The 57671-nt window shown below is 45.0% G+C and carries 51 protein-coding genes and 1 pseudogene (1 of these 52 running past the window's edge); 28 read left to right on the top strand and 24 right to left on the bottom strand.

Going from position 1 to position 57671, the window contains the following annotated elements; genetic code table 11:
• Nucleotides 1-134: 134 nt before the first annotated feature.
• Nucleotides 135-875, top strand: a complete 741-nt coding sequence (locus tag QUA33_RS03200; protein WP_333146424.1) for an HAD family hydrolase — start codon at nucleotides 135-137, stop codon at nucleotides 873-875.
• A gap of 287 nt (nucleotides 876-1162) precedes the next feature.
• Here the strand turns inward: QUA33_RS03200 and QUA33_RS03205 are convergent, their stop codons facing one another.
• Together QUA33_RS03205 and tsaD are read right to left on the bottom strand one after the other, a co-directional pair.
• Entirely contained in the window at nucleotides 1163-1654 is a 492-nt protein-coding gene (locus QUA33_RS03205) for an N-acetyltransferase family protein (RefSeq protein ID WP_333146426.1), read from the bottom strand.
• A 160-nt stretch (nucleotides 1655-1814) separates the two neighbouring features.
• Complete coding sequence (gene tsaD, locus QUA33_RS03210) at nucleotides 1815-2888, bottom strand: tRNA (adenosine(37)-N6)-threonylcarbamoyltransferase complex transferase subunit TsaD (protein ID WP_333146428.1); 1074 nt, start codon at nucleotides 2886-2888, stop codon at nucleotides 1815-1817.
• Between the two features lie 330 nt (nucleotides 2889-3218).
• Here tsaD and QUA33_RS03215 point away from each other — a divergent pair, with 330 nt between their 5' ends.
• The 4 genes from QUA33_RS03215 (at nucleotide 3219) to ilvN (ending at nucleotide 6011) form a co-directional block, all read left to right on the top strand.
• The gene (locus QUA33_RS03215) at nucleotides 3219-3707 is read left to right on the top strand and encodes a Photosystem I reaction center subunit III (RefSeq protein WP_333037176.1); all 489 of its coding nucleotides are present in this window, start codon (nucleotides 3219-3221) and stop codon (nucleotides 3705-3707) included.
• 117 nt (nucleotides 3708-3824) lie between these two features.
• Nucleotides 3825-3953 carry a photosystem I reaction center subunit IX gene (psaJ, locus tag QUA33_RS03220; protein ID WP_333037175.1) on the top strand — a complete coding sequence of 43 codons (129 nt, stop codon included), beginning with the start codon at nucleotides 3825-3827 and terminating at the stop codon, nucleotides 3951-3953.
• Nucleotides 3954-4197: 244 nt separating this feature from the next.
• On the top strand, nucleotides 4198-5010 hold the full coding sequence (locus tag QUA33_RS03225; RefSeq protein ID WP_333146430.1) for a carbon-nitrogen hydrolase family protein: 813 nt from the start codon (nucleotides 4198-4200) through the stop codon (nucleotides 5008-5010).
• A 482-nt stretch (nucleotides 5011-5492) separates the two neighbouring features.
• Nucleotides 5493-6011 (top strand): acetolactate synthase small subunit, encoded by a 519-nt coding sequence (gene ilvN / locus QUA33_RS03230; protein ID WP_333095566.1) that lies wholly within the window; start codon nucleotides 5493-5495, stop codon nucleotides 6009-6011.
• A gap of 198 nt (nucleotides 6012-6209) precedes the next feature.
• On the opposite strand, the gene QUA33_RS03235 is transcribed toward ilvN, so the two are convergent.
• Nucleotides 6210-9755, bottom strand: coding sequence for an EAL domain-containing protein (locus QUA33_RS03235; protein WP_333146432.1), 3546 nt, complete (start codon nucleotides 9753-9755; stop codon nucleotides 6210-6212).
• 156 nt (nucleotides 9756-9911) lie between these two features.
• Nucleotides 9912-11162: a transposase gene (locus tag QUA33_RS03240; protein ID WP_333146434.1), complete on the bottom strand. Its 1251-nt coding sequence runs from the start codon at nucleotides 11160-11162 to the stop codon at nucleotides 9912-9914.
• 89 nt (nucleotides 11163-11251) lie between these two features.
• Between QUA33_RS03240 and QUA33_RS03245 the strand changes: the two genes are divergently transcribed.
• Entirely contained in the window at nucleotides 11252-12256 is a 1005-nt protein-coding gene (locus QUA33_RS03245) for a zinc-dependent alcohol dehydrogenase family protein (RefSeq protein WP_333146620.1), read from the top strand.
• A 524-nt stretch (nucleotides 12257-12780) separates the two neighbouring features.
• Here the strand turns inward: QUA33_RS03245 and QUA33_RS03250 are convergent.
• The 3 genes from QUA33_RS03250 to QUA33_RS03260 all read right to left on the bottom strand — a co-directional run bounded on the left by QUA33_RS03250 (nucleotide 12781) and on the right by QUA33_RS03260 (nucleotide 17117).
• Entirely contained in the window at nucleotides 12781-14454 is a 1674-nt protein-coding gene (locus QUA33_RS03250; protein WP_333146436.1) for an asparagine synthase-related protein, read from the bottom strand.
• Between the two features lie 87 nt (nucleotides 14455-14541).
• Nucleotides 14542-15987: a serine/threonine-protein kinase gene (locus QUA33_RS03255; protein ID WP_333146438.1), complete on the bottom strand. Its 1446-nt coding sequence runs from the start codon at nucleotides 15985-15987 to the stop codon at nucleotides 14542-14544.
• A 125-nt stretch (nucleotides 15988-16112) separates the two neighbouring features.
• A complete protein-coding gene (locus QUA33_RS03260; RefSeq protein ID WP_190663891.1) occupies nucleotides 16113-17117 on the bottom strand; it encodes a LysR family transcriptional regulator in 1005 nt (334 codons plus the stop codon).
• Nucleotides 17118-17360: 243 nt separating this feature from the next.
• Here QUA33_RS03260 and QUA33_RS03265 point away from each other — a divergent pair, with 243 nt between their 5' ends.
• The 5 genes from QUA33_RS03265 to QUA33_RS03285 all read left to right on the top strand — a co-directional run bounded on the left by QUA33_RS03265 (nucleotide 17361) and on the right by QUA33_RS03285 (nucleotide 23822).
• A complete protein-coding gene (locus QUA33_RS03265; RefSeq protein ID WP_333146440.1) occupies nucleotides 17361-18074 on the top strand; it encodes an NnrU family protein in 714 nt (237 codons plus the stop codon).
• 45 nt (nucleotides 18075-18119) lie between these two features.
• Nucleotides 18120-18497, top strand: a complete 378-nt coding sequence (locus tag QUA33_RS03270; RefSeq protein ID WP_006635621.1) for a thioredoxin family protein — start codon at nucleotides 18120-18122, stop codon at nucleotides 18495-18497.
• A 363-nt stretch (nucleotides 18498-18860) separates the two neighbouring features.
• Nucleotides 18861-20906, top strand: a complete 2046-nt coding sequence (locus QUA33_RS03275) for an NAD(P)H-quinone oxidoreductase subunit 5 (protein ID WP_333146622.1) — start codon at nucleotides 18861-18863, stop codon at nucleotides 20904-20906.
• A gap of 476 nt (nucleotides 20907-21382) precedes the next feature.
• Nucleotides 21383-22969 carry a photosynthetic/respiratory NAD(P)H-quinone oxidoreductase subunit D1 gene (gene ndhD1, locus QUA33_RS03280; protein ID WP_445243217.1) on the top strand — a complete coding sequence of 529 codons (1587 nt, stop codon included), beginning with the start codon at nucleotides 21383-21385 and terminating at the stop codon, nucleotides 22967-22969.
• 115 nt (nucleotides 22970-23084) lie between these two features.
• The gene (locus QUA33_RS03285; RefSeq protein WP_333146442.1) at nucleotides 23085-23822 is read left to right on the top strand and encodes a DUF2314 domain-containing protein; all 738 of its coding nucleotides are present in this window, start codon (nucleotides 23085-23087) and stop codon (nucleotides 23820-23822) included.
• 726 nt (nucleotides 23823-24548) lie between these two features.
• Here the strand turns inward: QUA33_RS03285 and QUA33_RS03290 are convergent.
• Nucleotides 24549-24722: a hypothetical protein gene (locus tag QUA33_RS03290; protein WP_333146444.1), complete on the bottom strand. Its 174-nt coding sequence runs from the start codon at nucleotides 24720-24722 to the stop codon at nucleotides 24549-24551.
• Nucleotides 24723-25214: 492 nt separating this feature from the next.
• On the opposite strand from QUA33_RS03290, the gene QUA33_RS03295 reads away from it, so the two are divergent.
• From QUA33_RS03295 to QUA33_RS03305, 3 genes are all read left to right on the top strand, one after another.
• Nucleotides 25215-26216 carry an ABC transporter substrate-binding protein gene (locus QUA33_RS03295; RefSeq protein WP_333146446.1) on the top strand — a complete coding sequence of 334 codons (1002 nt, stop codon included), beginning with the start codon at nucleotides 25215-25217 and terminating at the stop codon, nucleotides 26214-26216.
• The gene (locus QUA33_RS03300) at nucleotides 26204-27985 is read left to right on the top strand and encodes an ATP-binding protein (RefSeq protein ID WP_333146448.1); all 1782 of its coding nucleotides are present in this window, start codon (nucleotides 26204-26206) and stop codon (nucleotides 27983-27985) included. Before QUA33_RS03295 ends, QUA33_RS03300 begins: the two co-directional genes overlap by 13 nt.
• 181 nt (nucleotides 27986-28166) lie before the next feature.
• Nucleotides 28167-28322 (top strand): hypothetical protein, encoded by a 156-nt coding sequence (locus QUA33_RS03305; RefSeq protein ID WP_333146450.1) that lies wholly within the window; start codon nucleotides 28167-28169, stop codon nucleotides 28320-28322.
• 169 nt (nucleotides 28323-28491) lie between these two features.
• Here the strand turns inward: QUA33_RS03305 and QUA33_RS03310 are convergent, their stop codons facing one another.
• The 4 genes from QUA33_RS03310 to QUA33_RS03325 form a co-directional block, all read right to left on the bottom strand.
• A complete protein-coding gene (locus QUA33_RS03310; RefSeq protein ID WP_333146452.1) occupies nucleotides 28492-28968 on the bottom strand; it encodes a DUF2656 domain-containing protein in 477 nt (158 codons plus the stop codon).
• 8 nt (nucleotides 28969-28976) lie between these two features.
• Nucleotides 28977-29858 carry a HEAT repeat domain-containing protein gene (locus QUA33_RS03315; protein ID WP_333146454.1) on the bottom strand — a complete coding sequence of 294 codons (882 nt, stop codon included), beginning with the start codon at nucleotides 29856-29858 and terminating at the stop codon, nucleotides 28977-28979.
• Nucleotides 29859-29867: 9 nt separating this feature from the next.
• Nucleotides 29868-30137 (bottom strand): hypothetical protein, encoded by a 270-nt coding sequence (locus tag QUA33_RS03320; RefSeq protein ID WP_333146456.1) that lies wholly within the window; start codon nucleotides 30135-30137, stop codon nucleotides 29868-29870.
• Nucleotides 30138-30294: 157 nt separating this feature from the next.
• Nucleotides 30295-30903 carry a phycobiliprotein lyase gene (locus QUA33_RS03325; protein ID WP_333095521.1) on the bottom strand — a complete coding sequence of 203 codons (609 nt, stop codon included), beginning with the start codon at nucleotides 30901-30903 and terminating at the stop codon, nucleotides 30295-30297.
• Nucleotides 30904-31013: 110 nt separating this feature from the next.
• On the opposite strand from QUA33_RS03325, the gene QUA33_RS03330 reads away from it, so the two are divergent.
• Nucleotides 31014-31952: a pentapeptide repeat-containing protein gene (locus QUA33_RS03330; protein WP_333146458.1), complete on the top strand. Its 939-nt coding sequence runs from the start codon at nucleotides 31014-31016 to the stop codon at nucleotides 31950-31952.
• A gap of 2 nt (nucleotides 31953-31954) precedes the next feature.
• Here the strand turns inward: QUA33_RS03330 and QUA33_RS03335 are convergent, their stop codons facing one another.
• Both QUA33_RS03335 and QUA33_RS03340 read right to left on the bottom strand, forming a co-directional pair.
• Nucleotides 31955-32707 (bottom strand): phycoerythrobilin:ferredoxin oxidoreductase, encoded by a 753-nt coding sequence (locus tag QUA33_RS03335; protein ID WP_333146459.1) that lies wholly within the window; start codon nucleotides 32705-32707, stop codon nucleotides 31955-31957.
• Between the two features lie 7 nt (nucleotides 32708-32714).
• On the bottom strand, nucleotides 32715-33449 hold the full coding sequence (locus tag QUA33_RS03340; RefSeq protein ID WP_333146461.1) for a 15,16-dihydrobiliverdin:ferredoxin oxidoreductase: 735 nt from the start codon (nucleotides 33447-33449) through the stop codon (nucleotides 32715-32717).
• Nucleotides 33450-33693: 244 nt separating this feature from the next.
• Here QUA33_RS03340 and QUA33_RS03345 point away from each other — a divergent pair, with 244 nt between their 5' ends.
• The gene (locus QUA33_RS03345) at nucleotides 33694-34272 is read left to right on the top strand and encodes a phycobilisome protein (protein ID WP_333146463.1); all 579 of its coding nucleotides are present in this window, start codon (nucleotides 33694-33696) and stop codon (nucleotides 34270-34272) included.
• Between the two features lie 38 nt (nucleotides 34273-34310).
• Here QUA33_RS03345 and QUA33_RS03350 read toward each other — a convergent pair whose 3' ends face one another.
• The 8 genes and pseudogenes from QUA33_RS03350 to QUA33_RS03385 form a co-directional block, all read right to left on the bottom strand.
• A complete protein-coding gene (locus tag QUA33_RS03350; RefSeq protein ID WP_333095515.1) occupies nucleotides 34311-34967 on the bottom strand; it encodes a HEAT repeat domain-containing protein in 657 nt (218 codons plus the stop codon).
• 554 nt (nucleotides 34968-35521) lie between these two features.
• Nucleotides 35522-35659 (bottom strand): phycobilisome linker polypeptide, encoded by a 138-nt coding sequence (locus tag QUA33_RS03355; protein ID WP_333146465.1) that lies wholly within the window; start codon nucleotides 35657-35659, stop codon nucleotides 35522-35524.
• On the bottom strand, nucleotides 35607-35873 hold the full coding sequence (locus tag QUA33_RS03360) for a hypothetical protein (RefSeq protein ID WP_333146624.1): 267 nt from the start codon (nucleotides 35871-35873) through the stop codon (nucleotides 35607-35609). The genes QUA33_RS03355 and QUA33_RS03360 overlap by 53 nt, the downstream gene beginning before the upstream one ends.
• Before the next feature lie 45 nt (nucleotides 35874-35918).
• Nucleotides 35919-36155 (bottom strand): annotated as a pseudogene (locus QUA33_RS03365) (phycobilisome rod-core linker polypeptide); the annotation flags it as partial.
• Nucleotides 36156-36511: 356 nt separating this feature from the next.
• Nucleotides 36512-37279, bottom strand: coding sequence for a phycobilisome rod-core linker polypeptide (locus QUA33_RS03370; RefSeq protein WP_333067114.1), 768 nt, complete (start codon nucleotides 37277-37279; stop codon nucleotides 36512-36514).
• 111 nt (nucleotides 37280-37390) lie between these two features.
• Nucleotides 37391-38275 carry a phycobilisome linker polypeptide gene (locus tag QUA33_RS03375; RefSeq protein WP_333146467.1) on the bottom strand — a complete coding sequence of 295 codons (885 nt, stop codon included), beginning with the start codon at nucleotides 38273-38275 and terminating at the stop codon, nucleotides 37391-37393.
• A 226-nt stretch (nucleotides 38276-38501) separates the two neighbouring features.
• Nucleotides 38502-39104: a chromophore lyase CpcT/CpeT gene (locus QUA33_RS03380; RefSeq protein ID WP_333146469.1), complete on the bottom strand. Its 603-nt coding sequence runs from the start codon at nucleotides 39102-39104 to the stop codon at nucleotides 38502-38504.
• A gap of 50 nt (nucleotides 39105-39154) precedes the next feature.
• Nucleotides 39155-39691: a phycobiliprotein lyase gene (locus QUA33_RS03385; protein ID WP_333146471.1), complete on the bottom strand. Its 537-nt coding sequence runs from the start codon at nucleotides 39689-39691 to the stop codon at nucleotides 39155-39157.
• A 234-nt stretch (nucleotides 39692-39925) separates the two neighbouring features.
• Between QUA33_RS03385 and cpeB the strand changes: the two genes are divergently transcribed.
• The 6 genes from cpeB to QUA33_RS03415 all read left to right on the top strand — a co-directional run bounded on the left by cpeB (nucleotide 39926) and on the right by QUA33_RS03415 (nucleotide 44608).
• Complete coding sequence (gene cpeB, locus QUA33_RS03390; RefSeq protein WP_333067110.1) at nucleotides 39926-40480, top strand: C-phycoerythrin subunit beta; 555 nt, start codon at nucleotides 39926-39928, stop codon at nucleotides 40478-40480.
• Nucleotides 40481-40559: 79 nt separating this feature from the next.
• Nucleotides 40560-41054, top strand: coding sequence for a bleomycin hydrolase (locus tag QUA33_RS03395; RefSeq protein WP_333067109.1), 495 nt, complete (start codon nucleotides 40560-40562; stop codon nucleotides 41052-41054).
• A gap of 172 nt (nucleotides 41055-41226) precedes the next feature.
• The gene (locus tag QUA33_RS03400; protein WP_333146473.1) at nucleotides 41227-42513 is read left to right on the top strand and encodes a HEAT repeat domain-containing protein; all 1287 of its coding nucleotides are present in this window, start codon (nucleotides 41227-41229) and stop codon (nucleotides 42511-42513) included.
• A 121-nt stretch (nucleotides 42514-42634) separates the two neighbouring features.
• A complete protein-coding gene (locus QUA33_RS03405; RefSeq protein ID WP_333146475.1) occupies nucleotides 42635-43249 on the top strand; it encodes a HEAT repeat domain-containing protein in 615 nt (204 codons plus the stop codon).
• Between the two features lie 222 nt (nucleotides 43250-43471).
• Nucleotides 43472-43951, top strand: a complete 480-nt coding sequence (locus QUA33_RS03410) for a GNAT family N-acetyltransferase (RefSeq protein WP_333146477.1) — start codon at nucleotides 43472-43474, stop codon at nucleotides 43949-43951.
• A 174-nt stretch (nucleotides 43952-44125) separates the two neighbouring features.
• Nucleotides 44126-44608 (top strand): quercetin 2,3-dioxygenase, encoded by a 483-nt coding sequence (locus QUA33_RS03415; RefSeq protein ID WP_333146479.1) that lies wholly within the window; start codon nucleotides 44126-44128, stop codon nucleotides 44606-44608.
• A gap of 211 nt (nucleotides 44609-44819) precedes the next feature.
• Here QUA33_RS03415 and QUA33_RS03420 read toward each other — a convergent pair whose 3' ends face one another.
• Nucleotides 44820-50510 carry an AAA family ATPase gene (locus tag QUA33_RS03420; protein ID WP_333146481.1) on the bottom strand — a complete coding sequence of 1897 codons (5691 nt, stop codon included), beginning with the start codon at nucleotides 50508-50510 and terminating at the stop codon, nucleotides 44820-44822.
• Nucleotides 50511-51397: 887 nt separating this feature from the next.
• Here QUA33_RS03420 and QUA33_RS03425 point away from each other — a divergent pair.
• From QUA33_RS03425 to QUA33_RS03435, 3 genes are all read left to right on the top strand, one after another.
• A complete protein-coding gene (locus QUA33_RS03425) occupies nucleotides 51398-51568 on the top strand; it encodes a hypothetical protein (RefSeq protein ID WP_333146482.1) in 171 nt (56 codons plus the stop codon).
• 649 nt (nucleotides 51569-52217) lie between these two features.
• Entirely contained in the window at nucleotides 52218-52541 is a 324-nt protein-coding gene (locus tag QUA33_RS03430; protein WP_333146484.1) for a hypothetical protein, read from the top strand.
• Between the two features lie 260 nt (nucleotides 52542-52801).
• A complete protein-coding gene (locus QUA33_RS03435) occupies nucleotides 52802-53875 on the top strand; it encodes a M14 family metallopeptidase (protein ID WP_333146486.1) in 1074 nt (357 codons plus the stop codon).
• A 107-nt stretch (nucleotides 53876-53982) separates the two neighbouring features.
• On the opposite strand, the gene QUA33_RS03440 is transcribed toward QUA33_RS03435, so the two are convergent.
• Nucleotides 53983-54735, bottom strand: coding sequence for a LuxR C-terminal-related transcriptional regulator (locus QUA33_RS03440; RefSeq protein WP_333146488.1), 753 nt, complete (start codon nucleotides 54733-54735; stop codon nucleotides 53983-53985).
• A 178-nt stretch (nucleotides 54736-54913) separates the two neighbouring features.
• Between QUA33_RS03440 and QUA33_RS03445 the strand changes: the two genes are divergently transcribed.
• From QUA33_RS03445 to QUA33_RS03455, 3 genes are all read left to right on the top strand, one after another.
• A complete protein-coding gene (locus QUA33_RS03445; protein ID WP_333146490.1) occupies nucleotides 54914-55342 on the top strand; it encodes a DUF6220 domain-containing protein in 429 nt (142 codons plus the stop codon).
• A gap of 9 nt (nucleotides 55343-55351) precedes the next feature.
• Nucleotides 55352-55786, top strand: coding sequence for an MAPEG family protein (locus QUA33_RS03450; protein ID WP_333146492.1), 435 nt, complete (start codon nucleotides 55352-55354; stop codon nucleotides 55784-55786).
• 1429 nt (nucleotides 55787-57215) lie between these two features.
• Nucleotides 57216-57671 carry the beginning of a bifunctional serine/threonine-protein kinase/formylglycine-generating enzyme family protein gene (locus QUA33_RS03455; RefSeq protein ID WP_333146496.1) on the top strand. 1539 nt of this gene lie beyond the right edge of the window, so the window shows 456 of its 1995 coding nt (coding positions 1-456); it begins with the start codon at nucleotides 57216-57218; the stop codon falls past the right edge of the window.

Consider the following 57671-nt stretch of genomic DNA (forward strand, 5'->3'; position numbering starts at 1 on the left):
GCTGCCTATCTTTTTTTACCACAAGTTGGCTCAATCCTTACTAACTATGGGTTTGGGGCGGGTTGTCACCCCCCCAGAAAAATAGGACAATATGAGACGATACAAAAAATATAAAAATTACGGAGTTCAGATTCTTGGTTACTATTAAATGTCGGGGTATTACCTTCTCGAATATCCAAGCCGTAATCTTTGACAAAGACGGCACTCTAGAGGATTCTCAAGAATTTTTGAGATTGTTGGGAATTAAGCGATCGCGCCTCGCAGACGCTCAAATTCCGGGCGTTGGAGAGCCTTTACAAATGGCTTTCGGCATCGAAGGTGGCAGCATCGACCCCACAGGCTTGCTAGCAGTCGGTAGTCGCAGGGAAAATGAGATTGTTGCAGCGGGATACATCGCCGAAACCGGCAGGGGATGGCTGGAATCTTTAACTATTGCGCGTCGCGCTTTTGACGAAGCTGACGAAATGTTTAAAAATAGTGCTGTTTCTCCTTTATTTGTCGGCAGTTTGGAAGTGCTGAAATATCTTTCGGAATCGGGTTTAAAACTGGGAATTCTTTCGGCTGCTACAACAGAATCGGTGCAAAAATTTGTGAAATACCACGCATTAGCCGAGTGGATTCAGTTAGAAATGGGAGTGGATTCAACGCTTCATAAACCTGATCCGAAATTGTTTTTGCAAGCTTGTGAGAAACTCGGAGTAAATCCGGCAGCAACTTTGATGGTGGGAGATTCAGCGGGCGATATTCAGATGGGTAAAAATGCGGGCGCTGCTGGCTGTATCGGGATTTGTTGGGGAAAAGCCCAGGTTAGTCATTTGGAAAATGCTGATGTGGCGATCGCATCTTTGGATGAAATTCAAATTTTAGCAGATTGAGCAAACATCAGATCGTCTGGGCCGATTTTGCTTGGGAAAACCTCGCTTGTAGCTGAGTCCAGATCCCCCCTAACCCCCCTTAAGAAGGGGGGGACAAGAGTGTTCAAAGTCTCCCTTTTTAACGGGGAAGAGTCTTCTGTTTCGTCCCGTTATGAAGGGGGGACAAGAAATAGCATTCAAAGTCCCCCTTCTTAAGGGGGATTTAGGGGGATCTGGCCTCGGCTATAAGCGAGAAATACAAAGGTTTTTAATCTTAAGTTAACACGATAAAAAGCATTGCCGTTTCCCTACAGACAACGCAAACCGAGAATTACGACATCTCTTTCAACGCCGTCAAGTTCGGCAACTTGTGGCATATATCCCCACCGCTGAAAGCCAAATTTCTCAAACAATCTTACACTCGGCTGATTGTGAGCAAAAATTATTCCTATGAGAGTTTTAAGCTTCAATTCTGGACTCCGCACAATTGCCGATTGCAATAAATTTTGTCCGATTCCGCAGCGTTGGCGATCGGGTGCGACGTAGATGCTAACTTCTGCTGTATGCTGATAAGCGGCGCGTCCGTAGAAAAGCTGAAAACTCAGCCAGCCAACAATATTTTGTTCTGATTCCATTACCAAAATCGGCCAGTAATTGGGCGAGTGTTCTCTGTACCAAGGGAGGCGGCTTTCGACTGAGACTGGTTTTAAATCTGCTGTGGCCATTCTGCCCGGTATTGCTGCATTATATATTTTGACAATTGCTGGCAAATCGCTTTCTTCTGCGTCGCGAATTTTCATCGTTGGGTTGACGGTTAACTGTTGACTGTTGACTGTTGAATGTTGACTTTTGGCTGTTGACTCTTGTTATTGGTTATTGGTTATTGGTTATTTGTGAGTTAGTACCAATGCCCAATGCCCAATGCCCAATGCCCAATGCCCAATGCCCAATGCCTAATGCCTAATGACTCTTGTACAGTTCCATAATATCGCTGAGGGCCATTCTTGAATTTGCTCCCAAAGTCAGCGGTGATGTGTGTCCTCGCTGCAAGTGTTCTGAAGCGGCACAGCCAATCATTGCTGCGTTGTCTGTACAATATTTTAATGGCGGAAACAATACTCGCAAGTTGTGTTTTGCTGCTGCTGCTTGTAAGTGTTTTCGCAGTCCGCTGTTTGCTGCAACTCCGCCACCGACTACAATAGTGGTAAGCCCGAAATTTACGGCACAGTCGATCGCTCTTTTGGTTAAACCCTTGGCTACAGTTTCCTGAAAGCTGGCCGCAATATCATTAATTGTAGAGGCAGGCAAGATGCCTTCCGCACCCACATTGTTATTTTGTTTCTTGAGTTTCTGTACTAATTGCAAAACTGCCGTTTTCAACCCGCTAAAACTGCTGTCGTAAGGATGGTAGCCGCCACCTGGCAAGGAAATTCTGCCTTCTGGTAGAGGGTATGCTTGGGGATTGCCAAGGGCGGCCAATTTGTCAATCAGCGGCCCGCCGGGATATCCTAGCTGCAACAGTCTCGCGACTTTATCAAAAGCTTCGCCGGCGGCGTCGTCGCGCGTGTGTCCTACAGTTTCATAAACGCCGCAATCTTTGACATAAATAAAGCTAGTGTGTCCGCCGGAAACTAACAAACACAAAAACGGTGGCTGCAAATCTGGTTCGGTAAGGTAAGAAGCGTAGATGTGCCCTTCGAGGTGGTGGACGCCTAAAAAAGGTTTTTGATGGACTATTGCCAAGCTTTTTGCCGCTGTCAGCCCGACCAACAATGCACCTACTAAACCGGGGGCACAAGTCGCTGCAATGCCGTCAATTTCTGACCAACTCAGGTTTGCTTCACCGAGACACTGGGCAATTACCTGATTTAGCATTTCTAGGTGACTCCGCGAAGCCACTTCCGGCACTACTCCGCCAAACTGCTCGTGGATTTTAATTTGTGATGCTACAACATTGCTGCAAACTTGACGATTCTTAACAATTGCTGCTGCTGTTTCGTCACAACTTGTTTCGATTGCGAAAATGGTTGCCATTAACTGGTAATTTTATTTGATAGGTTAGTTATTGCTAGCTTAACTAATTCGGCGCAAGTCCCCTCCTCTACCTGTACTCAGGTTATAGTTAAGGGATTTTTGACCGATCGACAGGTAAGGTCATCATCTGATGCAAGGAAGGAATATCCTCGCGGTATTGCTAGCTCAGCATTGACCTATGAAAACGCTAATCCCTCATTCTATTGGGATTTGCCGCATCAATGATGGATACTTTACACTGTCAACAAACACGGTAATCTGGATTCCAGATCGGCAAGTTGAAATGCTTGTACAAAAACTTATTGTTTTGTAACAAAAGGAAACAATTCCATGCGACGATTGTTTGCTGCAATTTTAGTGTTGAGTGTCTGGATCAGTTTTGCTCCAGTTGCTTCGGCTTACAATTTAGTGCCGTGCAAGGACTCTCCCGAATTCAAGGAACTGGCTAAAAATGCACGTTCTACCAATGGCGACCCGGCATCTGCGAAAGCAAGATTCGATCGCTATTCTCAAGCTATGTGCGGCCCGGAAGGATACCCGCACTTAATCGTAGACGGCAACTTGAGCAAAGCAGGGGACTTTTTGATTCCTAGCATACTGTTCTTGTATATCGCAGGTTGGATTGGTTGGGTGGGCCGTTCTTATCTGCAAGTTACCAAAAAATCAGCAACCCCAGAGGAAAAAGAGATTATTATCGACGTTCCTTTGGCAATCAAATGTATGCTGAGCGGCGTTTTATGGCCTCTGGCAGCTCTCACATCAATCACCAGCGGTGAAATGTTTGCGAAGGACGACGAAATTACTGTTTCCCCCCGCTAAAATTGGGAAATGGAAAAGAGCTAATAGCTAACAGTTAATTCATTAACTGGAAATTAGCAATTAGCCATAGACCGATCGGCAATTACCAACTGTCTCGAATTTTCAGGAGCAGAATTCATGCAATACTTTGTCAAGTTTCTTTCGACAGCACCAGTATTGGCTATCCTTTGGATATCTATTCAAGCTGCGGCTTTAATTGAATTTAACCGCTTTTTCCCAGACCTGCTTTTCCATCCAATGCCTTAAGATTTGAGGCCAATTAGGTGGCAAAACCTAGGAGGTAAAAGTTGAGAGTTTTGATTTTTGAATTCTGAGTTACAGGTTAATTTAAAGCTCAAATATCAAAACTCTCAAACCATACCAGTTCGTGCTAGACAGCGTATAACTGTGTAAAATCCAAGGATATCAACTATTTAGTTATCAAATTAGTTACCAATGACTAATCATTACTGACTAATGACTAATGACTAATGACTAATATTGTGAATCGATGAAGTCTTATCTCGCCGCAGCAATTCAAATGACTAGCTTGCCTGACCTGCAAAAAAATTTGGTTCAGGCAGAGGAATTAATCGACCTGGCAGTACGTCGGGGTGCCGAGTTAGTTTCCTTACCAGAAAATTTCTCGTTTATGGGCGAAGAGGAGGAAAAGATTGCTTTAGCAGAGGCGATCGGACTCCAAAGCGAAAAATTCCTCAAAACGATGGCCCAACGGTTCCAGGTAACGATTCTGGGCGGCGGATTTCCAGTGCCGACTCCAGGGGGGAAGGTATACAATACTTGTTTGCTGGTAGACCCAAACGGCACTGAAGTGGCAAGGTACAGAAAAGTACATTTGTTCGATGTGGATGTTCCCGACGGCATTACTTACAGGGAATCGAACACTGTGAAAGCTGGTGAAGATTTGCCGTCGGTTTATGTGTCGCCGGAGTTTGGGACGCTGGGGCTTTCGGTGTGCTATGACGTGCGGTTCCCGGAAGTGTACAGGCATTTGTCGTACAAGGGGGCTGATATTTTGTTCGTGCCAGCGGCGTTTACTGCTTACACTGGCAAGGATCACTGGAAGGTTTTATTGCAAGCTAGGGCGATCGAGAATACTTGTTATACGATTGCCCCAGCACAAACTGGCCGCCACTACGGTCGCCGTCAAACTCACGGTCACGCGATGATTGTAGACCCTTGGGGTGTGGTGTTGGCGGATGCCGGAGAGGAACCGGGTGTGGCGATCGCAGAAATTAATCCCGATAGACTAGAACAAGTCCGCCGCCAGATGCCGTCGCTGCAACACCGGGTTTTTCTGTGAAGGAATTTTGAGATTAATTTGGTCTCAAAATTTCAGTCCCCGTCAACGACAAGACCTGAAAAGTTTTTATTCTAACGAGGAATTGTGTCGGTTCGTACACAAAAAAAACTTAGATCCTGTGGGTGCCATCGACAACAATAAGCGGGTGGGGAGGGATTTAGGCCGATCGATGATTGGTATTGTCGATCGGAGGTGACTCTCGCCCCCACAGCTTAATATATTGTTTTTTCCCGCAGATGAACAGCTAATAATATCAAATCCGTCAGCATCGGAATAGTAAATTCGAGTTAACTGTTCACGGCGTTGAGTGTTCACTGTTCGCGGCGTCAACACTCAACCGTCAACAGTCAACATCATTCCGGTGTAACCGGAAATGATATAACTCGCGATAAAATGTCTAATGCAGGTTCAATGGGCGTGCACTTCTGCTAAAAGGCGAATTGGCAAAAGTAGAATTGCACGAAATGCGTCTTTTTGGAGAAATGAAACACACTCTTTCGGTTTTAGTTGAAGATGAAGCGGGTGTCCTCACTCGAATTGCTGGTTTGTTTGCCCGTCGGGGTTTTAATATTGAAAGTCTCGCCGTTGGCCCGGCTGAGCAAGGGGGAATATCTCGGATTACAATGGTTGTACCCGGAGATGACCAGGTTATCGAGCAGTTGACCAAGCAACTGTACAAGTTGATTAACGTGCTAAAAGTTCAGGATATAACAGAAATTCCCTGTGTGGAACGCGAGTTGATGTTGCTGAAAGTTAATGCTGCTAGCGGGACGCGATCGGAGATCATTGAGTTAGCTCAAATTTTTAGAGCCCGAGTGGTCGATATTGGTGATGATACGCTGACATTGGAAGTTGTCGGAGATCCCGGTAAAATGGTGGCGATCGTCCAGGTTCTCAATAGATTTGGGATTAAGGAAATTGCTCGTACTGGGAAAATTGCCCTGACGCGGGAGTCGGGGGTAAATACTGAGTTTCTCAAGTCTTTGGAAGCGAAAGTTTAAGGAAGAAGGAAGAAGGAAGTTCGGCAACGGATTCTGTAACGGATGTAACGGATGTCAGTCCGAAGGAAGAAGGAAGAAGGAAGAAGGAAGAAGGTTTTAACTTCCACTTGCTAATTTCTAATTTCTAATTTCCAATTTCCAATTCCCGATTCCCGATTCCGAATTAGCAATTCCCAATGACTAATGACTCCTGACTCATTACCACTTGGGTTGACTTTCTATCAAAAGTGTGGCTGCGATGCTGTCTATCGGCTTTGAGAAAAAGTATCCTTGTCCGTATTCGCATTGCAGCGCTCTGAGTAAATTAAGCTGTTCGATGGTTTCGATTCCTTCAGCAATTACATCCATACCTAAATGACTGGCTAAAATTAAAATAGTCTGTACAATCGCTTCGTTGCCTTCATCTTCAGTCATGCGACTGACAAAAGCTCGATCGATTTTTAAAGCATCAGTTGGAAAAGTGTGCAGGCGGCTCAAAGAAGAATAGCCCGTTCCGAAATCGTCAATATATAATTGAATTTCTAAATTTTTCAATTCCGCAAGGATAGCCACTGCTGATTCGGCATTCTCCATGATGACGCCTTCAGTAATTTCTACCTTTAAAGTGCGGGGGTCAAGCTGAGTTTCTTGTAAAATTTCGCGAAGGCGATCGATTAAATCCGGTTGTTTAAATTGTTGGTTAGAAAGGTTGACGCTGACAGTCAACGGCGGATTTGCTGGGAATTTTTGGTGCCACTCGTGGATCTGATGACAAGCCGATCGCATCATCCACCAGCCCATAGGTATAATCAATCTAGTTTCTTCTGCTACTAAAATAAACTCGCCAGGAGATACGACACCCCGCTGCGGGTGATACCACCGCATCAGCGCTTCAAAACCGCTGATTTTACCAGTAACTAGAGAGACGATAGGCTGATAGTAAAGCTGAAATTCCTGGGAGTCTAAAGCGCGTCGCAGGTCGTTTTCCAGTTGCAAAAGGGCGACGGCGCGAGTGTGCATACTTAAGTCAAAAACTTCGTGGCGAGCTTTGCCCAATCCCTTAGCATGATACATGGCAGCATCTGCATCTCGGAGTAGTTCTTCAGGTCGATCGTACAATATGGACAACGGGACATTGGGAACAGGAGAGTCGGAAGATAAGCAAGACAAAGAAGTTTCCCGATCTATATTTCCCTGATTTTCGGGACTCGACAGTTTGCGGGTTTCCGTTGGACGCGGAGGAACACCAGAACAAACAATCCCAATGCTAGCACTGGTAAAAACTTGATACTCGTTAAGGTAAAAAGGCTCTGCCAGTTCCGCTTGCACTCGTTCGGCAATCTGGATCGCATCCTCGGTGCTTTTGATATTTTCCAGCAAAATAGCGAATTCGTCGCCGCCGAGACGGGCAACGGTATCTCCAGCGCGCAAACAGATTCCCAGGCGCTGCGCGATCGCGATCAGCAACCTATCGCCCACTAAATGCCCCAAACTGTCGTTAACAACCTTAAAGCGATCGAGATCGATAAACAGCACCGCAAACAAAATCTCGGGACGGCGTTTTGAAAGATCGATCGCGTGTCCCAAGCGATCCATAAATAAAGATCGGTTGGGCAAACCGGTTAGCATATCGTGCAAAGCATCGTGTACTAACTTATCTTCGGCTATTTTGCGGAGGGTAATATCTTCGACAGTGCCTTCGTAGTAAAGTAACTTTCCGTCAGGGTCGCGAACTGCCCGGCCGTTCTCGGAAACCCAGATAGTAGTGCCGTCAGCGCGGTAAACTTGGGACTCGAACTCAGACACAAAACCGTGTTTTTCGATCGCGCGCAAAAACTCCCCACGTCGGTTGGGATCGACGTAGAGTTGGCGGTCTATGTCTTGGATATTCGCGATCAATTCGGTGGCCGACTCGTAGCCGTAAATTCTCGCCAAAGCAGGGTTAGCGCTGAGGTAGCGTCCGTCGGGCGTTGTCTGAAAAATGCCTTCGATCGCATTTTCAAAAATACTGCGGTATTTCTCTTCCGCCTGTTGCAGCGCGAATTCTGCCTGCTTGCGATCGGTGATATCGGTCAACGTGCCGAGATAGCCTAGAACTTCCCCGCTTTTGGTCATTTCTGGCACTGCTTGCCAAAATACCCAGGTTGTGAAGTCACCGTTGCAAAAGCGATACTCTAACTTACAGGGCAACTTGTCTGTGACAGCGCGATACCACTGGCTCAAAACGCGCTCGCGGTCTTCCGGATGCAAACTTTGCGCCCAACCTTCGCCTAGTGCCTTTGGCGCAGTCAGTCCCGCCATCTCCAAAAATCGCTCATTGACATACAAGCAATCTCCAGCAGCGTCGGCGCGGAAAATCCCGACCGGCAGTATTTTTGCCAAGGTGTAATAGCGGTATTCGCTTTCTAGCAGCGCGCTGGCAGCTACTTTAGTCTCTGTGATATCAAACATTGCGCCTTGAAGGATGACAGACTTGCTTGCTTCATCGCGAACTGCGGTTGCTTGATCGCGGAACCAGACGACTCGACCGTTGCGGGCGATCGCGCGGTATTCTGAAACCAGCGACCCCTCGCAGAAGATATCTTCTCCATCGGTGAATTTCTGTGTAGCGTTTTCAACTAACACGCGGTCGCGGTCTTCTGGGTGAACGAGTTTCAGCCACAAGTCGGGATCTGCTCTCCATTCAGCTACAGAATAACCTAGAAAAGTCTCTATTTGCGGGCTGATGTAAAGTTTGGCAGCCTTGCGGTTGAGGGGAGAAATGTATGTGACAGCGGGCATTTGTTCTACCAGGGCGCAGTATTTCGCTTCTACAGTGGAAAGTGCTGCTTCTAGGCGCTGCCGCTCTAATTCGGCGGCGGCCCGTCCCGCAAAGATGCTGAGAATTAATCGGAATTTGGCAAGATGTGCTTCGACCAGGGGTCGATCGTGAAAAATACAAATAATGCCTAAAGGTTCGCCGTAAGAGTTTTTCAGCAAGACTCCCAGGAAACTGCGCGCACCTGTAACTACCGGTCTGCGGTCTTCTGGAAAGGTTTCCCAGAGGTTGTCGGGACAGGAATACATTCCCGCCTCCAGCACCCGCGCTTCAGGAGTATTGGCGGTGTCGCACTCAAAGTTTGGCTGCTGCTGTCCGTCACTCCAAAAACTGATAATTTGCAATCTATCGGCAGCAGCATCGGTGCGTGCCTTCGACTTAATCGATTTGGCAGCGACGGCGGTGCGAACTCCGAGTGCTGAGGCTAAGTGGCAAACTAAGGCATCAAAGAATTGTGCTCCACCCGGCGAATCAGTACCTGCTAGGATTTCGCCCAGCAAATCTTCCTCTAATTGCTCGGAAGGAGTAACTTTGGGAGGATTCTCGGCATTCGGGCGATCGGGATTTTCTCCCATCGAACCCAAAATGCTCAGATTTAGGGTTTTGCTAGTTCCAGGCCCCAAAAGAGGCGAAGAATTAACACTTAGGCGTTCTTGCTTGGCCCAGAATACAGCGCGGCCCATACCTAAAACTTTACCCAAGAAGCTGTCAGTTGCCGGCCACTGATTTGGGTTGGGGAAAATCAAAAAGTTTTTCCGCATTTTCAATCTCGCAGATAAATCGTCTGGTTTTAATTCTGCCAACTGCTGTTGCTCTTGGGTTAGTGGTAGGTTGGAAGGCCGTCGGTGCCACTTGAGATAAATCGCGGACACCAAGGCTAAAATCGCCGATAATCCCAGAAAATATGCAAGAATCTCAAAGTAAAAAAATAAATCTAGCTCGAACATCGATTAGCACCGCTCGACAATTATTGTAGTTATCTGAAGCCAATCTATTTAAAAATAACTAAGTATCGTCACGGATGGGTAACGAATACAAGGTCAAATCGCCGTGAAGGCGACAAGAGAGTTAAGAGTTGACACAAAACCGGGCAATACTTAACATTACCCAACTTTTTGTGTTTCTTTTTGTACAGGTTCAACCCGTACAGGTGAAATTGCAAACACATATATACGGTTGTGGCACTCCTCTAAGGGTGAGCTTACGTTTACTTTTATAATCATATTTAACGCTGCATTCACATCAGCATTAATCCAACTTTCCTTAAAAGACCTAAACCACCCTCGTTTACCTCTCTTACCCTGGTAAGACTCTTGCTTACCGACAGGCTCTAAATTCAAAAAGCTGCACTTATTTGTATAAAATGCTTGTGTAACTATTACCTTGATACCAAATAGCTCAGTTTTGTAAGTAATATATTTTATGAGCTGGTCAGGAGGAACTTTCACAAATTTATGAGGCTTTTTTTGTAACTTTATATTTTGTTTCTCCCTCACATTTGTGCCAATAATTAACTGGATTATTTTCTCAGCCACCAACCGCTTGACAATCAAACTGCTGGTTTGATGAAGGTAGTTTTCTAATCGCTTGTTTCGATTAAAGGTGATTTGCTGGATTTGGCGCGTGGTAGATTTTCCCTGGTCACGTTTTGACAGTAAAAATGCTCGGCGCTGATGGCAACATGGATTAATTGATTTGAGATGTTTTTTATGATATGTTGTTGGAGTAAATGTTGGCTTATTGGATGGCAAAGCAACGAAGCGATCAAAGCCTAAATCTATACCTGCTATGAGGTGATAATTTAAATCCACCAAAGTTACAAGCTTTTGATGGGCAGCCTCAACAAAGTAGAGCGCTGTTTCAAGACCTATCCTTACCTTGATGACATTTTGGGATTTTGTAGAAATTATTATGTCACTTTGAGAGAAATGAAGTAGTCCATTATTTTTGTCACCTCCCTTTTTTTCTATGGACTGGTTATCCTGAATTAAAAATTTACGTTCCCAGATTTTATGTTTGTATTGGGGGATGCTGGAGAGGAATGAAAATTTAGGTATAGGTGGATCGTAACCTCTGATTGACTTGTTGCAATCGTCCCAATCTATAACAAATTGATTAAGAACTTGATTGCTAATTTTAGCAGGTAATGATTGAGAGCAGTCTGTAGGTTTTAGGATAGCAGATAACTGTTTGATAATTCTAGTACCGCCAACTTTAGATCCAGAATTTAAAAAGTGGTTCCTCATATAATATTTACCGTAATTGTAGAGATTTCTCGACAGAAACGATAAGTCATCAAGTTGTTTATAAAACTGATGCTGCCGATATATGTACGGCCTTTCAACAACAATCATAAATTTTGGGATAAACGATTTTTTTTGTGGCTTTGCTAAGCAATGTACAATAAAGTCTAGGGATTATCTGATCTAGTGTAACACCCATGATGAAAGCGATTGTTTTTCAAACCCCCGGAAGCCCGTCCGTATTGAAACTACAACATATCCCCGCTCCTACTATACAAACAGAAACTGAAGTTTTGGTGCGGTTGCGAGCGGCGGGTATCAATCCGATCGATACTAAGTTGCGATCGCGCGGCACTTTTTACCCCGATAAAGCTCCTCACGTTTTGGGGTGCGACGGTGCTGGAGTCGTAGAGGCTGTCGGTGCTGGCGTGCAAAGTTTCCAAGTGGGAGACGAAGTTTTTTTCTGCAATGGCGGTTTGGGCGGGTCGATCGGTACTTATGCTGAGTTTGCCGTTGTAGACGAACGCTTTCTCGCCCTCAAGCCTGCTGCTTTAAGTTTTGCTGAGGCGGCGGCGGCACCGTTAGTTTTAATTACAGCTTGGGAATCGCTGTACGATCGAGGGCGCTTGCAAGCCGGCCAAAAAGTGCTGGTTCAAGCTGGTGCAGGCGGTGTTGGCCACGTCGCGGTACAGTTGGCGAAATTACAGGGGGCAGAGGTTTGCACGACTGTTAGTTCTGAGGAAAAAGCCAATTTTGTCAAGCACTTAGGTGCAGATTCAGTTATTTTATACAAAAATACCAATGTTGTCGATGAGGTTTTGACCTGGACTCAAGGACAAGGAGTTGATTTGGCTTTCGATACAGTCGGGGGAGAAACTTTTTATCAAACTATTCCGGCTGTGAAGATTTATGGAGATTTGGTAACAATTTTGGAACCCGATCCAGCTTTGGGCAATTTGAAAACAGCGAGAATGCGGAATCTGAGAATTAGTCTGGAATTAATGTTAACACCAATGCTAGAAGGTTTGGTGGAGGAACAGGAACAGCAGGCTCATATTTTGCAGAAGTGTGCTCGTTTGTGCGATCGCAACTTGCTAAAAATTCACGTCACCAAAACTTTCCCTCTCGAAGAAGCGCAAGCCGCTCACGAACTGTTAGAAACAGGCTCAGTAACCGGTAAAATAGTGCTTGAAATTGGGGGTTAAAAATGCGGATTGTTAAATAAAAAAATCACAACTGATATCATGTCCGGTCGGGAAACCGCGATTTTTGTAGGGCGGGTTCACCAAGAAGACCTGCCAATAATTGACAATCTCAAAAACTCGCCCCGACCGGGATATTATCCTTAATCGCTCGGACATGATATGAAATTCTTGGAGAGAAAGGTGCAAAATCATGGTTAATAATTTTGAGAGAGTTCTGGCTAATTCAACGACCAAGGTAAATCTTGCTTTTATATCAAATCCGTTGGCATCGGAATGATTCATCTCTCTCTTCCCTTTCTCTGTATCCTCTGCGCCCTCTGCGGTTTAATCATTCCAATACAACCGGAATTCATATTATTACGCTGATGATTAAAAGGCTGGCAGCCTAAAAGATGTCAAATCGGTTCTATAAACCAGAGCGAAAACCGCATAGGGAAAATGCCAGTGTCGATCGAGCAATTTGGGCGTCAACTGCTGAATTTAACATGACGAAAGGCACGGCGCCGTATCCTAATTTTGGATAACTAACGGCGATTTACTTGTAACCAAATTTCCAGCGTCACCAGCAGCCACAGCTTCAGCCCGTAGCGGGGAAAAACTTCTCCACGATAGTTTAGCCACTCGCTGATTAGTGTTCGATCGAGGTAAGGCGCGATCGCCGCATGACGATTCAGCAGCAACGATCGCGCTTGCCGCTGCCAATCCCTCAAAAACCACTGCTGCATCGACATCACCATCCCGCTTTTCGGACGGTTGACAATGACATCGGGCAGCAAATCCGCCACAGCAGCTTTGAGAACCGCTTTTTCCTGAGCACCCGAAAGCTTGTACTCTGGCGGAATTTGCAAACTCAGCGCCACCATCCGCGAATCAAACAAAGGCGATCGCGCTTCCAATCCCGCCGCAGCGGTGAGATTATTCACCTTGGTCAAAATGTAATCGGCTCCTTTAAACTCAATGTTGAGCCGCATCAGCCGATTCAAAAACGTCGTTTCTGTCTGTTGCAATTCCTCAGCAAAGACGGAAGGCGCATTCTTCACCTTTTCCCAAACCTTCGGCTTCAGCAAACGTGGCAAATCCACATAGCATTTTTGAAACGAAGTCAAGTAAGCTGCGATCGGATCTGGTTTACCCTGAATTGAACCATACAAACTATTCAGCAACATCGGCTTATTTTTCGGCCCGCCAAAGCACGGATCGCCGCCTTCGCCATTGAGTACCACGTCTGCGAATTGCTTTGCCGATCGCCCCAGCAGCAAATTTGGCACCGTCAAGCCTTCCCCCACCGGATCGTCCATCGCCGCCAGCGTTTCCGGCAGCAATTCCCAAATTTGCTGCGGCGAAACTTCCAAAACGTGGTGCTCACTGCCACAATGTGCCGCAACGATGTTGGCAAATTCAATCTCGCTGGGATATTGAGCGCCAAAGTGCATCGAGAAAGTGTGTACTGGACGATCGTGCAGTCGCGCTGCGATCGCCGTGACGCAACTTGAATCAATACCACCCGAAAGATATGCTGCGACTGGTTCTCCCGCTGGTAGCGCTTCCTGCACCAGTTGTTCCAAAAGCGATCGCACTTGTTGACTGTGCCATTCCAAAGGGCGATCGGCATTAGTAATTTGCTCCTGTGGCTGCCAGTATCTCTGCGCCTCAATATCCGGTAAGTACAGGTAGCTACCGGGCCGCAACTCTCGCACTGCTTCCCACAGCGTTTGTGCTCCGGGTACAAAGGCACAGGACAAGTAGTCGCGCAAAGCAACTAAATCAAGTTCTCGATCGTGATACGGATTGAGCGATCGCAGTCGAGGCGAGAGCCAGCGAGTCGTTCCTGTACGGGTGTAATAGAGGGTTTTGGCTCCCACGCGATCGCGCCCCAGACACAAGGTTTTCTCCTCTCTATCCCACACAGCAAGGGCAAATTGTCCTGACAGCAAGCTCAGTGTTTTAGTACCGTACTGCTCCCACAGCCGCCCGACGATCGCCAAATCGGTCAATCCATCGGTATCAATCTGTTGTTGGAGCATTGGGGTGCGATCGAAGCAGCAGTCACCTACCAGCACAAATCGCCGATTGGGGCTGAAGGTGGGTTCAGCTCCGATTATGGCAAAACCGGAAGTTTCCCAAGTTGCAGGGTGCGATCGGGCTTCTGGGCCCCAAGCAATGATCCAATTAGGGCAGATAGACTTCTGAGTCTGCATTTTAAATTAGACATCTCCCATAATTAATTATTGTGGAACAGGCATCTTGCCTGTTCAAAACAGGCTTTTCTTGCGATGACTATTACATTAAAAAACGTTTGAAAGTAACTTATAAATCAGGCGAAAAATAGCTGTTCCAGCGATCGCACCCAAAGCACCCAACCATCCCACAAATAACACGCCAGCGATCGGAGAATTCGGATAAATCGCAAGTGCCGCCGTCTGTAAAACCGGGAAAAACCAAAGCAAAGCCACAGTACCTGCACCAATAATTAACATCTCAGTTTGTTCGATCGCCCTGCGGTACTGGCCGTAAATCAAACCCGCCACAATCATCCCCAACAATCCGATACTCAAGCCAGGAGACGGCAGCAAACTCGTCAGGGCGATCGCCAGCACCCCCGCCTCAAAACCCGTAAACGCCGCCCCCGACAAAACCTCCCAAATCGAAAAATTCCTTCTCTGCGAAGGTTGCAGCCCTCCTGAAGGTGTTGCAGGAACCCGTACAGGAGGAGGTAGAGTCGGTTGAAGAGGTATCGGAGGCGGCGCCACCACGACTGTAGGTGGTTGAGAATGTTGTTGAGGCCCAGACATCAGAGCCGCTTCCACCTCACTCGCAGATTGAAAACGCTGGCTGGGAGCTGATAATAACATTCGATCGAGAACGTGAGCCAAACGCGAACTTACCTGCACCCGTGACTGCCAATTCCACTCGTTTCTGTAACTATCAAAAAGCTCCGTCGGCTGCAAACCACTCAGCAAAGTAATACAAGTTACAGCCAAAGCATACAAATCCGTTGCCGGATAAACTTCTTGCCCGCTCATCTGTTCTGGCGGAGCGTAACCCAAAGAATAAATACCAGTCGAAGCTTTTGCACTCCCAACACTTTGTGTAACTTGTTTAACAGCCCCAAAATCTAATAAATAAAGCCGACCGTTTTTACCCCGCATAATATTAGCAGGTTTAATATCCCGGTGAATCGAACCGCGAGAGTGCACAAAATCTAGAACCTTCAAAATTTCCCGCAGCACCTCCACCGTTTCCGCCTCCGAAAACCTGCCTTTAACAGCTAGTTCATCCTCCAAATTTTTACCGTCAATAAATTCTTGAACCAGATAGAAAAACTGATCGTTTTTTCCCGGCTGCAAACTCGTAACAGTCAGCTCAAAAAAAGCCAGCAAACTCGGAATTTGGGAATGTTCGTTTCCCAGTTCTTCCAGCACCGCCGCTTCCCGTTCAAAAAGAGTTTGAGCGATTTTTAGCTGGGCCGGAGTCAGATTTACCGAGGGCTGCAAAAGTTTAGCAACGCACTGCCGCATCGCGGGAGTATAGCGGTCTCTGGCCAAAAATGCCGCCCCAAAACCGCCTTGACCCAACAACCTCACGGGCAAATAGCGCCCGCTCAAAATCATGGGCATCCCGCAAGCGGTGCAAAACTTTTGCTGCACCGTTTTGAGCCGCGAACTGTCATCAAGGTCGGGAAAATAGTTTTGAGGGCGCGGGCAGCCCGGTCGGGTGCAGTAAACTTCCATTTTTGTTTGCTAATAAGAAGGAAGAGGGAAGAAGGAAGAGGGAAGAGGGAAGAAAAAGCGATTGTTAAATCAGATTTCGATTTCTCAACTAACCGCGAACTGCTAACTGCCAGCGACCTAAGAGATTAACTTCCTGCCGAGTTGGGAGTTGCTATTTCTATGAATCCCAAATCGAGCGCCGGGGGTTCTTTCTTCTCCAGGATGGTCGAATAAGTAGCAAATTGGGGCAAAATTTCATTGCTGAAGGCCTCTGCTGCTTTAGAACGGTAGCGGTTGGGGTTGTAAATCAGCGACAAAATGCGAGTTACCAAAACTTCGTCCATTTGAGATTTGTGCAAGACGCCCATGAGCAACTCTTTTTCGATCGCCGAAACCGAGACAAAAGCCGCTCCCAGCCCCGACTGAACGGCATTTTTAATTGCTTCGATCGAATTTAGTTCCATCTCTATTTTTAAGCGGCGCGTGTCAATGCCGCAGCGAGTCAGTACCTGATCGATTACTTTGCGGATCGTAGACTGCGAATCGAGGGATATAAACTGCAATTTGTAAAGGTCTTCTTTTTGGATACTTTCTTGTTGTACCATCGGGTGAGACGGAGGAAGAATCAGAGCCAGTTCGTCCTCAGCGTAAGGAACAATTTCTAAAGCTTCTACAAGTTCGGTAGGAATCTCTCCGCCAACAATTGCCAAATCGATTTGCCCGTTTGCCACACTCCACGCCGTGCGGCGGGTCGAGTGAACGTGAAGCTGTACTGCTACATCCGGGTACTTTTGGCGGAACATCCCGATCATCCGGGGCAGCAAATAGGTTCCCGTTGTTTGAGAAGCGCCGACGATCAAAGTACCGCCTTGGAGATTTTGCAAGTCTTCCAGAGCTCGACAAGTTTCCTGGCAAAGCGATAAAATTTTCTCGCCGTAACTCAGCAGCAGGTGTCCGGCTTCGGTCAGTTGCGCCCGCCGCCCCCCCCGGTCAAACAGCGGCACGTCCAACTGTCTCTCTAAGTTTTGCACCTGCAAGCTAACTGCTGGCTGGGATACATAGAGGCTGTCCGCGGCGCGTTTGAAGCTTCCTTCAGAGGCGATCGCCTTGAGAATGCGTAACTGGTCTAAAGTGAAAGGAAGGTCAGACATATATCTAAATTGTCAGTTGTCAGTTGTCAGTTGTCAGTTGTCAGTTGACGGTTGACGGTTGACTGTAGGCAGCGAACAGCAAACAGCGAACAGTCAACAGCGAACAGTCAACAGCGAACAGCGAACAGTCAACAGTCAACAGCGAACAGTGAACAGTTAACTGACTGATAACCGCTGAATGCTCCCATAGATACTTTGTGACACAAATTGGCCGAGAATCAATAACTTTTCTTAATATTTGCAATGACGATCGACTTGGCGCTCGACTCCCACTTAGTTATTCTGGGTCTATTACTGGTTTTTGCGATCGCCCACAGCGGTTTAGCAGCCCTCCGGCCCAAAGGTGAAAAGCTGATCGGGCCGAGACTTTACCGCGTTTTTTTTGCCCTTGTCAGTTTGCCGCTAGCCGTCATTCTGATTGTCTACTTTTTCAACCACCGCTACGACGGTGTACAGCTTTGGCAAGTACAGGGATTACCCGGAGTTAAACCTGCTGTTTGGATACTTTCGGCAATTTCCTTTCTGTTTCTGTACCCAGCAACTTTCAACCTCCTAGAAATTGCCGCCGTCCAAAAGCCCCAAGTTCACCTCTACGAAACTGGCATCATTCGTATCACCCGTCACCCGCAAATGGTGGGACAGGTGATTTGGTGCGTGGCCCACACCCTGTGGATTGGCACTAGCTTTACCCTCGTCACTTCCATCGGTTTGGTACTTCACCACCTCTTCGGAGTGTGGCACGGCGACAGGCGACTTCAGGCTCGTTTTGGAGAATCCTTTGAAACCATCAAATCTCGAACCTCAATCATGCCTTTTTTGGCAATCATACAAAAGCGTCAAACCCTTGATTTGCTTGAGTTTCTGCGCCCTTCCTACGTAGGTGTAGTCATTTTTACTGGTTTGCTGTGGGAAATTCATCCTTTTTTGATGCGTGTCACTAGGAACATATACTGGTAGCATGATCCCTAGGATAGAAAAAAAATTATTAAATTTTGAGGGATCATGGTGTTGTCGGTTAGCGAACGCACTTTTGCACAAGAGGTGTTTCAAGCCTCTACCCCCGTTTTAGTTCACTTTTCGGCTCCTTGGTGCGGTTTGTGCCGCGCGATCGACCCCACGCTTAAGACTTTTGAAGCACAGTGGGCAGAAAAAGTCAAGCTGGTCGGGGTGAATGCCGATCAATGTTTCAAATTGGCCCACACTTATCGGTTGACAAGTCTGCCCACGCTGATTTTGTTTGAGGGCGATAAAGTTCGATTTAGATTGGAAGACTACCAAGGACGCGAGGAACTGCGGCGGACTCTGGATTCCTGGATGCTCGCGGCTCACGTAGCTTCCCCATCTCAACGGCTGCAACTTCAGGAAGTCGCCAACAGGTAATGGTCCCAAGGCATTCGGCTCTTGTGTAGAAGGCATTCGGCTTTTATGTAGAAAGCAGAAGGCATTCCCCATTTGTGCATCAACCATAGGACACCAAAATAAATCTCGCAGTCTTGAAGGCACAGGACTGTGAGATTTATCACATAGTTTCCCTTGCCGCGGGAATAATAGTTTTCGCAGTAGGGTGCGATCGTCTCGCTCGCCAGGAAAAAAGTAGTGCGATCGTCTCGCTCGCGATTGCACTCAGATATAGCAATACTTAAAGAATTGGATCGAGTATTTTGGCCCAGTGGCGCAGGCGTGTGTCACAATTGTTTACAGTTTTGTCAATATCTAGTAGAAACTTTAAACTACCTATCAGTCATGGAACTGCTTTATCAATATGCTTGGCTGATTCCTGTCCTGCCGCTGGCAGGCGCAATGCTAGTAGGTCTAGGCTTAATCACCTTTAACCAGGCAACCAACAAGCTCCGACAAGCGAATGCGATATTAATCGTCTCCGCGCTCGGAGGGTCAATGGTACTCTCCTTCGCATTGCTGTGGAGTCAACTACAGGGCCACGCACCCTACACCCGCAGTATTCAGTGGGCTTCTGCTGGCGACTTCTCGCTGAATATGGGCTATATTATCGACCCCCTAACGTCGGTCATGCTGGCGATCGTAACCACGGTCGCTTTTTTGGTGATGATTTACACCGACGGCTACATGGCTCACGATGACGGGTACGTGCGCTTTTACGCCTACCTGAGCATCTTCAGCGCCTCGATGTTGGGTCTCGTAGTCAGCCCGAACATCGTTCAGATTTACATTTTTTGGGAACTCGTAGGTATGTGTTCGTACCTGCTAGTCGGATTTTGGTACGATCGCAAACCCGCTGCTGACGCTTGCCAAAAAGCTTTTGTCACCAACCGCGTCGGCGACTTCGGCCTGCTGCTGGGCATCCTCGGCATTTACTGGGCCACCGGCAGCTTTGAATTTGAGGTGATGGGCGAACGCCTGCACTCCTTAGTCGAATCCGGCGCTCTTTCGGCGACTCTGGCGACAATCTTCGGCGTCCTGATATTTTTGGGTCCAGCAGCCAAATCCGCTCAATTCCCCCTCCACGTCTGGCTCCCAGACGCAATGGAAGGCCCCACACCGATTTCGGCCTTAATCCACGCCGCCACGATGGTAGCCGCCGGCGTATTCCTGATCGCTCGGATGTACCCAGTGTTGGAAGGGCTGCCCGCAGTCATGAATTTGATTGCCTGCACCGGCTGTTTTACGGCATTTATGGGCGCTTCGATCGCGATTACCCAAAATGACATCAAAAAAGGCTTAGCCTACTCCACCATCTCCCAACTCGGCTACATGGTGATGGCAATGGGCGTCGGCGCTTACAGTGCCGGACTTTTCCACTTGATGACTCACGCTTATTTCAAAGCAATGCTGTTCCTGTGTTCAGGTTCAGTGATTCACGGTATGGAAGCAGTTGTAGGCCACAACCCCGCTCTCGCTCAAGATATGCGAGTCATGGGCGGCTTGCGGAAATATATGCCGATTACCTCTGCTTGCTTTTTAATTGGAAATTTGGCAATCTGCGGAATTCCGCCGTTTGCTGGTTTTTGGTCAAAAGACGAAATCCTCGCCAGCGCCTTCGCAGCAAATCCCGCTTTGTGGGCTGTTAGCTGGTTGACGGCCGGGATGACGGCGTTTTATATGTTCCGGATGTATTTCAGCACCTTTGAGGGCGAATTCCGGGGCAATGACAGCGCTATCAAGCGGCAACTCCTGCAACCCGGTGTTGTTTTTGGCCCGGGAGCGATGAACGTTAAGGAATTGGCATCAACTGGCGACAGTCACGATGAGCACGACCATTTGCCTCACGAATCTCCTCTGACAATGGCTCTGCCGTTAGTCTTGCTGGCAGTACCTTCTGTGTTTATCGGTTTTCTCGGTACGCCGTTTGCCAATTATTTCGAGCAGTTTGTTCGCGCGCCAGGGGAGTCTCTCGAAGAAGTTTTGGAACACGCTGCTGAGTTCAATTTGACGGAATTTCTAATCATGGGCGGAAGCTCTGTAGGTATTGCTTTGCTGGGCATTACTTTGGCTTCTCTGATGTATTTGAGCCGTAAAATTGACCCAAGTGCGATCGCCCAAAAAATCAAACCGCTTTACGAGTTCTCCCTCAACAAGTGGTATCTCGACGATATCAACGAATTTCTTTTTGTCAAAGGCAGCCGCCGTTTAGCGCGGCAAGTCATGGAAGTGGATTTGCGAGTCGTCGATGGTGTAGTCAACTTAACAGGGCTGATCGCCCTGGTTAGCGGCGAAGGTTTGAAATACTTTGAGAGCGGTCGCGCTCAATTTTATGCCCTGATTGTGTTTGTCGCAGTTCTGGGTTTTGCGATCGTTTCTGGAGTCAGTTAAATCTTTAGGGAAACGGCAATGCCGTGTCCTCCGGGTAGGGACACGGCATTACCTATTAGTGTCAACTTAAGGTAAAACCGATAGTCCGACAGGGAATGATATCATATCCACTCTTCATCGTCCTGTATTCATCTGTCTTATCTCCCTCTGTGTTCTCTGCGTTCTCTGTGGTTAAATCATTCCGATCCAACCGGAAACGATATGAATTCCATGGTGGACTGACAGCTTAAGTTGACACGCCTTGGACAACGCCATTTCCAGCAGAAGATATTTTAAGAAATGATATTATCTCAATAACTCACCATTGACAATTAGCCAATAGAAATAAATCTTTGATTAAACTTAACTGTTGCGATCGCATAAATTGTCCAAATAATAGGAAAAAAAAATGTTCCGTCTAAAGAAAGTATAAAATTTACGCCAAAATTGGCAAAATGTGTTTAAACCTAATAACTGATGGATCATTTTAAAACGCAATGGATACAGCTAACTTTCCCTGGTTAACAACAACAATTCTGTTTCCCATTGCTGCGTCCTTGCTGATTCCTTTAATTCCCGATAAGGATGGCAAGACGGTGCGGTGGTATGCCCTAATTGTGGGTTTGATCGATTTTGCCCTACTTGTTTACGCTTTTTACACTCAGTACGACTTCAGCAATCCAGATTTGCAACTGGTAGAAAGTTACTCTTGGGTGCCACAACTGGATTTAAATTGGTCTGTGGGTGCTGACGGTTTGTCGATGCCGCTGATTTTGCTGACGGGTTTTATTACCACTTTAGCTACTTTAGCAGCTTGGCCGGTTACTTTTAAACCGAAGCTATTTTACTTTTTGATGCTGGCGATGTACGGCGGCCAAATAGCAGTTTTTGCCGTGCAGGATATGCTGCTGTTTTTCCTGGTTTGGGAACTGGAATTAGTGCCGGTTTACCTAATTTTGTCGATTTGGGGTGGCAAAAAGCGCCTTTACGCAGCAACTAAATTTATCCTGTACACGGCAGGGGGCTCGCTGTTTATTTTGGTTGGCGCGCTGACGATGGCGTTTTACGGCGATACGGTGACTTTTGATATGCGGGCGATCGCAGCTAAAGATTACGCCCCCAATATAGAATTGCTCCTGTACACAGGTTTCTTAATAGCTTACGGCGTCAAACTGCCAATTTTTCCGCTGCACACTTGGCTCCCTGACGCTCACGGGGAAGCAACCGCACCCGCCCATATGTTGCTAGCAGGAATTCTGCTAAAAATGGGCGGTTACGCTTTACTGCGGATGAATGCGGGAATGCTCCCGGATGCTCACGCTACCTTCGCACCCATCTTGGTAATTTTGGGTGTGGTTAACATTGTTTACGCGGCATTAACTTCTTTTGCTCAGCGCAATCTGAAGCGGAAAATTGCTTATTCTTCCATTTCGCACATGGGGTTTGTGCTGATTGGGATAGCTTCGTTTACCGATTTGGGAACTAGCGGTGCAATGCTGCAAATGGTTTCCCACGGTTTAATCGGGGCGAGTTTGTTCTTCATGGTAGGTTGCACTTACGATCGCACTCACACGCTCATGCTCGACGAAATGGGCGGTGTAGGGCAGAAAATGCGTAAGGTTTTTGCCATGTGGACTGCTTGTTCTATGGCTTCCTTGGCTTTGCCGGGAATGAGCGGTTTTGTAGCAGAATTGATGGTGTTTGTGGGTTTTGCAACCAGCGATGCTTACAATCCCGTGTTTAAAGTTTGCGTGGTATTTCTAGCTGCTGTCGGGGTGATTTTGACTCCGATTTATCTGCTGTCGATGCTGCGCGAAATCTTCTACGGGCCTGAGAATAAGGAATTGTCGGAACACGAGGAATTGGTGGATGCGGAACCGCGAGAAGTGTTTATTATTGCGGCTCTGTTGGTGCCGATTATTGGCATTGGTTTGTATCCGAAAATTCTGACTCAGGTTTACGATGCGACTACTGTACAGTTGACTGCAAAGTTGCGCGATTCTGTGCCTTCTTTGGTGGCTAAGGCTGCTGCGGATAAAACTGTGTCTCTACGTGCTCCGGCGATCGAGCCGAGTAAGTTGTAATTTGAACTGAATTTAGGCAGAAAACCCCCAAAGATTTTGAAAAATTGGATTGGGGGGTTTTCTATTTTTTGCCAGAGCAATCTAAGTCTTTTACGCAATCCCAGCGAGCAAAAGCATGGACGAACACGATTTTGTTGTGTACCATAAGGGCGACGATCCTGCACTGCGGAAAGCGGCAACGCAGGCGCAAAATACATTCAAGCATTTCTGGTATCAGGTTACTACCGACTTCAATCGCCTTATTCCTGCGCTGGAATTTGCGTGTGTCAAAGCACCGTTTTCGGATGACTTTTCCGACTCAGATTCTCCGGTTGAGCATATGTGGATCGGCGAAATCAATTTCGACGGTGTTGAGATACATGGAACGCTTCTGAACATCCCAAATCAACTCGCTTACATACAAGAAGGCGACACCGTCAGATTGCCATTGCTTCAACTTAGTGATTGGCTGTGCGTGCTAGACGATCGAGCCTACGGTGGTTACTCTGTCCAAGTTCTGAGATCGCGGATGAACGCTCAAGAAAGGCAACGCCATGACGCGGCATGGGGGTTTAAGTTCCCGCCACCTGATTCGGTATTGTTGCCAAAACGCAGTACAAAGTTTGAGCAGGTGTGTCAGAACCTTCTTGTTGAGCAAATTGCCAAAGACTCAGCGACGATTACTCAGACTTATGAAGCTGGGCGGACACTATTGCATCTAATGTCGCTTTACGGGCGTGCTTCCTCCGTTCGCGCCCTGCTGAACGCGGGTGCATTACCCACTGCAACGTGCGATCGCGGATGGACTGCGTTGGATTACGCAAGCTCCCTTGGATGGGACGACGTAATATCGGAGTTGCAACGTGTCGAATAACAACTCGGTTGGAGCAGGCTGCCGAGATATCTTGGTGTTGATACCAAGGTTATTTGCAACCTCTCAACCGGAAGGTTGCATTTTTTCCCGAGGGGTGAAATGCGATCGCCAGCAAGTTCTTGGGATCGCCCCGCCCCCTATGCCAGAAAAATACAGCTGCAGCCAAGGCTGAAATGAGATCGGGATCGTCGATCGCAAGCGATCGCAAATAAGCCACCAATCGCCCTTCAATTCGGTGCGATCGCCCTTTGAGTCTTTAACCTTAATTCTTTTTGTTTCTATACTTGCTAGAATACAAGCGAATACAAACCGGCCTGCAACTCATGCTAAAAACCATCGAAGGCATTTATCAAAATGGGCAGATTCAGCTAGCCACGCAACCGCAATAGGTTAGCGATCGCTCTCAAGTTCTTGTCACTTTTCTCGATCCGAGCAAAATCCATCCAACTAAACTGCGACAACCGATCGATCAATTGGAAACAATTGCAGGTATTCAGTAAGGCTTCGATGAAGTCAACGCAGGACTTACTCGCTCTCTCGAAACTTTTGTCCAATAAATGCAGCAGAAATATGACGTTTCAGGTTGAAACTACCCCGATCGCTTCTTCTGAGATTGAGCAAGCATACCGCTGGTATCGAGAGCGAAATCCCGATTTTGCCGATCGCCATTAACCGCAGATGACCTGGATGAACTAGAAGGTGGAGTTGAGAATTTTCATGAACTCATCATGCTTCGATCGCAATACCCAATACTTTAAAAATACCAATAGATCGATCGCCCTTCAATTCATGCTCGATCGCTCTCTTAGTTTCTAGCCTGATTATTTTGCGAACAGTCCGATCCGTGTCAAGGGCGATCGCACGATCGCAAGTTTTGATGCGATCGGCTCTTATAGGCAAAAAACATAGCAATAAAACCCCCAAATTAGGTTTAAAAATGGGGTTTGAGGGAATTCGTTGAGACCCGGAAGCATTCTCATCCGGCTGATATCGTTACCCATCGCGATCTTGGAGGGAATTTTCCCATGTGGATGAACGGTGGATTGCAGTGGCCCCGGAACCGCGAGAGCAACGAACCCCTCACCCCTCAACTCCCGGAAGCGATTCGCATCGCAATATCGACGTTGTGTAGAAGTTCTCATCACATTTCCATGCAGATGAATCGGTGAATTCTTATGTGCGGGAATCAGCAACGATTTCTTGATTTTGGTTGGATTTTGTAATAACTTATAAGCGAATAGAATAGTTCTATTTTACATTTGTTGTGGGCTTTTTTTCAGGGAATGACATCCAGAAAAGTTATTGCTATCATCGACGAACAAGAGCATTGAGGCTGCATAGATGACTGGCAAAGCTCAGACCGGGACTAGACAATTATTGCATAGGTGTTGGTTGACCTTAACGAAATGGCGATCGCTAAGTGTCCTCTGCATTTTGACACTGGCGGTTAGCCTGATTGTGAATGCTTGTAGCCTTTCACCACAGCAACTAGCTCCCCTGCGCGTCGGTATCACCAGTTGGGCAGGATTTGATATCGCACTTTATGCTCAGGAAGCCGGCTTATTCAAACAGCGCGGATTGGACGTGCAACTCATTCGGTTTGAGAATCAACAAGATTCGACTCGCGCCATGCTGCGGGGTACTCTTGACGCGACTTTTGTGTCTTTATGGGATGTGGTTCAGTCTGATTCGCGGAGTGACAAGCCTGCTGTGGTGATGGTAACAAATGTTTCTCACGGGGCTGACGGCATTGTTGCTCAACCTGGAATCAAGTCAGTGGGAAACCTTCGCGGTAAAAGAGTCGGAGCAAAACTGGGAACAGTGAATCATCTGATTTTATTGGAAGCGCTGAAGTTGCACCAGATTAAACCCGAAGAGGTCAAGATTGAGGATGTTTCCAATGAAACAGCGGTTGATTTGATGCAGAAGAAAGGTTTAGATGCAGCCGTAATCTGGCAACCTCTTCTAGGCGAAACGGCTCAAAATATTAAGGGTAATATCATTTACACCACTCAGGAAGTTGATAGTTTGGTCATTGATATGCTGGTTTCTCGGTCAACTATTACTCGCGCGAATAAAGCTGAATTGAAGCAATTTATTATGGCTTGGTTTGATATTATGAGTGCGGTGGAAACAAAGCCTAATGTCGTGTTTCAAAAAGTTGCTCAAAACCTGGGACAGAAGGGTGAGGCTTTTGCGAAAGATTACGCTGGTCTGAGAAAGGGTGATATTGCTATGCAGCAGAAGATGTTTCTGTCTGGTAGGTTGCCAGAGGCGATGGCTCAAATGGCTGAACTATTAAAATCTGACCCCCGTGCCGGAAAGATACCGCGTCAGGATGTGGAGATTAACACTGAGATCGTAACTACAGCAATCAATGAATGGAAATTATGACGAAATTCCTGCATTCCCATAGCTTGTCGCAGCGCTTGCTGGTTAGCGTTGGGTTGTCGATTACCACAGTTGGACTGGCAACTCTGGGACTTAACTATCGGCTGATGCAGTCTGACTTAGAAACGCAAGTTCATAACCGAGCTCAATCAATTACACAATCTCTAGAGTTTTCTACAGAAGGCTTACTAGAGTTGGAGAATAAAACCATTCTGCGACGGGTTGTGCAAAATTTTGCCACGATGCCCGGTGTGCTGGAAATTGCGATTGTCGATCCATCTGGAATGGCGATCGCCCGCAGTCCTCACAATATGACTAATCAGCCATATACTTCGATCTATCCACAACTCGCGCCATCGATCGATCGGGCGGCAACCGCAGGCATTGAAGTCGGGCAAGATATCGTTGTGGACAACAAGCCTGCGAGCGCACAAATTCTACCTTTTAGCAGTACCTTGTTTGGCGCATCTCAACGACGGGGAGTGGCGATCGCGCTACTCGATCTCAACCAAATGCAGCAAGCTGCCGACAGAACCTTCATTACCTCAACTTTTTTATTGCTAGTTGGCATCATCACAATTTTGTTAATGATGGGGATACTCCTTCAGAAGAATGTATTGCAACCCTTACGAGACTTGAATCAAGCAGTTTCTCAAAGTAAAAAAACTGGCATATTTCCTATGCCAAAGACGATTCCAGCTAACGAAATTCAATTTTTGGCAAGCACATTTGAGGAAGTATTCCGACAATTGGAAATCCACGATCAACTCACAGCCGAAATAGCTCAACGGAAACAAATAGAAGTCACATTACGCGATAGTGAAGCCAGAGAAAGAGACAAATCTCAGCAGCTTGAGCAGGCAATTGAGAATTTAAAACGAACGCAAACCCAACTGATTCAAACAGAAAAAATTTCATCCTTGGGGCAATTAGTTGCAGGATTAGCACATGAAATTAACAATCCGGTCGGCTTCATTCATGGCAATCTAATTCATGTACAATATTATGCTGAGAGTCTATTAAATTTGCTACACCTATATCAAAGGCATTATCCCAACCCAATTGGCGAAATTGAGAAAGAATCAGAAAATATTGACCTAGATTTTTTGCAAGATGATTTACCTAAAATTCTGAGTTCAATGAGAATTGGAACCGATCGCATTCGCCAGATTGTGCTTTCACTCCGCAATTTTTCCCGGATGGATGAGTCAGAATTTAAAGAAGTTGATATCCATGAAGGAATTGATAGCACGCTGTTAATTTTGCAACATCGTCTCAAGGCGCGCCCAAAACATCCAGAAATTAAAGTCATTCGAGACTATGGCGATTTACCGCTAGTTGAGTGTTATGCCGGACAACTTAACCAAGTATTTATGAATATTTTGGCAAACGCTATTGATGCACTGGAAGAAATAAATACTCAACGGGTAGCTTGCTCGATCGAGAAAAAGCCCTGTTGTATTACAATTATTACCTCGGTGGTAGATTCGCAATGGGTTAAAATTGCGATCGCCGATAATGGCAATGGAATTCCAGAATCAATTCAAACCCAGATATTCAATCCATTTTTTACAACAAAACCTGTAGGGAAGGGAACAGGAATGGGAATGGCGATTAGTTATCAGATTATTACTGAAAAACATGGTGGGACGCTGAGGTGTTTTTCAACGCCAGGAAAAGGGACGGAGTTTGATATTTGTATTCCTGTTAAGCAGAAGGAGTTGACAATATCGAAATCAACGACGATTTTATCTACGGGAGATAGATCCTAGCCGGGTAAACGTCAAAATCAGCATTTCGGGACTTATATCCAACTTTGCAAACAACCTGGAAGCCTTGCTTTATTTCTCCTTTCAACCTTAAAAACATCCTCGATCGCTTTACCCATGACTATTTGGATCAAAAGAGTTAATATAGATCTACAAAACATTCAGCTTTCAGTTAGGAGTAACTTTGATTTCGCATCCTACAATTGAAGCAAAAATCAGTCTCCCTGTTAATTTACTAGAAGCCACTTATCGAGCCGTAAACCAGGGAAAAGCAAAAAGTCGTGATGAATTTATTATGGGCGCTATTAGTCGAGAATTAGCCATGCTGAAGCCAGCATAAATTGATGCAGCACTAACAGAAATGACAAGCACTCCAGAGTATCAAGCTGATGTTTTACAAATGGAAACTGAATTTGCTACAGCTTATGGGGAAGCCTTTAAATTGGCGGAGTCTCAAGAATAAAAAACAGTATCAATCCAAAAGATATCCTGGCACCTTAACTCACCCCTTACCCCTTTCTCCTTTCAACCTTAAAAACATCCTCAATACTTTTCCCCGCCGTTTTCTCCTCCCACCCCATCGCCATCAAAAAACTCTCAGCAGACGGAGTTTCCACCACATCAACCCCCCATTCTCCCGTTTGCAACGCCTCAGCATCGCTACTCAAAGGAGGAGTCTTCTTCAATCCCGCTAAAATCAAAATATCAGGAAAAGAATCATCAGTTTTCCCCTGACTCATCCGCTTCTCCACCAAAGCTAGAGCACAGAATTCTCCCACTTGAGGCGGAGAAAAAGCATCAGTAGAAAATAAAACTTCTACCATCCAATGAGAATGATTTAATTGACGACACTTAATCTCAGGATATTGACTTAAACCCTCAGCAAATACCCGAGTAAATTCTTCCCGACTTAAGGTGGGAAAAACACCCTCTGGCATATCAAAATTATGAGAAAGCAACATCCGCCCCGTTCCCGATTCAGTCATACTTTTAGTTACTTAATTTGAGAAATTGCCAACTTGATCACACCTTGAACCGCCGCTTCAGACTCCTTTTTCAAAGCAGCTTGTAGCGGTTCAATCGCAGCCCGATCGCCCACTTTCATCAAAGACAAAGCCGCCGCCCTGCGAGTTTCCCCATCACCGCTATCCAGCAACTCAATCAGATTAGGAATAGCCGGTTTATAAGCCAGATTTCCTAAAGCCGCCGCCGCCTCACAACGCACATCAACATCAACATCAGTCAGAGACTTAACCAAAATCTCGAATAATTCATCCTTCGGTTCTTCCTGTGCAACTTTGGCGATCGCACCCACCACCGCACCGCGCACCACAGGCGAATCAGAGGCGATCGCCTGATACAAATACTCCTTCGCCCCCGCCCCAATAAAAGCCAACGCCCAAGCCGCATGACCGATCGTACTCTCTGGCAAATCAGTTGACCCTAAAATATCCAACAAAGCCTGCACAGACGGCTCCCCAATCCTCGCCAAGGCCCCAATTGATGAACCCTTAACCACCGTATCCTCATCGTTCAACAAAGCATGAATTAAATGAGGAACCGCAGTCGGATCGGCAATCAAAGTCAAAGTTTTAGCAGCAGCACGTCGCACAACCGGATTAACATGATTTGCCAAACCATCCAACAAAAAAGGAGTCGCCGCTTCGCCAATTTCAGCCAAAGTTTCCGCGAAACGCAGTCGAGTCATTCCCCGCGTATCGCCCAAACATTCAACCAACCGCTTCAACAGATTGGAATCATTAGCATCGAAAGTATCTAAATCAATTTGTTCAGTAACTTCCCGAAGAAAAGCATCTGTTTCAGCGTGAGCCAAGACAATTGGATCTGCCTCAGCTTGAGCATTATAATTGACCATTATCATCACCTAATTATTAGTAGTTAGAGCAGCCAATTGAGCGCGAAGACTCTCCAGTCCAGCATCAATCTTAGCAAGTTCCGGCTCAATTTTAGCCATCGCCGCCTTCGGAGGTAATTTGGCCTTTTGTGCCGCCGTCATCGTTTCATTAACCAAACGTTCCCGATATTCCTCAAATTCAGCAATTACTTCGGTCAATTCTTCAACATTAGTCTCTGGTAAAGTGGCAACAGTTTCCTCATCATTATCCGATAGATTCAATTCTTCGTTTTCAGACATAGCTTTGAGAGTTTAATAATTAGTCCGCGTAGGCGAACCTTGTGTGTATATGCGATTGCAGTCGTCTGGATATTTTTTGTTTATGTTACCGCAATTTCAATCACCGGGATATTTTGACTGTGTGTGTAGCTGCGGCAAGAGACTGGATATTTGTGCTTTAAGGTGACAGCACACCTACCCCAGAAAATCTCAAGCGATTGTGTTCAATCAGCTCTTCTAAAGCAGAGTGAGAAACACAACGACGCTCAGAACAGTATGCCATTTGTTTAACCCCATTTATCATCTGCACAGTCATCACCCGTACCCGAAAATGATCGTTAATAAACCAACAGCGTTCCTGTCCTTGATTAGTCTCATATTCCGTCTCAATAGTCAATACCCCATCATCCGCAAAATGGTAAACACCGATGACCGGAATACCTTCAACATAGCCTCGATTTCGCAGAAACTTGCCTGTTCTCGGATTAGTAGGATTAGGCACATCTAAAAGAATAGCAGCATAGTTTTGGTTCGGAACTGTATCATCTAAATTGTCCTGCCACATAAAACTGCATCCCCCACTAACTAAAGCGGGATCGACATTCTGCTGTTGACAAACATCTAAAAGTCTGGGATCATCTATTGACAAAACTTCAATGATGACATTGGATTCTCCCGACTCATCAGCCGCAGCAGTATCAAAATTATGGACTGTTCGCTGAGTAAACCAAACGCCCTCACTCTTGCGAAAAAAATCCATCATAGTCATAGGTGGTGTTAGCAGCATTTCTGTTTCAACTTAGCGAGAGGAATCAGAGGGATTGAGACAAATCTCATTGAAAAACGGGGATTTAGGCTTTGACCTGAGCTTAGCCGAACTGGGAATCAGAGCTGATTTTGGTTAAGAAAAATAAACAAACGTCACTCTGGAATCCTTCAAATTCTAGGATAAATGACACTGGACAATTTTTAGCAACTCGATCAATAAATTTTCAGAAAAACATAATGTCACCTCGTCAACACTCATCTTTCCTCTCCGAACCCCTTTCTGCAACAGAAATCTTGGCAACCATTCAGCAAGGGAAAAGTCTAGCTCAAAGCAACCTCGCGGGAATAAACCTCAGCCAGATGGATTTAGTTGGTATTGATTTCACTGGCTCAAACTTGATTGGGGCAAACCTTAGTCAAACCAATTTACAAGGGGCAAATCTCCAAGGGGTTGATTTACGAAGGGCAAATCTCAGAAATGCCAATTTGAGTGGAGCGAATTTACAAGAAAGCTATCTTTTTCGTGCAGAGTTACAGGGCTGTAATTTAGTCGATGCCCAGCTACAAGAGGCTAAATTAAAATTAGCTCAATATGATGCTCATACCCTTTGGCCAGAAGGATTTAATTACAAAAATTCAGGAGCAATTGGTCCCCAAGCCAATCTCAGTGGAGCTTTTCTAAATACAGCTTACCTCAGAGGAGCAGATTTACACGGCTGCAATCTGCGAGGTGCTTATCTCAGTGGAGCCGATTTAACTGGGGCCAATTTAGAGGGAGCAGCCTTAAGTGGGGCAAGTCTTAAGAATGCCTTTCTAACTGGTGCTTATTTACGAAATGCTATCTTGATTGGAGTCGAATTACAAGGAGCGGATTTACGAGGAGCTGACTTAACCGGGGCAAATTTAGAGCAATTAAATAGTATTGCTGGCGCTGATTTTACCCTAGCACAAGGACTAACCCAAGAGATGAAAGCCATGCTTTGTAGTCGCGATCGCAAAGAATTAGGAACTTGGAATGCTTTTACTCGTAACAATACAGCTCAGAGTCTTCGCTCTCAGGTAGGATAAATTTACACTGATTGTTGAACTTCTGGAATGTGGCGTTCTAAATCGAACAGAAAACCGTGAATATATTCCTCAGTCCACTCCTCACCATAGAACCGCATAAACATCCCCCTAGCCGGATCTTTGGCAGCACGATAATTAATATAACGTCGCTGTGCCTCAAGAATCTCTCCAAGTCGCTGAATATCTGTGACAGGTTGCGCTTGCTCCACTAAATCGAGATAAGCTTGAAGATAATCCTTAAAAGCCTCAAAGACCGTAGTTTGCACAGCCTCTGTTTCCTTGGGACGAGTCCAAAGAAAAGCAGGTGAAAAGAAAGGTTTTGCCTCGTCAGGAAAATCTCCTCCCCAAGGCAACTCCTTTTGATAGTTGTTAAAAATAGGCAAAATAGGCTCAGAGTATTGCTTCTGATAAGCCGCCTCGTGAAAAAGAGGCTGCATATCTAAAGCAATTAAATGTCCCCCCGGCAAGGTTACTAAGTCCGCCCCAAAAAACGGCAAGTCATAATTTAACTGGGGGAAAATCACAAAATTAAGGACCTGGAGAGCATCACCACCCTGAACATGAGCAGCGCGAATTTGGCGTAATTTTGAGGACTTAAAAGCATGACTTGTCGTCACCACCAACTGCTCTTTTTTTCCCTTCCCCGTTATAGCTTCCTTCCGCTCAAAACCTGCGGGAATGGGATAGGGCGACAAGTCAAGTCGTGCTTTTAGAACTGGGAGAGCGTAATCTAAAAAAGGCTGATAAAGAGTCATGTTTAACTTATCTTACTCCCGCTGGAACTGCTAAGGGAACAGCATCTTCAAACAAAAATTCGTACAGAAATCGCTCTGACCATTCATGCCCAAAATAGCTGCCGAATAGCCCTGATGCTGGATCGCGTTCCGCACTATACTGATCGTAATCTTTCTGTGCCTTCACAATTCGCTGCATCTCTTCTGGACTGTTAAGCGGGGAGGCTTGCTCTAGCATTTGCCAATACAACTGGACATATTCTTGATAGGCTGGAAACAAACGAGTTACAACCGTTTCAGCATCTGTTTTAGCAAATAGCAAGTTCTTAGAAAAATACTGGTTCGCATCGTAAAACTTCATTTCTAAGTCTTGCGTTAAATCTTTGTATTTCTCCTTAAGTGCGCTCATGGGCCCGATATATTTGTCTGTATAGGCTCGATCGCGGAATAAAGGTTGAAAATCTAAGACAACCAAAATTTTCTTCTGTCCAAAGGCTAAAAAATCAATTCCTAGCAAAGGCAGGTCGTAATTATAATTCGGATAAATGACACTATTGAAAATTTGTGCCGTTTCTCCAGCATCAATGTATGTGTAACGAATCTTTCGCAATTCGGGACATTGATAGCACCAACTTTGAATCGTGGCGGGATTTTTTCCTCTTTCACTCACCACCGATTCCAACCCAGAGGGAATAGGACGACTCTCTAGAGCAAAACGTCCAAACAGTTCTTTTTCTAAGAATTCCTGAAACGGCTTAAACATAGATTAAAATTTAGCTCCTTCAATCTTTCCCTCAAAACAAGATCATACGGATTACCTTAAATCTTGTCTCTGTATTTGACAAACAAAGTAATATTTCGTTACACAAATCTGCTGTGTACTCAGGATTTCCCACAAAAACCGCGTACCAGCCATCATTAAACGGCTAGCTTTGTAATAAATCTTAACCAACTCGCTCATAATTTTAGTCTATCCTAGTAAATTAAGTTAGTGTAATTTAATAAATATGCAATTAAGTGAAAGAGCCAAGCAATTAATTCCCCAAGCAAGAATTGTCAGTTTTGCTACTTGGAAAAACTTATACTCAGATGAAGTAATTGCAATTTTTCAAAATGCTGACAATCAAAGTCGATATCTCACAGATGAAGAGTTAGAACTTATTAAAAATCTTCATCCTCCTCTCTCTTTAATGCTAGAAAAAGCCAGATTATTGCGAGAGCAAGCTCCTAATATTGTTGCTGATGCCAGAAAAAAGGTATTAGCGGACTTTCCCGATATAACTGAGCCTGGTAATGACCTTTATCCTCCCGAACGTGCTGAAGCCTGTTGGCGAGATTTTTGGCAGTTCCTACGCTGTATCACCTATGGAATTGCAGGTGACAGTCCTCAATTTACTAGCCAAGAAGGGCTCAAAAACATGGAGCTACTCTATCAAGAATTGCGGGTTCCTGTTTCGGCGATGCTCTGTGGACTAGAAGAGTTGAAAGAAGTTAGCTTGCAGCAATTTAATTCTGAAGACCGGGATTTATTGAGTCTCTCTTTTGACCATTTAATCAGTGAGTTAAAAACTTTTAGTCCAGCTTAATCAACTCTCACAGTATCAGATTCCTTACTATTTATTGTCTAAAGCAGATTTTCTAAAGCAGTAGCCACAACTCGATGATTTGAGTCTTGACGAAGTTGACCTAAAATTTCCTTAGCCTGCGGAGCATCAAAATGCTGTAAAGCAGATGCGACGTGCTGACGCATACGTTCATACTCAGAATTAGCCAGCATTAATAACTGAGAAAGTGCAGCCTGTTCCTGATTAGTTCCGGCTAATGTACCAAGTGCATCCACAGCCGCTTCCTGGGTGGTCATATCTTCGCCAGCTAAAGCTTCCATACAGACCTCAAAGAGTTCGTTTTCGCACTCCATATCAACCAAAACCGCCAGAATACTACGACGAACCAACCAGTGGTCATCCTGAAAAAAAGTCGAGACTAAATGAGATGCAGCACATCGACCAAACAGCGACAGAGAATTAGCAGCCTCAGCTCGCACATTCGGCGTGTTATCAAATTTCATGATTTGGAGCAATGCGGCGAAGGATTCAGCGGTTTGTTGCGTCCCAAACGCCCGGCTAACAAAGGAACGTACTAAGAATTCCGGGTCATCGAGTTTGCCCTTAAGCAAGGGAACGGCAATCTCTGCTTGATAATCCTTGAGAGCCGCAACTGCCTTGAGTCGATACTGAAAATCAGGATTGTTCAGAGACGTTTCGATTTCATGAATATCCATAACCACAACAAAGTATAATTTTTCTCTATTTTAACCAAAAAGTTCATAATTATGCAAATAACCAATGATATTTTAATAATTAATAACCTTGGCGGTTGTTATAGCTAAGCTCTTTGATCGAATCGAGTTTGAAAACAGCCGTACTTGAACCAATATTGTCGCAGTTCATGATGAGGTGTATGCAAACTGGCTTTAGCCTGATAGAGAATCACTTGTCGATGGTTTCCCATCCAAAGTCGTTTGGCTGGTTCAACAGAAATTAAGCACCCTCCTAGACTGTTAACACATTCCTCAAATCGCTCAACTGCTGGATAGTCTAAAGTTTCAAAAACTAGCAATTGACCGGAAAAAATTAGGTGACGACTTCTGATCCAAGCCTGAATTTTTTTACAAGCTATTGGGGGTAGCATCTTTCAGATCCTCAGCTTGAAAACTGAGTGATTTATTTTTATTTCAAGTGTTATATAGAAGAAAAAGAGCGAATAATAAACTCGCTGTTGAGCAAGCAGGAGATACCAAACTGAAACGAATACAAAGGTGAAGTCTAGGCCGATTTAGCCAACTTCAGTAATACTGATAATTTTGCCTCCCATTTTATGAATATTTTTAATTTGCTTAGACATTTGAGCATAGCTGACTTCATAACTGAATCTTGCTCGCTCTGACCTTAGCACCAGCAGACTTAGCAGCATTAATCCGAAAAAGTTTACGATTTGTGCGAGAGGCTCCACTGGTACCAACGCTATAAATTTGAATTTTCTGAAGCAGATTGCTCACAACCGTAGCAATTAATTGAGCTTGATTACTGCTATCGCTAGTAGCTGCTCCTCCCACCAAAGAAAGCATCCAATTAAACCAGAAATTCTGGATACCAGTTTGGCTGCGAATGCTCCGAGGATAAGGCACAATATTCTCGCCAAAGTTCTGGGTATACTCGTCACTATCGATATAAGAATCGATTTCGACTTGATAGCCTTGACCGTTACAAATTTGGACGCGATCGGAAATCTAAAGGAGCGCGACAAGTAAATGCTTGCAGTTTAACTCGATGAACCGATAGGTAGAATTTGTGTTAAAAAATAGAGACTGATACAGGTCTGATTTTGCCTCTTGTCTGACAAATTCACTCACCGTAATATCACCATTGCGAAGCAATGAGTCAGCACTGGTGAGACGCTGACTTTCCATCAGGTCAGCATTTCCTAACACCTGTCGCTAAGCAGCACGAATAACGACTTGTAAATCGTCTTCCGTTGCATTGGAGCGCATTTCTGCTGGGTCACTGACGAAAGCGGCTGTTAAACTGAACATTTTTTGTCCTAACGTTAATTAAAGTTTGATTGAGAGTGTAAAAAAAGTTACTGTTGGCTGAAATAGCTTTACAGAGGCGAACACATCTGTTATAGAGGCAGAGAAAAACTATCTGTTTTTATCGTTATCGCTTTCATAATTGGGAGGGTGATAAGATAAAAATCGCGCTTGTTTCAGAGAGGGATAGAGAAGTAATTTTTTACTACTTCTCTACCCGCTAATCACTCTATGCCTCAAGCAACTTCTGTGATGCTGACAATTTTGCCACCTGCACGATGAATGCGCTGAATTTGCGGAGTCATATTCCCACCGGATACAAGATATTCAGTGTTACTTAGTCGGCGAGGACTATCAAATTTAGACCCCTTGACTAAAATCTTAAATGTCTTTTCGGTAGCATCTTTGTAAGCACTGATCCGACCGCCTGTCGTTGGTAAAGTAATCTTGTTACCGCTATTACCAGCCACAAAATCTACTAAGCGAGAAGCGGTAAAAGCACTATCAACTCCTGCATAACCTTGATACAGGGAAAGGGTGCGATTGTAGCCGACTTGCTTTTGTCCGACTTGACTTTTTGCCCCTTGATAATAAGGGACTGTATTCTCGCCAAATTTTTCCTGATATTCTGGACTATCGAGATAAGAATCAATTTCTGCCTCGTAGCCTTCTTGCGTACACCGACAAATATGCTCAGAAAGTTCCTCTTGAGCTAAAGGAGCGCGACCCAACAAATGTTTGAAGTTTAGCTCGACAAAGCGGTAAGGAGCGCAGGATTCAAAATACCGACTGCGATAAAAGTCAGATTTAGCCACAGCGCGGACAAATTCTCGTACCGTTATCGTGCCATCGCACAACTTGGATTCTGCAATAGTCAGGCGTTCACTTTCCATGACATGGGGATTGCCCAATACTTGCTTGTAAACAGCGCGAATTATTGCCTGTTTATCATCTGAGCTGCTGGTAGGCCAAAGTTCTACTGGCGCATCTAAAACGACGCTCATGGAGTTTCTCCTAAGAATAAATAACGCTTCAAAACAGAGAATTAGGGATTGCGAAAGACACGCTCAGGGAGATAATTCCCCAAGTCGTTAAGGCAGAAGTTTGAGCGGTTGTTAGTTGACAGCAGTGATGCTGGAAATTACGCCGCCTTGTTTGTGGATGCGTTGATATTCTTGCGAGAGCCTATCAAATGGTACGAGATAGGCTTGATTGCTAGAGCGAAATTTAGAAACTCGGTTCATCACAGTCGTTGCTGAAGAACGATATCCAGTCACAGTAATGCGATAAACTTTGCCTTCTGTTGAGGCGCCTAATCCAGCACGAGTCCGTGAATTGATACCAGACTCTTGGAATGCCCAACCATCTCCAACTGCACCACCTGAAGGGGGAACTATGGGTAGGGGGGTTTGCTGAATCACGAATTTATTCAGAACAGGGGTTTTTCCAGAAAGACTGCCCTTGAGGTCGCTACTGGAAGCTCCGCGCAAGAGAGCAAACATATGAGTAAACCCAACCATATTTTGTCCCGGCTGGGTTTTGTAGCCTCGGAAATAGGGAACGATATTTTCCCCGTAGGCATTTTGGTATTCATCACTGTCGAGGTAAGAATCAATTTCAGCCTCGAAGCCTTCAGTATCTAGAATGGTGCTATGTGCCCTCATTTCTTCTAAGCCATCAGGAGCCCGACCTAGAAGATGTTTGAAATTGAGTTCAATAAACCGATAGCGAGGACAAGTATCAAAAAAGCGAGAGCGGTAAGCGTCTGATTTTGCCAGAGCGCGGACAAATTCGCGCACACTGAATTCACCACTTTTGAATTGGGATTCAGGAATCGTCGCTCGTTCACTTTCCATGACGTAAGCATTACCCAAAACTTGCCGATAAACGGCATTAATAATGGTTTCTACTTCTTCTTGTGAACGTCCTGGAATTAGTTCTAAACGAGGCGTTTCTTCAAATAAACTGACTCCAAGTCGAGATGCAGGTCCAAAAACCATTTAAAAACTCTCCACGATTGTATTACATGAGAAACTACCATACTTAGACGTTATATTAAAAAACTTTACATAACTTAACATAAAATCCGGTTGGGGAGCTTATTTGTACTACAAAAAGAGGTTGAAATCTGGGTTCGGAGTCTTTTATTGCAATATTTATTCTGTATTACAAAATACAACATTGTAATATATGGCGAATGTGACTTGAAATTATTAAGCCGATAAGTTATAAGATGTGAGGTAACTCAGTGGCAAAACTTTGACGCTTTTCAAACTGTAGAGAGCCAAAAGCAGACCCCCAAACCTGTTGATGGGTATTTACGTCCAGACCTCGATCGAGGCTCCTCCAAGTTGTTTCTGTAATCTCGACATCACTGACTAGGTAGGTGGAACAACCTCTTTTTTCGATGAGACAAAGGTTTCCAGGTTCCACACGGCCTCGAAACATTTCGCCGTCTCGTTTAAAAATCATGGAACAGTGATAGCGTCGTTGCAGACTATCTGGTTTAATAGTTTTGAGAATGCTTAATTCTCGTGCTGCTCCGGCGTACTGTATGGGGTCTTGGAGGCTATAATTTTCAATATAAATCCGATCTCCCTGGTCAACTAAGCGATGAACTCCCTGACGATAGGGAGTCCACAGATCGTGGTCGTAAACCTGTTCAGAGTAAAAGCCAATGGCATTGAAAAATTCAAAGGGTAAGGGACGAAAAAATATCCGAATATGGGCAAATTGTTGTGGGTTATCAAAGGATTGTTGATAGTTACTAAAATCCCCAGCCATCCACTGAGCTAAAGTGATTAAATCATTGCTTTTAACTGAATTCATATGCTAAGAAGAAGGTAGAATAAAGTTGATTAATAGCAATTAGCAATTCACTAATTCCCTGACAGCGAACGAATCTCTGAGGAAAATGATGCCGTTACTACCCCACTTCCTCCACTGGTTTTAATTAGGGAAACACGAAACCGTAAATTAGGATTAGCAAACCAGATTTTTTCTTCCGCTGCGGCGTGTTCGTAGCTAGTCAAAAGCACAAAAGTTCCATCCTCTGTGATGTGATAGTCACCTGCTGCGGCAATAGTTTCAGCATAACCTTGATCTCGTAATAACTTACCTCGATTAGGTACATTTGGATCTGGGATTGGTACAAGAATACAACTCCCCTTAACCTCAGAATTTTCATCCCAATCTGACTCACCCTCCCAACTCATTTGAAAAGGCATTACTGCTTTGGATGGGTCAACATTATACAATTGACAGAGTTCCATTACTGCCCGATCGCCCGGTGAGATAGCAACGATATCAATGACTGACTGCACAGCTTCAAAGTGTCTGAAAGTCAAATGATGGGCGCTGCGCTGGGATCGCCACCGTCCTAGAGAATTTTCAACAAACTGCTTAATATGGTTCATGGAAAATATTGTACAGGGGCAAGAGCCAAAATATTCTTGTCTTCAGAACTCCACTTTTTGCGCCCCTGTCCACGAAAAAAAAGTGCTTTTAGCGACAAAAGTAACAAATTGTTACTTTGTTTCTCAGGAATGAGACAGAGGCAACACCCCAGAGATATATTCAAAACCATTAAGTTCGTCACCAAGTTGACCAACTGAGATCAGAAATAATTTTTCTAAGTTAAGGAGAACTCAATGCTTGACGCTTTTTCAAGAGCTGTAGTTGCAGCCGATGCCAGCACCTCCACCGTCGGTGATATTAGTGCCCTGAGAGCTTTCGTTGCCAACGGCAACCGACGCTTGGATGCTGTAAACGCGATCGCCAGCAATGCTAGCTGCATGGTTTCTGATGCTGTTGCCGGTATGATCTGCGAAAACCAAGGCTTGATTCAAGCTGGTGGTAACTGCTATCCTAACCGCCGCATGGCTGCTTGCTTGCGCGATGCAGAAATCATTTTGCGCTATGTAACCTACGCTTTGTTGGCTGGTGATGCTTCTGTTCTTGATGACCGTTGCTTGAATGGTTTGAAAGAAACCTACGCAGCTTTGGGCGTGCCCACCACCTCCACCGTGCGTGCCGTTCAAATCATGAAGGCTCAAGCCGCTGCTCACATCCAAGACAATCCTAGCGAAAAATTTGCTGGTGCTAAGCTCCGCAAAATGGGCAGTCCTGTAGTAGAAGATCGTTGTGCTAGCCTCGTTGCTGAAGCTTCCAGCTACTTCGATCGCATCATTTCTGCACTGAGCTAGTCCATTGCTAATCGCAATTGGCTCAGCAAAATTGAAACTACGCTCACTGTCATCAAAATCACTTTAGGAGTTTTAGGAAATGAAATCAGTTCTCACCACAGCTATTGCCTCTGCTGATGCAGCAGGCCGCTTCCCTAGCACCTCAGATTTAGAATCAGTTCAAGGTTCTATTCAACGCTCTGCTGCTCGTTTAGAAGCTGCAGAAAAACTAGGCAACAACCTCGACGCAGTTGCTAAAGAAGCTTATGATGCTTGCATCAAAAAGTATCCTTACTTGAACGAATCCGGTCAAGCTAACTCCACCGATACTTTCAAAGCAAAATGCCATCGTGACATCAAGCACTACCTGCGCTTGGTCCAATACTGCTTAGTTGTTGGCGGCACAGGCCCTCTGGACGAATGGGGTATTGCTGGTCAACGCGAAGTTTATCGTGCTTTGGGCTTGCCGACTGCTCCTTACGTTGAAGCATTAAGCTTTGCTCGCAATCGCGGTTGCGCTCCTCGCGATATGTCCGCTCAAGCTTTGACCGAGTACAATGCTCTCCTCGACTACGCGATCAACTCCCTGTCCTAATTAATTGGCAGGTTTGTAATGTCGCAAGTGGGTAGTTGATACCCCGACAAGTCTAGGAACTCTTGGCTCATTGCTTTACCAATTTTGGTGAGGTAAGGGTAAAGAATTCCTAGGCTTGTTATTGTATTTTAATAGGCATATCATATTATAGTTATTGCAGACTGCTAATTTTATGGATAAACGCTTTTTTAGTTTTTTTAATTTAACGGAAGACCAGGCGATCGCACTTTTAGATACGCCCCAAGCCCAAATCGGCGAAGAGGATTCCCGCTACATAGCTGCTTCCCACTTGATCAATTTCTCAACAGATCGATCTATCGCAGCACTGATGCGAGCAGTACAACAAACCGATCCGGTGCTCGAAAACCGGATTGTGCGCCGCAAATCGGTGGAAACATTAGGAAGACTGCAAGCTGTGCAAGCATTGCCGGTGATTCGCACCTGTCTGGCCGATGATGACTGCTACACGGTGGAAAATGCAGTTTGGGCGATCGGCGAAATTGGCACTCAAGATCCGGATATTTTAGCAGAAGTTGCTCAATTGCTGGACAAACCGGGACAAACCTACCGGGTAATTATCCACACCCTAACTAAATTAGATTATCAGCCAGCCGTAGCCAGAATTCGCAGGTTTGTCGATGATACTGACCCGCCGACTGCTAGTGCTGCGATCGCCGCAATTTGTCGCTTAACCAGAGACTTTTCTGAAATGGGAAAAGTTGTCGCGATGTTGCAACACAAAAATGTCCTTGGGCGCAGATTATCTATTCAGGATTTGATAGATGCGCGTTACTACCATGCAATTCCAAATATTGCTAGATGTCCGGTATCTTTAGTCTTTAGGCTCAGAGGAATTAGGATGTTAGCAGAAGCAGGAATTGCCGACAAATCCCTGACATTTGCTACCATTAAACCCCATTTGGAACAAACCTTAAGAGACTATCCAGGGGATTTAGATTTAGTGCACAGTTACGAAAAATTACCAGACTTACCGTTTTTGATTCGCCAATTATACGAAACAGATTTTGGACGTTGCTATTTAGCAGCTAAAACGATACTTGAAAATTACTCAGAGGATGCACCAGCCGCCCTGTTTGCGACCTTTGCTGAAGAAGCAAATAATGACTATGGAGCGCATTTTCATGTGGTCAAATTGTTTGGTTGGTTAAAACATTCTCCAGCCTACGATTTGTTATTGGAAGCTTTGCATCACTCCCAACCCCAGTTTCAGAAATCCCGTGCAGCGGCGGCGATCGCCCTGGGGGAACTGGGAGAACAGCGTGCTATTCCAGAATTGAAAGCCTGTCTGGAAACTAAAATCTGGGATTTGAAGTATGCTGCATTAATGGCACTAGAAAAACTTGGTGATGTCAGCGGTTATGAAATTGCTGCTGCCGACCAAGATTGGTTAGTTCGAGCTAAAGTAGATGCTCATACTTCTGTAACATCCGAATTATAGCTGTAGGGACACGGCAGTGGCGTGTCCGGTATCTGTAGGGACACGGCACTGCCGTGTCCCTACCTGAGAAATGTAATATCTTAATTAAGCTTAAATTACAACACCTAAAACCACCAAAACCATGACAACAGATGCTTTGTTTGAACAACTAAAACACCCGAATCCTCATCTGCGCGATCGGGCAATGTTTGAAATTGCCGATTCCCGCGATGAAAATACAATTTCTCGACTGGTGGGCATTTTAGATGAAGAAGATGTCACCTATCGTCGGGCGGCGGTAAAAGCCTTGGGCGTGATTGGTGAAGATGCCGTACCATCGGTGGTTGAGGCATTGTTAAACAGTGATAATGTGACTGTGCGAGGGAGTGCGGCGAAGGTATTGGCACAAATTGCGATTAATTATCCAGATTTGCCGTTTCCTGAAGCGGGCTTGCAGGGATTAAAAAAGGCGATCGACGATCCGAATCCTGTGGTTAATATTGCTTCTGTGATGGCCTTGGGGCAGATGGGTTCCTCTGCTTTTGAGATTTTGGTGGAGTCGCTGAATACAACGGATAATGTGGCGGTACAAGTGGCGATCGTGAATGCTCTTGCTTCTGTGGGCGATCGACGTTGTGTAGAAGTTCTGACCACATTTGCGAATGATGAATCGGTGGATTCTTATGTGCGGGAATCAGCGACAAGTTCTTTATCCCGGTTGGATTTGGTGATGAATTATAAGCGTCCAGATAGTTAGATTTATTGACATTTTTAGCACCACTATTGAGCGCACACAGCACTTGCAGCCGACTAAGCTACGATCGAACTTTGGGCTTTGCTGATTCTGGCGTATGAATCAACTTTTCGCTTGAAGTTACAAAACTCACCCTCAAGCGGGCTTATAGCTATTGGGAAATCTTGAATTCATACCTCTATTAAGCAACGCCAGCTTTCAGAGTTAACTGGAGTTCATGTGGGAATGCAAATTGAACCCTACAACCCTTGCCACCTTGATGCTGTTATTCGTCTTTCGCTTCGGGCCTGGACTCCGGTCTTTGATTCGATTCAGAAGGCGATGAACGCTGATGTGTACCAGGCATTCTATCCGAATCATTGGCGTGTGAGCCAGCAAAAAGCTGTGGAGGATGTCTGTGCTGCGGAAGACACAAATGTATGGGTTGCGATCGATGCCGCTTCTACTGTGGGCTTTGTAGCCGTGAAACTACACTCAGAGGACAGCATGGGTGAAATCTACATGGTTGCTGTCGATCCAGACTTTCAAGGCCGCGGCATTGGTAGTGCTTTGATAGAATTCGCTCTCGGTTGGATGAAAGATGCGGGGATGTCTATTGCTATGGTTGAGACAGGGGGCGATCCTGGCCATGAAAGAGCCCGTTACACCTATGAAAAGGTGGGCTTCGAGCTATTTCCAGTCGCCAGATACTTCAAGAAACTCTAAGTGCAGATGTGTTGATGAAAGCTCGCGCATTGTATACTTCAACTTAATGCGATCGCCCGTTCTTATGAGTGAAGTGGTAATTCAAATAGCCCCAAAGCTAGGCGGTAATTCCACTAAATTCAAATCGAAAACTCTACTTGTACACCGCTCGTATAGCAGAAACGAGGAGCTCAGATGACTCTAAACCAACAAGGAATAGTCATGATGCCTCACGAAGGCGATGTTTTGACAGTTGCCGGTGATGCTGTCACGTTCAAGGCATTGGGGCAGAACACTCAGGGGCAATATGCGCTGATTGAGATTTTATGTAATCCTGATGTCGGTACGCCTCCCCATATTCATAGCCGTGAAGATGAAGCGTTTTACGTTCTTGAGGGTGAAGTCGAGTTTCGCTTAGATGACCAAACTATTTTGGCAACACCCGGTACGTTCTTACATTCTCCCAGGGGACAAAAACACAGTTTAAAAAATACTGGAACGGCGCGAGCGCGAATGTTGTGTTGGATAACACCTGCTGGTTTGGAGATGTTTTTTGCTGAAGTTGGGAGACCTGTAGCCGATCCGCTCAATCCACCTGTGCCCGATCGAGCCGCGATCGATAAACTGCTAGCGACTGCACCCAAATATGGACTCACAATCTTACCCCCTGAAGCGTAAGTCCTTATAAGCTACAGGTTGTAATCAAATAAAGGCTAATCGTTGGAGATTCTAATTGGAACTGAAGAGAGATTGCGGGTACGACCAATCCTTGGACGGTGAAGTGTGAGTGCTAGATTCCCCGGTTGAAATCTAATGCAAGCGATCGCATTCTATACCTCCAACTTAGTCCTGTAGAGAGACGAATGGAAATACCAATAACAACAACTCATCAGGTTTGGCTTTGCAAAGCCAATTTTTGATAAGCCTGTCGAATAGGAATCTGAATGATGAACTCTGCCCCCTCACCGGGACGAGAAACACACTTCAACTGTCCGCTGTGTTTTTCTACCACAATCTGGTAGCTGATTGACAGCCCCAGACCCGTGCCCTTCCCTACGGGTTTCGTAGTGAAGAACGGGTCGAACAACCGCCGATTCACTTCCTCTGTCATACCGGGGCCATTGTCGCAAATGCGAATCACAACAAATTGGGGACTTTTCCGGGTCGGGGCGAGGTTGTGGGAATTCACCTCAACCGAAGAAATTGTAGAGCTTTCGGCAAGGGGGGGATGGGAAATCGGGGATTTTTCTTCTTCCCCATACCCCACTGAGGTGCGAATTGCGATCGTGCGCGGCCCCCTTTGGTCATTGAGAGTGTCAATCGCATTCGCCAGTAAATTTACAAACACCTGGTTCAGTTGGCCGGCATAGCACTCCACCAGCGGCAGCGGGCCGTACTCTTTAATTATTTGAATAGCAGGCTGGTCTAATTTAGCTTGCAGTCGGTGCTGCAAAATCAGTAGGCTGTTATCGATGCCCTCATGGATATCGACCTCTTTCATTTCCGCTTCATCCAGTCGCGAGAAGTTTCGCAGGGAGAGGACTATTTCGCGAATTCGGTCTGCCCCCACCTTCATCGAATCCAGCACTTTGGGTAAGTCTTCCATCAAGAAATCTAATTCGATTGCCTCAATATCCTCAACAATCGCTGCTGTAGGATAGGGGTATTGTTCTTGATAGAGTTTCACCAGTCCTAGTATGTCTTCACTGTATGTCCTAACGTGACTCAGGTTGCCATATATGAAGTTAATCGGGTTATTAATTTCGTGGGCCACCCCGGCCACCATCTGTCCGAGGGAGGACATTTTCTCCGTCTGAATTAACTGGGTCTGGGTGCGCTTGAGTTCTTGGAAAGAAAGCTCTAATTGTTCGGCTTGTTTTTTTAATTGCGCTTCTGATATTCGCAGAGCTTGCTCTATCTGCACGCGATCGCGAATTTCCTGGCTCAGTAGCAGATTTTTTTCCTTTAATTCCTGCGTCCTCTCTTCCACTTTATGTTCTAAAGTCCGGCTGTAATCTTCTAATTGCTCATTGGCTTGTTTCAGGTTGTCAGTCGCCTCAGACAAATTGGCATAGAGTCGGGCATTTTCCAGGGAAATCGCCGCTTGAGAACAGAGCACGGTTAAAACTTCCAGGCGATCGGGAGTAAACGCACTCCTTGTCAGATTATTTTCCAAGTAAAGCAGACCAATGAGCTTTCCTTTATAAACGACTGGCATACATAAAATCGACTTCGGTTGGGCATTGACGATATAGCTATCCATGGTAAAAAGTCCCTCCCGACTGGCATCATTTAAGACCACATTTTGCTGAGTTCTAGCCACATAATTGAGAATAGAAAATGGCAATTTCTGAGTAGTTTCTATCGGGGTGGATTGCAGCACTAGGACCTCATCATTATCTATGCTTGCCGTGCCTTCTACCACCAGTTGACCATCTTTTTCTAAAATTAAGTAGCTTTTTTCAGCCCCAGCATTCTCCATCGCAATTTTCAATAACTTAGAAAGCAGACTTTCCAGAACAATTTCGCCAGAAATAGCTTGAGAAGATTTCATCACAGAGGTGAAATCCAGTGCTGCAAAACTCCCCGTAGTCGTCGAGCTGGTCGTCCGCGATACGTCGAAGCTGGGGGCTTCTTTAGTCAGTATTCGCGAGAAAAATTCAGGATATTCTTCTAATAAATCCTGCACTTTTGCCTTCGCTCCCCAGCGAACATAGCCATAGTAAGCATCCGTCAAATAAATCTCCGCTATCTTCTCCCGGCCGCGAGAGAAATAAAACTCGGCAGCGCGTTCATTAGCTAGGGCTTCTTCCTGAATGTATCCCTGTTCTCTGGCTCCTTGAATGCTAGCGTCATAATACTCCATCGCTTTGCCAATTTTTCCTAAGACTCGTGCTTTTTCTGCCTCCACTAACTCGTACTTGTGTTGATAATTCATCGGCCCATGTACAGCCCATTCCTGCATTTTTTCCTGATTTTTCGCCACTTGCTTCAAAAATTCTTCTTGTTCGCTGCTGGGAACTTCTGAATATTGAGCTAGCAGAGCCATAGAATAATAGAAATTGTGTTCGACACTACTCATCAGCCCAGGTACACCTTCTTTGTATTTTTCTGATTCGCGGGCGCTTTTCACTGACTGAGCGTAATCTTTCAACAAGTAAAATCGAATTAATTTTGTCAGGTGAGCAACAAAAATAAACATATGTTTATTGTCGGCAATTGACTGTTGCAGGATTTCTTCTTCATTCAAAACTTCGCCTTTTATCATATATTCTTCTTCAGGGGCGGCGAGTAATTGTAATACCATTACTCTCCATGTTTTTAAATAACGAATATGGGAATCTTGTTTAAGATTGAGAAGTAAATTAAGGTATTGCGCCTGCTTCTGAGCCACAAACTCCAGCGGTTGGCCTGTAAAAAGTATATGATCGCAATAGTAGATAGAATTATAACCAACATATTCTAAATCTCCTGTTTCCAAACCGCTTTTAATGCCCTCAAGCAATGGTGCTAAGGTTTCTTTCCCATGCTCTTTCCAGTGTCTAATATGAGCATTAAAAACTACATAGACGTGAGATTTGATTTCCTTGGCATCAAATCGAGCCAACAAATTTAAAGCTAGCTGTCCAAATCGATATCCTACCTCAATTTCACCCAGAGGCCCGCACAAAAATAAGCCATAAATCCCATAGCCGGAAGCAGCTTGGGGTGAATTACCATATTGAATACAAAGATGAATCATTGTAAATGGGAATTCGGGAAATAAGGCAGGAGTCACATGATGAGCAAGAGGGGCGGATTTCCATAATATCCCCATAGCAACCCGCTTATTGAGATCCGTCATTTCTGGCAGATGAGCTAATGCCTCAGTATTCATCTCTTGTGGAGGCTCTGGACAAAGGGAGACACCCAGCATACCCAGAACTTGCAGCCCGATATCTAACGCGACTTGCATCTGGTTTTGCAAGGAATAAAACTGCATTTGGATTTCATAAACTTTGACTTTTTCGAGCAGAGTTTTCGCGTGCTTGAGAGCCTCCTCAGACAGCATTTTTGCTTGCTCGAAGTTAATATTTAGAAATTCCACCGCCGCCGCTTCTGCATACAGAGAAAACGTCAGGTCATACTGAGTTTCCCAGCTATCTTCTCTGAGGAGTTTTAGCCCGACCCGTAGTTGTCTGGCGGAAGTTTCATAAGCTGTTGCTGCCTTAGCTTTTTTGCCTGCTATCAAATTTAATCGGGCTAGACGATCTTTTTTTGCCTGATTGGTGATGAAGTCAGCCCCAACATTTAACTGATTGACAATCTCAAAGATATTTTCTTCAATCTCCTCTGCTGGAGTATGCTCTAGTAGCAGTTCACCAATTTTAAAGTGGGTTTGTTGTTTCTGAGATTCCGGAATAAGAGAATACGCCGCTTGCTGCACGCGGTCATGGAGAAATTTGTAAGCGATAGGCGCGTTATGGCTGTAAGGCCAAGGGGCAGGTGAGGATGATAGCAGAGGAGAATCTAAAGCTATTCTCTCCTTTACTTCCCTGCTCATTTCATCGGAGGTAAAAACGAGAGGGATTTTGTAGGCTTCGCTCAGGGGCAAAACCAAGCCAGCCTGAAGTGCTTCCCACAAATCAGTTGCCGTTTCCGACTGAGATTTTTCCTTGACAATAGCCAGAACGTCTAAATTAAATTTGTCTCCTATACAGGCTGCTAATTTTAAGACATCCTGTGTCTCCTCCGGTAGTTTTTGAATATTTCGGGCAATCAGTTCGACGACATTATAATCCGTGATGCCTACCGCTTGAATTTGGTTCAATGACCAATGCCAGCACCCAGCACTGAAATCAAAGGTCAATAGCTTTTCTTGATGCAGAGTAGCGAACATCTGAGTCAAGAAGAAAGGATTGCCCTGGGTTTTATTGAAAAGTAGCTCGGCCAATTCAGAAACCCGGTTTCTAGGAACAGAAGACTCATTCAGGGTATCGGCTACCAGCAAGCTGACGTTGCCAATATCCAAAGGATGGAGAGTGATATTATTTACAACCGCCCCATTTTTTTGAATCTCATCCAACGTCAGCATCAACGGATGCGTCGGACTTACTTCGTTATCTCGATAGGCTCCCATCAGCAGTAAATATTGGCTGTCCGGGTCACAAATAAGCAGATGAATCAACTTGAGCGATGCCGAATCTGCCCACTGTAAGTCATCCAAAAAGACGACGAGCGGGTGTGAGGGTTTAGTAAATATATGAATGAATTCTTTAAACACGCGATTAAAGCGATTCTCGGATTCAGATGACCCCAATTGCGGAACCGCTCCTTGAGGCCCGACAATCAGTTCGACTTCGGGAATGACATCTACTATGACTTGGCCATTTGAGCCTAAAGCTTCTAAAAGTTGCTGTTTCCAAATCGCTAGTTTTTCCGAACTTTCTGTTAACAGATGCCGCATCAAGCCGGCGAAAGCTTGAATCAAAGAAGCATAAGGAATATTTCGCTTTAATTGGTCAAATTTACCAGATATAAAATAGCCGCGCTGCCGGAGAATGGGTTTTTGAACTTCATTCACTAAGGAAGATTTGCCAATTCCTGAGTAGCCGCTCACTAGCATCATTTCGCTGTTTCCGCCGGAGACTCGCTCAAAGGCTTCCATCAAAGTGGCTACTTCTTGCTCGCGGCCATAGAGTTTTTGCGGGATAAGAAATTGCCCAAATTTATCCCTCTTACCGATTGAGAATTTGCCAATTTTCCCATGGGTTTGCAGTTGATGACGGCACATTTCTAGGTCAGCTTTTAGCCCCAGGGCGCTTTGGTATCTGTCTTCAGCGGTTTTGGCTAATAATTTCATTACGATGTCAGAAATCGCTTGGGGAATCTCAGCGATATGCTCATGGGGTGGCACTGGTCTTTTAGCGATATGGCAGTGAATTAATTCCAGGGGGTCGCTGGCTTGATGCGGCAGCTTTCCAGTCAGAATTTCATAAAAAGTGACACCTAATGAGTAAAAGTCGGTGCGGTAGTCAATTGAGCGATTCATCCGCCCGGTTTGCTCTGGGGACATATAGGCAAGGGTGCCTTCTAGCAAGTTGGGATTGCTGAGGATCTGGTTTTCTCGCTCTAGGTAAGTGGAAATGCTAAAATCTATGATTTTAATTTTATCTGTTTTGGAGTTGATAATGATATTCTGGGGTTTAATATCTTTATGGATAATCTTATTTTCATGCAGTTGAGCTAGGGTCTCGGCTAAATGAATTGCCAGACTTAGAAATTCGCTTATTTCAAGGTGTTTAGCTACCATTAGGTTTTTCAGAGATTTTCCCCCAAAATCTTCTAATATTAGCGCCAGACCGTTATTATGCTTTTCCAAAGAGTGAGCTTTGACAATCCCTGCCATGTCCAGAGTTGCGAGGATTTTATATTCATGCCTCAACCGCGCGATTTCTTCTATTGTGGGATACTCGGCTTTAAGGGTTTTTACTATAACCGGAGTTAGCTCGGACTCCCTAACGCCGCGATAAATAACTGTATTGACCCCTTCATGAAGGGGCAACGATAAGAGTTTGTAACCGGGCAGCGTGGTTTTCATATTCGTTTTTTCGATTAGTTCGATTATTCGGATGTGGAATTGATGGATGGGAATATGAGACAGCGATGTTGGAGGGTCTGTTGGGAAAATTCAAACGAGCAGGGAATGAGCTTGTTAGCAAATGCCAATATTTTCTCCGCTCATTAAATACTAATGTGCATCACGATCTAATGTTTAATTATAATTATAATACCTCTGCTGGAGTTGGAGAAGCAAGAATTGGGGCTTGGACAAGCACATCCAGATACATTATGCGATCGCACTACCTAAAGCATTTGTTTAAAGTTCTCTGGACGTACTCGGCACAGAGGCTTCAAGTTTTTTGAGACTTTAGGTTTTTTACATCCCAGTAGCTGATTATGTGTCTGAGCCTGAATTATTCTAACTTAGGATTATATATCGTACTACAACATATTTGCAGCAATTCGACCGGGTGCGATCGTTGATTTTAACAGTGTACAGCTCGCGATCGCCTTGCGTACTTTTTTAATAGGTCTATTGTAAGAGTGTGCTAGCCAGAACTTAGTTACTTGAGCGTCCGATCATCGCTAAGTTGAACACCTAGTCTGTAAGCGAGCAAGATGCAATTATGAAATAAGTTAAAGGCGATCCCAGATCGGAACCAGCAAATACTCGTTCTCCCGACGCTGCTGCCAAACTTGCAGCGCCACTGACTATGTATCACGCAGATAAAACCTAACAACTCGCTCCAGAAACATGGTGAATTCTCGTAATACAGGTTACTTCCGTACCAGTATCAAAAATTACCAAAAATGGAATGTATGTATATAATCCTTGTGAGTCGTGCAGAAGTCCCGCGTCGTGCGAAACATTTGTATGAAAGCAGCCTCCACCCCTAAATTGACTTAGAAGAAAATGTTGGCAAGATGGTCATCATTGATAAAAAAACAGGCGACTATAAAGTTGATGAAAATGGTTTACACGCTGCGGATTATGTGATTGCGAAATATCCAAATGCTAGACTTTTGGAGAGCCGTATTGGATATACTAATATTGCTGGATCTCTAGCTGGTGTCATGGAGCGTCTATCTAAATGATTTTACGTAGAGTGGTTGATAGATGCTAAACTTAGTTTGATTCGATTTTGCTTGGAAGTCAAGCTGTTTAAGTTTAACTTAATCAGAACCTTCAGTCCGGTCGATCGGAAGAGCATGAGACTGGTTTATCTGTAGCCTATATTACCGATTTTTGAGAGAGCCAATTCTCCCGGATAACTTTAGATGAGCTACAAACAAACCTACATTAAGTGAGCGAAATGTTGTTGAGAAATGAGCATCCAGCCTTAAGCTGTCACGCATTTAAATTGTATATTCAGGGCGGGAGGGATGCCCAGACCCTAATCCCCACAAGACTTTAATTATTTTGAGAGACAATTTAAATGTCACCACAGATTAAATCGATTTTCTATTCAGTACGATCGCCCTTTTAGTCTTTACCCTTAATTCTTCTAGTTGCTAGAATAACAGCGAATACTAACCGGACTGCAACTCATACTAAAAACCATCGAAGGCATTTGCATTACTTGCCAAATTATCCTATAATGGTGCATCACGATCTTGATGATTGTTTCATTATTATAAGTAAGCTAATATGCGATCACTTGTCTTGACTCTAGCTCTCATATGTTTAGCTACCCCCGCTGTTGCCACAACCTGTGAGGAAAGCTTTCAAAAAAAGGGGGACTTTTTGAATGGTGCCGCCTTTTCTGCACGTGTTCAGGTTGAGGGGTTATCGATAGAGAGAGCATTTTCCCAATTACGACCAATTTTGGCCCGCGAGGGAATCAAGACTCTCAGCACGGATATGAACTTAGGTGTAATGAAAGCTGAAAATCCCGCCACAGCATTTCAACGTGCTTTGCCAATTGATGTATTTGCCTCAATGGACGGCAATCTATTAAATGTTGAGATGATCTTTACCCTTCCCAGTGGGGTGGGTGCAAGTAAAGACACGGTGAAGCGATACTTGTGTGGTGCACTAAATCAATTGCTGCCCCAAACTACAAAATAATATTTAATCATTCATTTGATGAATGGTAGTCTCCCACACTCGATCGCAAAACCCAATACTTCAAAATTACCTGGGGGCGACCGCTCTTTAATTCGGTGCGATCGCTCTCTGAGTTTCTAGCCTTATTGTCCTATGGGTAGTGTGATATTGGTTTGGGCGATCGAAGTGTTAGACAGCAACTACAGTATAATTAATAGTTATAAGCTCTGAGTTATTTGTTGAAGCATAGTTGTAAGCTTACTGGTGGGCAATCAAGATTTATGAGCTATTCAGAAGCATTTTCACCCAACTACATTACGGCACGAGAGCGATTTCGAGCAGCATCTTCATCTGTCGGTTATCAGCACACTGCCTATCCAATCGATCGGGTTAGTCCAACTGGTGAAGAATTAACTATTGATGTGGCTATCGGTGGTTCTTCCAACCCACGACGATGTGTAGTCATTTCTAGTGGCTTGCATGGAGTAGAAGGCTTTCTGGGCTCTGCAATTCAACTTACCTTGTTAGAAAATCACCAACTTCTCAGATCGTTGTCACCTGATTTTAAGGTGATATTTATTCATGCTCTGAATCCTTATGGTTTTGCATGGCGACGACGTTGGAATGAAAACAACATAGACTTAAACCGTAACTTTTTATTATCTGAAGAATTTTTTGATGGCAGCCCAAAGCATTATCCTAAATTCAATTCCTTTCTAAATCCAACGTCGTCGCCATCACGCTTTGAACCTTATATTTTTCAAGCTCTTTGGCTAATTTTGAGATATGGAATGACGAGTTTGAAAAACACTTTTCCTGTAGGGCAATACGATTTTCCAAAGGGGCTGTTTTTTGGCGGTCATGCTCCATCCAAAACTCAAGAGATTCTAGCTAGCAATTTGCCCCAATGGATTGGTAATGCTTCTGAGGTAGTGCATATTGATTTCCACACAGGTTTAGGGCGCTGGGGAACTTATAAGCTTTTGTTTGACGGATCTGCAACATCAGAATCTTGTTCAAGACTAGCTCAACGATTTGGAGCAGAAACAATAGAACCGAACAATACAGAAGGTGTGTCATATCCAATTCGCGGTGGATTAAAAACTTGGTGCCAAGCTCTTCTACCAGAGTGTCGCTATGATTTACTAACTGCAGAATTTGGCACTTACTCAACGATTAAAGTATTGAAGGCATTGCGGGCGGAGAATCGCGCTTACTGGTGGGGTAAGTCAGACCAGAACTATGAATGGACAAAAAACCATTTGGTAGAAATGTTTGCACCCAGATCTCGCCAGTGGCGAGAACAATGCTTAACTCAAGGACTTGATGTTTGTAAACGAGCGTTGATCGACTGAAGGAGTGGCGACGATAAGCGATCGCAATACTCAATATATTAAAAATACCAGTAGAGCGATCGCCCTTCAATTCAATGCGATAGCTCTCAGGGTTTCTAGCGTTAAGTTTATTGGTGGGTGTTCTGCATCAAGTTGGATGGAGAGCTTTTTACACTTGGCAAATTATATTTTGTCGGTGAAAGCTGTGCAACCATTTCTGCACGAGACGAAACCTCAAGCTTACGGAACATTCGCTTCAAAGCTTGCTTCACTGAGTTCTCAGTAATCCAAAGTTCCCTCCCGATTCCTGCGTTGGTTCGCCCCAAAGCAACCAATTCGGCAATTTGCAATTCACGAGGCGTTAGGCGTGAGCTCTTGAAAGGTTGGTGTTGCGATGCCCTACCGGATAGCTTAGCTTCGCGCACTGTTGCAGCCCAAACAGACAAATGCAAACAGATGGCACTCAAATCCGCTAGATTTTGTGCATCAAAGGCGGGCATTGACCGATCGCGCGTACAACCCACTACACCCATTAATTGACCGCGACTGACAATCGGCCCCGCCATCACGTGCCAATGATCGGGGCGGGGACAAATTATTGTCCAAACCTTGGGTGATGATGTCACTAATGCTTCATGGACAGGAGCATGGCGCTCCACTAAATAACGTGCAACAGGATTATGTTCGATCGATAGCGCAACTTTTAATGTTTTCTGAAAATTGCTATCTGCTAAAGGAAGTCGATCGAAGAAAAAGATTCCAGATCGTTTAGCTGCAAAATACTCACCGATTTTGGGCACGATTTGCGATCGCAGCTCTTGTTCATCCTTCACCTGGTCGATCGCTTCAAATAAAAGCTGCAAGGGACTTTTCATCGTCATGGTGTCAACCGATTTTAGATTTTAGATTTTAGATTTTAGATTTTAGATTTGACCCCACGGATGAATCCGGGCGCTTGTAACCAAATTGCTTGATTGTCAAAAAGAGTACCCGATCGAGGTCTAGAAGCATTGCAATACTCGAATTATATTACCCTTGTAATCTCAAAAGCAACTTGACATGACAACAAGTTTGGAAACCGAGCCTGATCGCACTCCCACACGTGGGATACTCATCAGCTTTTATGTGACTTCAATCATCTTTAATGTCTGCTTGATTGCTCAGTTATTAACGGTTGGAGTTGCCTACTTCCATAATCCTGCATGGTGGAATATTCATGTTTGGCTAGTGCGAGGGTACAGTGGGCTGTCATTAGTATTACTGGGATGGTCGTTTCTCGCCCCATTCTCACGTAGAATACGACATCTCGCCGCCAGTTTGCCAGTGCTGCTTGGACTACAATTTGCCAGCATTCATCTCAAAAGTCCTCTTCACCTAGAGATACTTCATCCTCTAATTGGATTTACGTTACTCTATGTTTCTTCAAGCCTTGTACATCACATATCGCGCACTTTATCGTCCAGCAACTATCAAAACAATCAAATTTGAGAGGTATAAATGACGCAAGATGCAATTTTCAGTCCCTTCTTTGCCACAGTGTTTCTAACACTCATAGTCTGGGTGTATATGTACATCCGCCGTATCAGTTTTATCACCAGTATAAAGCTCGCCCCGAATGAACTTGCTGTACCGGGCGCACTGGCACAAATTTCGCCCCCCAGCGTATCCAATCCATCGGATAACTTAAAAAACCTCTTCGAGATTCCGGTACTTTTCTATGCGCTTGTCCTATATCTGTTCATCACAAAGCAGGTAGATACAGTGTATGTGAACGCCGCGTGGGTCTTCGTTGTGTTTCGCACATTGCATAGTGCTGTCCATTGCACATTCAATCTCATCATACTTCGGTTCTACCTCTACCTATTTGCCACGCTCGCGGTGTGGTTCATCGCGATCCGCGCAGCACTTATTTACTTTGGCACAATTAATTAACTTCGCTCAAATGAGGTAGAAGTTATCAACAGTCGCCGAACAATGAGCGTGCAGCGGAAAGCCGGCCCTGTTTCTGCGTGTATGTTTGGGGTCTTGCGGGGCGGTCTACCACTAAAGCAAGTCGTTAGGTCGCGATCGCAATACCCAATACTTTAAAATTACCAGTAGAGCGATCGCGCCGGAGCAAGTTTTGAAGCGATGCGCTAAAATCCTGTTCAGATAGCTATTATAGATTAATCATGAAGATTAAGGCGAAATATGTTTCTGGCAAAGGACTCGGCAAAATGTTTGAGCGACATGGTTGGTCGCTAAAAATAACCGCTTTGTCTCGTTAGAAGGCTCTTTGGCTATCCATCCCTAATTATTCAATCCACCGGGTTGTATTCATCAATACAATTGAAAAAATCAAAGCATTTTTAGAGCCATGAAAGGGTTGATTCAGTATCTTTACGAAATCAAATTAGATAAAGCTATTCTTTGGTGCTATCTCATTTGGTATATTATAGTAGTTTGTTTTCATTTTGATCCTGCGGTCAAGATATGGCTCAATTCTATTGGTATAAGTGCTGTAATCGGTACGGGTCTGATGCTAAGTGTTTCTTCTAGTAAAGGCAAAAGAGATCATTGGCAGGCATTCAGGTTATATCTCATGCCATTTTGTGTCTCCAGCTTCTCTGCCTTAATTAAAGATGAGGGATTTATCATATTTATATCACCAAATATCACCGAAACAATAGTGTCAGTATCATGCTGTGGTCTATTTTTATTACTTATTTTAGTGGTCAAAATATTCAAAAATAAAGTTATTTAGCGGAACTCCAAAATTGGTGAAAGCAGCAAAAATATGACATTTTAGGTTGAAATTCCCCGATCGCATTTAAGGGCGATCGAGCTTGTAGAGTTCTTACGCCCCCATGAAGCAATTGAATGGTTTATGGAAATTGCTTTCTTAGTTTCTAGCCCGATAGTCCTTTGAGTGCGATGCTTTTTGGTTGGGCGATCGCCAAGTTGTACTATACTGGCCCCTGTAAAGCAATTACCAAGATCCCCAGACGAATATCGGCGGTAAGGGATGAGAATTAAATAAAATCCACTTTTCATGACTGTTGTGGGATGGGCGTCCCGCCTGCCCAGAAAGGACGGGCGGGACGCCCATCCCACAAGAAAAAAGGGAAATTATTTAATTGACGATCCTAAGCGGGTTGCTAAAATCGGTCGATCGCGCTGGCATTTTTGGCCCTCAAATCGCTTTCTTTGGATTAATTGACGTTTTAAATTCTGCCTTCTACTTTCTCCTTTGGGGCGACAGAAGCGGCGGGTAATGCCCTCCCTACCGTCAATTGTCAATAACCAATTATTAATTGTTAGTATTCCATAAGGGCGCCAAAAAGATATATCATAACCTTAACCGGATCATTTCTTCCCAGATATGTTCTACTGTTCTAATCCCACGTGTTCTCATCCTTTCAATCCCGACAACTCTAAATTTTGTCAAAGTTGCGGATCGCAAGGCCTCACGCCTCTCTTTAGAAACCGCTACCGCGTGATTCGACTTTTGGGCGAAGGGGGATTTGGCAGAACTTATGAAGCGGTAGATACGGATCGCATTGACGATCCCTGCGTAATTAAGCAGTTTGTACCCCAATTTCAAGGAACCTCAGCACTTGAAAAAGCCGCACAATTGTTTAAAGAAGAAGCGAAACGACTTTACGAACTCGGCGAACATCCCCAAATTCCTCGATTAATTGCTTATTTTGAACAAGACAAGCGACTTTATTTAGTACAAGAGTTGATTGAGGGACAAACTTTACTAGCAGAATTAACTCAGCAGGGTGTTTTTAGCGAAGAAAAAATTTGGCAGTTACTGGCAGATATTTTGCCGATT

It is taken from the genome of Microcoleus sp. Pol14D4 (assembly GCF_036701245.1).
Lineage (GTDB): Bacteria > Cyanobacteriota > Cyanobacteriia > Cyanobacteriales > Microcoleaceae > Microcoleus.

Excerpts from the sequence above, each read along its gene's own strand:
- QUA33_RS03205 (WP_333146426.1), bottom strand. The coding sequence starts at position 1,654 with ATGAAAATTCGCGACGCAGAAGAAAGCGATTTGCCAGCAATTGTCAAA.
- tsaD (WP_333146428.1), bottom strand. The coding sequence starts at position 2,888 with ATGGCAACCATTTTCGCAATCGAAACAAGTTGTGACGAAACAGCAGCA.
- QUA33_RS03215 (WP_333037176.1), top strand. The coding sequence starts at position 3,219 with ATGCGACGATTGTTTGCTGCAATTTTAGTGTTGAGTGTCTGGATCAGT.
- psaJ (WP_333037175.1), top strand. The coding sequence starts at position 3,825 with ATGCAATACTTTGTCAAGTTTCTTTCGACAGCACCAGTATTGGCTATC.
- QUA33_RS03225 (WP_333146430.1), top strand. The coding sequence starts at position 4,198 with ATGAAGTCTTATCTCGCCGCAGCAATTCAAATGACTAGCTTGCCTGAC.
- ilvN (WP_333095566.1), top strand. The coding sequence starts at position 5,493 with ATGAAACACACTCTTTCGGTTTTAGTTGAAGATGAAGCGGGTGTCCTC.
- QUA33_RS03235 (WP_333146432.1), bottom strand. The coding sequence starts at position 9,755 with ATGTTCGAGCTAGATTTATTTTTTTACTTTGAGATTCTTGCATATTTT.
- QUA33_RS03240 (WP_333146434.1), bottom strand. The coding sequence starts at position 11,162 with ATGATTGTTGTTGAAAGGCCGTACATATATCGGCAGCATCAGTTTTAT.
- QUA33_RS03245 (WP_333146620.1), top strand. The coding sequence starts at position 11,252 with ATGAAAGCGATTGTTTTTCAAACCCCCGGAAGCCCGTCCGTATTGAAA.
- QUA33_RS03250 (WP_333146436.1), bottom strand. The coding sequence starts at position 14,454 with ATGCAGACTCAGAAGTCTATCTGCCCTAATTGGATCATTGCTTGGGGC.
- QUA33_RS03255 (WP_333146438.1), bottom strand. The coding sequence starts at position 15,987 with ATGGAAGTTTACTGCACCCGACCGGGCTGCCCGCGCCCTCAAAACTAT.
- QUA33_RS03260 (WP_190663891.1), bottom strand. The coding sequence starts at position 17,117 with ATGTCTGACCTTCCTTTCACTTTAGACCAGTTACGCATTCTCAAGGCG.
- QUA33_RS03265 (WP_333146440.1), top strand. The coding sequence starts at position 17,361 with ATGACGATCGACTTGGCGCTCGACTCCCACTTAGTTATTCTGGGTCTA.
- QUA33_RS03270 (WP_006635621.1), top strand. The coding sequence starts at position 18,120 with ATGGTGTTGTCGGTTAGCGAACGCACTTTTGCACAAGAGGTGTTTCAA.
- QUA33_RS03275 (WP_333146622.1), top strand. The coding sequence starts at position 18,861 with ATGGAACTGCTTTATCAATATGCTTGGCTGATTCCTGTCCTGCCGCTG.
- ndhD1 (WP_445243217.1), top strand. The coding sequence starts at position 21,383 with ATGGATACAGCTAACTTTCCCTGGTTAACAACAACAATTCTGTTTCCC.
- QUA33_RS03285 (WP_333146442.1), top strand. The coding sequence starts at position 23,085 with ATGGACGAACACGATTTTGTTGTGTACCATAAGGGCGACGATCCTGCA.
- QUA33_RS03300 (WP_333146448.1), top strand. The coding sequence starts at position 26,204 with ATGGAAATTATGACGAAATTCCTGCATTCCCATAGCTTGTCGCAGCGC.
- QUA33_RS03310 (WP_333146452.1), bottom strand. The coding sequence starts at position 28,968 with ATGACTGAATCGGGAACGGGGCGGATGTTGCTTTCTCATAATTTTGAT.
- QUA33_RS03315 (WP_333146454.1), bottom strand. The coding sequence starts at position 29,858 with ATGGTCAATTATAATGCTCAAGCTGAGGCAGATCCAATTGTCTTGGCT.
- QUA33_RS03320 (WP_333146456.1), bottom strand. The coding sequence starts at position 30,137 with ATGTCTGAAAACGAAGAATTGAATCTATCGGATAATGATGAGGAAACT.
- QUA33_RS03325 (WP_333095521.1), bottom strand. The coding sequence starts at position 30,903 with ATGCTGCTAACACCACCTATGACTATGATGGATTTTTTTCGCAAGAGT.
- QUA33_RS03335 (WP_333146459.1), bottom strand. The coding sequence starts at position 32,707 with ATGACTCTTTATCAGCCTTTTTTAGATTACGCTCTCCCAGTTCTAAAA.
- QUA33_RS03340 (WP_333146461.1), bottom strand. The coding sequence starts at position 33,449 with ATGTTTAAGCCGTTTCAGGAATTCTTAGAAAAAGAACTGTTTGGACGT.
- QUA33_RS03345 (WP_333146463.1), top strand. The coding sequence starts at position 33,694 with ATGCAATTAAGTGAAAGAGCCAAGCAATTAATTCCCCAAGCAAGAATT.
- QUA33_RS03350 (WP_333095515.1), bottom strand. The coding sequence starts at position 34,967 with ATGGATATTCATGAAATCGAAACGTCTCTGAACAATCCTGATTTTCAG.
- QUA33_RS03355 (WP_333146465.1), bottom strand. The coding sequence starts at position 35,659 with ATGCTGCTAAGTCTGCTGGTGCTAAGGTCAGAGCGAGCAAGATTCAGT.
- QUA33_RS03370 (WP_333067114.1), bottom strand. The coding sequence starts at position 37,279 with ATGAGCGTCGTTTTAGATGCGCCAGTAGAACTTTGGCCTACCAGCAGC.
- QUA33_RS03375 (WP_333146467.1), bottom strand. The coding sequence starts at position 38,275 with ATGGTTTTTGGACCTGCATCTCGACTTGGAGTCAGTTTATTTGAAGAA.
- QUA33_RS03380 (WP_333146469.1), bottom strand. The coding sequence starts at position 39,104 with ATGAATTCAGTTAAAAGCAATGATTTAATCACTTTAGCTCAGTGGATG.
- QUA33_RS03385 (WP_333146471.1), bottom strand. The coding sequence starts at position 39,691 with ATGAACCATATTAAGCAGTTTGTTGAAAATTCTCTAGGACGGTGGCGA.
- cpeB (WP_333067110.1), top strand. The coding sequence starts at position 39,926 with ATGCTTGACGCTTTTTCAAGAGCTGTAGTTGCAGCCGATGCCAGCACC.
- QUA33_RS03395 (WP_333067109.1), top strand. The coding sequence starts at position 40,560 with ATGAAATCAGTTCTCACCACAGCTATTGCCTCTGCTGATGCAGCAGGC.
- QUA33_RS03400 (WP_333146473.1), top strand. The coding sequence starts at position 41,227 with ATGGATAAACGCTTTTTTAGTTTTTTTAATTTAACGGAAGACCAGGCG.
- QUA33_RS03405 (WP_333146475.1), top strand. The coding sequence starts at position 42,635 with ATGACAACAGATGCTTTGTTTGAACAACTAAAACACCCGAATCCTCAT.
- QUA33_RS03410 (WP_333146477.1), top strand. The coding sequence starts at position 43,472 with ATGCAAATTGAACCCTACAACCCTTGCCACCTTGATGCTGTTATTCGT.
- QUA33_RS03415 (WP_333146479.1), top strand. The coding sequence starts at position 44,126 with ATGACTCTAAACCAACAAGGAATAGTCATGATGCCTCACGAAGGCGAT.
- QUA33_RS03420 (WP_333146481.1), bottom strand. The coding sequence starts at position 50,510 with ATGAAAACCACGCTGCCCGGTTACAAACTCTTATCGTTGCCCCTTCAT.
- QUA33_RS03425 (WP_333146482.1), top strand. The coding sequence starts at position 51,398 with ATGGTCATCATTGATAAAAAAACAGGCGACTATAAAGTTGATGAAAAT.
- QUA33_RS03435 (WP_333146486.1), top strand. The coding sequence starts at position 52,802 with ATGAGCTATTCAGAAGCATTTTCACCCAACTACATTACGGCACGAGAG.
- QUA33_RS03440 (WP_333146488.1), bottom strand. The coding sequence starts at position 54,735 with ATGACGATGAAAAGTCCCTTGCAGCTTTTATTTGAAGCGATCGACCAG.
- QUA33_RS03445 (WP_333146490.1), top strand. The coding sequence starts at position 54,914 with ATGACAACAAGTTTGGAAACCGAGCCTGATCGCACTCCCACACGTGGG.
- QUA33_RS03450 (WP_333146492.1), top strand. The coding sequence starts at position 55,352 with ATGACGCAAGATGCAATTTTCAGTCCCTTCTTTGCCACAGTGTTTCTA.